The organism is Gemmatimonadota bacterium (assembly GCA_016719105.1).
Classification (GTDB): domain Bacteria; phylum Gemmatimonadota; class Gemmatimonadetes; order Gemmatimonadales; family Gemmatimonadaceae; genus SCN-70-22.
This window is the reverse complement of sequence record JADKAQ010000044.1, coordinates 1-57,671: the sequence shown is the minus strand read 5'-3', so window position 1 is coordinate 57,671 and position 57,671 is coordinate 1. Positions and strand designations below refer to the sequence as shown.

Sequence of the window (57,671 nt, the reverse complement as noted above, 5' to 3'; positions counted from 1 at the left end):
GCAGTAGCCGATGGACGTGCTCATCGGCGGCAGGCTCAACACGCTCTTCCTCTTTCCCTTCGCCACGGGGGGCGAAGGGGCGCTGCACGACCACGCATGCGCGGGAAGTCCACTGGCGGTCAAGCTCTATCGCTTTGGCAGCAGTCCCGGCGCGCGCGACGCTCGGCGCGAGCGCGCGGAATACCTGGTGCGGCACCCCCCGGCATGCCGTGCGTCGCGGCACGAAGGATGGGAGGTGGCCTGGCCGACCGAACTGGTGACGACGGAGGGCGGCGACTTCGTGGGGGTCGCGATCCCGCGCGTGCGCGGGGCGGTACGGCTCTCCGAACTCACGGCGCAGACCTCGCGGGGCACGTGACGCTGGTGGACTGCGACTCGGTGCAGGTGACGGAACAGGGGACGCTTCGCTTTTCCGCCCCGGTGCGGACCGATGACTACACACCGGCAGAAGGGCAACGACACCCCCCGCTGGTGGCCGCACGGGTGCCGACATGCCGCTTGCCCCCTCCTGGGACGCCTTTTCCCTCGCGGTGATCATCTATCAGCTCCTGCTGGGGATCCACCCGTTTGCCGTGCGCGGACGCGACCCGGTGCAGGGAACCCCGGTGGATACGCTGCGCGACGCGATCGGCGCCGGGCTCTATGCGCACTCCCCGTCGCGCGCGAACCTCCTGGTAACACCGGCACCACACGCGGCGATCGAGCGCCTCCCGCGCGCGGTTCGCGAGGCCCTGCACGAGACCTTCGTGGCGGGACATGCGCACCCCGATCGCCGCCTCACGTCGGGGCAGTGGGCGGCGCTGCTGGAACCGTGGGCCAGGTCGCCGGGACGCTGGCTGCGCGCTCGGCGGGTGATGGCCGGGGGCCTGGCGATCGCGCGAGCACAGGCGAGTGTCGCGCGCGCCTTCGCGCTGCGCCTCGCCCAGCGCGGGCGCGAGCGGCTGCGCCAGCGCCTGCACGAGCACCGCACGCGGCAGTGGCGCGTGCACGAGGATCAAGGCCCGATAACGCGACGCGACGCGATCGCCTTCTCGCTCGGAGCCGCCGTGGCCTTCATCTGGATGATGCTGGTCACGACGAACCCGTCGCCAGCGGAGTCGACGGCACTCCCCGTCGCGCTGCCATCTCCCTCGCTGTCGCTGCAGCCAACGGTGGCGCTGCGCGATGCCCCGCTCCTGTGGCCGGTGGCCGACGTGTTCTCCGGCCGCGTGGCGCACCACGGGTCGCCGCGGGAAACGGCGCGCCGTTCGCCGACGTTGGCGCTGCACACGGTGCTGACCTACGCGCGAGCCGGGGTGATCGTGCGCCGCGACTCGGTGGTCTGGGCGAGCGACTCGGCGATCGTGCTGGCCAGGCGCTGGCTCCCGACGGCCGGCGCGGCAGGGGCCACGGACTCCGCGCGTTATGTGCGTGCAGCTGACGGACTGCGATTCGTCGCCGAGCGGGACTCGCTCCTGCTGCTGCCGGTGGGGGGGCGCATCGGGGATGCGTGGTGGAGCATGGCGGTCGGCACCCGGCTCGTGACGGCGCGCGCCCTGGGGATGACCACCACGCTGGCGGGCCCCGTCCCCACGGTGGAGCTGCTGGTGCGTGGCGTGGAGCTGACGGGGGTTCGGGAACGACGGTTGTGGCTGTCGGCGCGTTACGGATCGTCCGCGAACTGGACGGCGGCGGCGACGACTCCACGGCGCTCGAACTCATCGCGGTGATGCCGCACGACTCGGCGGCGTCGTGGCGTCGTTAGGTATCGGCGCCGTCGCGGCGCCGTTAGGCATCGGCGCCGTCGCCGGCCGTCGGCGCGTCGTCAGGTGACGCTCGCCGCGCCCACGCGGCGGCGCAGCGTCGCCAGGCGCCACGCGCGTTCACCGCACGCCTCGTCATAGTCGGAAAGGACGACGCCCGCGCGTTCGAGATCGGCGAGGGTGCGCTCCAGCTGCGCGAGCGTGAGCGGCCGCTCGCGCTCGGCCAGCAGGGCAAAGAGCTCACCCTTGCTGGCCGCGCCCGGGACCTCGCGCAGGGCGCGGGTGACCGCCACCTGCGCGTCGAGGGTCCGGCTCCCCCCCAGGCGCAGCACGTCGCCGTCACCGCGATCGGTAAGGGTGCCGACGAACCACATCGAGGCCGACACCGCGAGGAGGGTGAGGACGCTGATCACGGCCGCCTGGCTCGTCGAGCGGGCGTCGGCGGCCATGAGGAGCAGCGAGATCCACGCGGCGCAAGCGCACGCCAGGGCGGTGGCGCATCGAGCGAAGTAGGAAGTGGTCATGGCGAGGTGCGCACGAGGTGAGGTTCAGCGGGCGAATTGGGGACGCGGGAGACGAGTGCACCACCACCCTCACTCCTCACCACTCGCTCCCGGCCCCACGGGAGAGACGGTACGGCGGCGCGAGTCTGACATGATGTGCGATGCATGACGGTGAGGCGTCCTCGCGCTCGCGGTCACGGCGCCGTGGGCATGCGCGGCCACTCAGCGCCTGTGGGGTGCCGTGATCGTCTCAATGGCGCGGCGCAGGAGGTCGAACTCCGACTGGCAGCGCGAGCGCCGGTACTCGGAGAGCCCGGCCCATTCCTCGAGATGCGCGGACGAGAAGCGGTCGCTGCCGACGAGCCAGCAGGCCCAGTTGGCCATGCGCTGGGCGGGCGACGCATGCGGGTCGTCGGGGCGGTGGCTCGTGGTGACGCGACGGAAGCCGAAGTGCCACAGCGGGCCGTCGAGCTGCGCCGGCGCAGCGCCCGAGTCGGCGAGCAGCTGGAGCAGGGCAAACTGGTCGGCGAAGTCCTCCTCGCGTCCGGTGATGGGAAGCCCCAGCATGCCGGCGAGCATGTGCCCCACTTCGTGGTGGAGGGCGAAGCCCTCCATGCCGGCAAGGAGCTGGTCGCGATAGTCCGCGAGCGTCATCGCATCCGGCGCGCCGCCCGCGCGGGGCGGGAGCTGCGCCGACTGCGCCATGGCGAGCAGTTCGGAGGCGAACTCGTAACAGACGAGGATCCGCCGCTCCTCGCGCGACCAGCTCGCCTCATCGTGGTCGCGCCACGGGCGACACCTCGAGAGCTGCACGACGATCCCGCCCGGGAGGCGCCACCGCGTCCCGAGCTGCGCCACCTGACGCGGGAGCCACCCGGTGCCGACCCACCGCTGCCAGACCAGGGAGTCCCGCGCCGATTCCGGCCGATCGGCGCGCCAGGAAATCGTGGTTGAGGGCGATGGTGGGGGGGCGTAGCGCGCGATGGCGCCCGGGAATCGGTCGCGGAGGGTGGGCTGGATTGGTTCGGCTGCCGGCGGAGCATGGACGCAGGCTGCGGCAGCGAGCGCGACGAGGGCGCCGGAGTGATGTCGGGGCCGGGGCATATCCCCCAGACGTCGGGAAGCCGTGGCTCTGACCGGACCGTCGCGCTCTTTCGGGATGTTTCCGGCATTCCTCCCGCGTTCACCCGGCAGGAGCCGCCCCCGACCCCTGGCGAGACTCTCTGCCGAGAAACATGAGGCGTCCGCCGACACCATTCGTGGGTGTTCCCCCGGTATCGTCCCCCCCAAGACGTTCGTCCTGAAGGAGATGCTCACACAGTCGCCCCCGATGCCCCCCGCCCCCGACGCCTCCGGCTCCGCCCCGACCCATCGGGACGGCGCCCCGGACGTCGACAGCTCGCCCTACCACCCCACCACCGAGCGCCCGCCGCACCTGCACGACTGGCAGCTCCCCAAGGAGTGGCAATGGGGGGCCCATGGGGTCTTCATCGGGCAGCACCGACACACGCAGCAGGTCATCGATCCGCTCGGCCGTACCCTCTCGCTGGTCACCGCCCCCGATCCGGCGCACCGTGACTGGCTCACCGCCGAGGCGCGCGCCCTGGGCAACCGGCGCCACCGGGCGATTCCGACGACCTATGTCTACTGGCCCCGCAACGACCTGATGCTGCGCGGACCGGGCTACGTGCGGCACTGGATCGACGGCTGGTCGCTGGCGACGCAGCTCCGCACGCAGGGACCGGACACGGTCGAGACGTCGATGACGCGCCTGCGTAGCCTGGGCTCGTGCCTGGTGATGCTGCACGAGAACGGGGAGACGCACGGCGCGCTCAACTGCGAAGGGGCGTGGATGACGCGCGCCGGCGAGCACTACTTGCTGGGATGGCAGTGGGCGCTCCCGCCAGCTGCACTCCCCCCGGGCAAGCAGCCGACGCTGCAGTGGGTGGTCCCTGCCCCGGAGTGGCTCCCGGCGATTGCGGCACGCGGGCGCTGGTGGGTGCCGACGCCAGCCACCGATCAGTTCCAGCTGGGGGCGCTGATCGTCGCCAGCATCACGGGGCGCAAGTGGGGTCCAGACGGCGAGGAAGCGTTAGGCGCCCTCGAGGCACACGTCGACGTGCCGCGCAGCGTGCGCGACGTGCTGCGCCGGGCCACGGCCACCGATCCCGACACACGCTTTCCGTCGGTTGCCGCGCTCCTGCAGACGCTCGATCGCGCCATCGGCGGCGAGTCGTCGCTCGCGGGGCTCGGCGTGCGGCCGGTGACGCCGGCACACGAGACCGACCCGGCCACGGCGGCGGCGCAGCAGGAGGCGCGACTGCGTGCGGCCACGGGGCTCGACTACGAACTCATGGAACGCCTGGGGCACGGCGCCTCGGGGGCGGTCTGGAAGGCGCGCGACCTGGCGCTCAACCGCGAGGTCGCCCTCAAGGCGCTGCATCCGGAAATCGCCCAGGACCCGCGCGCGGTCTCCCGCCTGCGCCGCGAAGCCCGACTCGTGGCATCGCTCGCCCACCCGCGCATCGTCCCGGTGCTGGAGTTCGCCGAGCGCTCGGGAGTGGCGTACTTCACGATGCCGCTGACCCCCGGCGGGTCGCTGGCCGACCTCGTCGCCACGCGCGGCCCGCTCCCGCTGTCCGAAGTTGGGCCGGAGCTCGAGGCGCTTCTCGATGGCGTGTCGTCGGCGCATGCGGCGGGAGTGGTGCACCGCGACCTCAAGCCGGAGAACATCCTCCTCGACCGCAGCGGGCGATGCTGCCTGGCCGACTTCGGCATCGCCTCCGCGCCTGGCGAGAGCGGGGCGGCGGGGACGCTGGCCTTCGCGGCGCCGGAGCAGCTGCGCGGGGTGCCGCAGGACGAAGGGGTGGATCGTTATGCGATCGCCGCGGTCGCCTTCTTCGCCCTCACGGGGCACCTGCCGTTCATCGCGCACGACCCGGAGTTGCAGCTGTGGCGCCAGCAGCAGGGGATCGACTGGAACGCCTCGTGGGCGTCGCGCGTCCCGCCACCGGCCCGCGCCTGGATCTCGCGCGCGCTCGCCTTCAACGCCGCCGACCGCTTCCCCACCACGGTGGCGCTGCAGGAAGCCTGGATCGAGACCTGGCGCTCGGCGCTCGCCAGCGAGCACACGTCGGCCGGTGAGGAAGGGCGCGGCAAGGACGCGCGCAAAGGGCTCCGTGACCTGCTGAAGGCGTCGAGGAAGCTGCTCCCCTCGCTGTAAACGGACGGAGATCGGTTCGTCGCAGCGCGGCGGAATCGCTTCTCGCCTCGCCCACGCCCTCGTCCACAGTCTCGTCCACGGCCTCGCGTGCGGCTCGCGCGATGGCGCAACGCGCCGCACTTTGGTCAGCACTCGAATCCACCACGCCGAGGGCTGACCATGGGAACGACGGCTACCACTGCCGCCACTGCTGCCGCGACGTCCGCTGCGGCTACGACGCACTTCGCACGCGAGCTGCTGCAGCGCTACACGGCACGCACGCCGCGATCGGCTGACCTGTACGCGCGCGCCGTGGAGGCCTTTCCCGGGGGCGACACGCGCACCGGGACCTTCTTCCTCCCCTACCCGACCTTCATGTCGCACGGCGCCGGCGCGCGCATGTGGGACGTGGACGGCAACGCGTACGTCGACTTCCTCGGCAACTTCACCTCGCTCATCCACGGGCACGCGCACCCGCACATCACCGCGGCGATCGCAACGCAGGCCGCGCAGGGGACGGCCTTCCCGTTTCCGGGGGAAGCCGCATTGCGGCTGGCGGAGGAGATCCGCCGACGGGTTCCGTCGATGGAGCGCGTGCGCTTCTGCAACTCGGGGACGGAGGCGGTGATCGGGGCCATTCGCGCGGCGCGCGCCTTCACGGGGCGCGCCAAGGTGCTCAAGATGGAAGGCGGCTACCACGGCTCGGCCGACGTGGCCCAGGTGAGCGTGTCGCCGGGGATGGATGCGCCCCCCTATCCCGAGGGGCGCGCGCAGGGGCCGGGGGTCCCCGACGGCGTGGTGGGCGACGTGCTGGTCGCCCCGTACAACGACCTCGAGACGGCGCAGCGCCTGGTGCGCGCGCACGCCGGTGACCTCGCCGCGGTGATCGTCGAGCCGCACCTCACGGCGGCAGGAGTGATTCCCGCCGACCGCGACTTCCTGACCGGGCTGCGCGCGGTGACGGCCGAGTGTGGCGTCCTGCTGATCTTCGACGAGATCATCACGTTGCGCCTGGCGCGCGGCGGGGCGCAGGCGATGTACGGCATCACCCCCGACCTGACGACGGTGGCCAAGATCATCGGCGGCGGACTCCCGGTGGGGGGCTTTGGCGGGCGTGCCGACGTGATGGCCACGTTCGATCCGCGCGCGCGTGGCACGGTGGGGCACTCGGGGACGTTCAACGGCAACGCGGTGACGATGGCGGCGGGGCTGGCCGCGCTGGAGCTGCTGACTGACGAGGCGCTCGATCACATCAACGCGTTAGGCAGCCACCTGCGCGACGGCCTGCAGCGTGCCTTCGACGCCGCCGGCGTGGCCGTGTGCGTGACGGGGAGTGGGTCGCTCGGGCACGTGCACTTTCGGCACGGGCCGGTGCGCGACTACCGCGACGCGGCCGCCGGGAGCGCGGAGCACGCCCGGCTGTTGCACCTGGCGCTGCTCGAGCGCGGCTTTGCCTGCGCCGCGCGCGGGATGTTCGTCACGTCGACGGTGATGACCGTCGCGGAGGTGGACGCTCTGGTGGAGGCCGTCGGCGACGTGGCGCGGGAGATGGGCGCGGGCGGGTGATGCCCGTGCGATGGAAAAACTGCATCACCCTCGCGATACTTCGCGCTGGACCTGCTGCGGGATGAGGGTTGTGGATGTCTGATGGATCGAGAATTGTCGTAACGGGGATTGGCGTGGTGACCTCCATCGGGTCGACGCGCGAATCGTTCTGGCGTGCGCTCACCGCTGGCGTTTCGGGGGTGGCGCCAATCGCCGCCTTCGACGCATCGCAGTACCAGACGCAGATCGGCTCCGAGGTCCGCGACTTCGACCCGCAGGCGTACATGACGCGCAAGCTGGCGGGGCGCATGGGGCGCAACTCGCAGATGGCGGTCGCCGCGGCGATGGGGGCGGTGAAGGACGCGGGGCTCGACCTCGCGAGCATGGACAGCGCGCGCGTGGGCTGCTGCGTGGGGACGGCGGCGGGGGACTTCAACGAGCTGGAAGAGAACCACGCCGGCTTCCTGCAGCGGGGGCCCAAGGCGATCAGCCCGTTCTGCGTGCCGAAAGTCATCCCCAACATGCCGGCGGGGAACGTGGCGATCGCGCTCGGGATCCATGGCCCCAACTTCGCCGCGCTCTCGGCGTGCGCCACGGGGGCGCACTCCATCGGGATGGCGCTCTTGCTCCTGCGCGCCGGCCAGGCCGACGTGATGCTGGCGGGCGGGGTGGAGTCCACCATCACCCCCTTCGTCCTCAACGGCTACTCGGCCATGGGGGCGCTGTCGAAGCGCAACGACGTCCCGGCCAAGGCGAGCCGCCCGTTCGACAAGACGCGCGACGGCTTCGTGATGGGTGAGGGGGCAGGGGTGCTCGTCCTCGAGACGCTGGCGCACGCGCGCGCCCGTGGCGCCGAACCGATCGCCGAGGTGGCGGGGTTCGGGATGACGGCCGATGCGTTCGGGTTGGCGCAGCCCGATCCCGAGGCGACGTGGACCACGCGGGCGATGGAGCTGGCGCTGCGCGACGCGGGGATGAGCACGGGCGACGTGCAGTACATCAACGCGCACGGGACGTCGACGCCGGCCAACGACCGGAGTGAGGCCAAGGCGATCGGCCGGGTGTTTGGCGAGACGCCGCCGCTGGTGAGTTCGATCAAGTCGATGATCGGCCACACGTTAGGCGCGGCGGGGGCGATTGAGGCGGCGGCGACAGTGTTGACCATCAAGCACGGCGTGATCCCGCCCACGATCAACTACGAAGTGCCGGACGAGGAGATTGCGCTCGACGTGGTGCCCAACGTGGCGCGCGCCGTGCGCGTGGATGGGGCGCTGTCGAACTCGTTCGGCTTCGGGGGGCAGAACGGGGTGCTGGCGTTCCGGCGGGTGTAGGGCGGGTCGCCGCAGGCGCGCGCAACGTCGGACGAAAGCTGACAGCCATCGGCGTGATTCCGGCGCATACTCATCGGGGGGCGCGGCCGCCGCTGCTGCGCCCCGTTGCTGCGTCTCCGTCGCCGCGCACGCGCGGCTCGATGTGCCCGTCCATCACCACCACCATGAACATCGTCCGAACCGCTGCCCTGACGCTCGCCCTTGTCGCGCTGACTGCCAGCACCGCGATCGCCCAGTCGAAGGACTATGGCAAGGCGCTGACGCTCAAGGACGCCACCCCCATCTCGTCGATCCTCAAGGACCCCGCGGCCTGGGACGGCAAGCGTGTCCTGGTCGAAGGGCTCATCATCGAAGTCTGTGAGGAGCGCGGCTGCTGGATTCGCATCGCCAGCGACAAGGCCTTCGAGTCGCTGCGCTTCAAGGTGGACGACGGGGTGATGACCTTCCCGCAGGAAGCGAAGGGGAAGACGGTCCTGGCCGAAGGGGTCGTGAAGGTGAAGTCGCTGACGCGCGAACAGGCGGTCGCGCAGGCGCGCGAAGTGGCCAAGGAACGCGGGACGCTCGCGTCGTTCGATCCGGCCAAGGTGAAAGGGCCGGTGACCGACGTGCAGCTCTCGGGAGAGGGCGCGCGGGTCAAGTAATGCCGGAGCCCGTGGACGACCAGCGCGCGCGCCGCGCGAGCGGTCCGCGCTGGTCGTGGCGTCGGCTGAGCATCGTCCTGCACCGCGACATCGGGTACCTCGCCGTCGCGCTGACGATTGCGTATGGGATCTCGGGGATCGCGGTCAATCACATTGCCGACTGGAACCCGAACTACAAGATCTCGAAGCGCTTCACGACCATCGCCCCGATCGCGCTCGACTCGGCGCCGGCGATGGTCGACCTCGCGGTGGCGCGACTCGCGCTCACCGAGCCGCCGCGGTCGAGCTACCAGCCCGACCCGCAGACGTTGCAGCTGTTCTACGGCGAGCAGGTGTACCACGTCGACCTCCCGTCGGGGAAGGTGATGGTCGAGTCGACGGTGCCGCGGCGCGTGCTGCACGAGCTCAACCAGTTGCACCTGAACGAGCCGAAGCGCGTCTGGACGTACGTCGCGGATCTCTATGCGCTGTCGCTCATCCTCCTGGCGGTGACCGGGCTCTTCGTGCTCAAGGGGAAGTACGGCATCACGGGGCGCGGGGGGTGGCTCACGGCCGCGGGGGCGCTGCTGCCGCTGGGGTTCTGGCTGTTCTACCTGCGCTAGGAGTCGCGGGGCCATCACGGTCGCCGGGACCTATGGGGTGTGCGTCATCGCACTAGCTTCTCGATGGCCCCGATGATTTGGCTCTGACCCCAGCTCTGACCCCAGCTCTGACCCCAGCTCTGACCCCAGCTCGTGTCCCAGCTGCAACCTGAATTCCCTGCCGGCCCTAGTGATCACTGGATCTCGACGGAGCGGGGGACGCTCTTTGCGCGTGCGTGGGGGACGTCGGTCCCCACCGACGATGGGGACGCGACCATCCTGCTCTTCCACGATTCGCTGGGGTGCGTGGACCTGTGGCGTGACTTCCCCGCGCAGCTCGCCGCCGCAACGGGACGGCGCGTGGTGGCCTACGACCGCTTGGGTTTCGGGCGGTCGGATGCGTTGTCGGGCGAGCTCCCTGACCGTTCGTTCACGACGAGGGGGCGTGGGCGGTGCCGCTGCTGCGCGCGGCACTCGGGCTTCGCACGCTGATCCTCTTCGGTCACAGCGTGGGTGGCGGAATGGCCGTGGCAACGGCGGCTCGGTTCAACGACGCCAGCGTGGCACTCGTCACGGAATCGGCGCAGAGCTTCGTCGAGGCGCGTACCCTCGATGGCGTGCGCGCGGCACGTACGGCCTTTCGCGAAGCGGGACAGCTCGAGCGGCTGGCGCGCTATCACGGCGACAAGGCGCAGTGGGTGCTGGACGCGTGGACCGAGACCTGGCTCGATCCCGCCTACGCGGATTGGGTCCTCGACGAGGAGCTGCGACGCGTGCGCTGCCCGACGCTCGCGCTCCATGGCGACGCCGACGAGTTCGGATCTGTCCAACACCCGGCGCGCATCGCCAGCCTGGTCGGCGGCCCGTCGCGCGCCGTGATCCTCGAGGGGTGCGGGCACGTGCCGCATCGCGAGCAGCCGCAGCGCGTGCTCGACGAGGTCTCGCGGTTTCTTGCCAACTCACACCAGGGGAGCGCCGGAACGTGCGGGTGAGGCGCTACATCGGCGGCGGTGCAATCGTGTAGTCGGCCGGCGCCTTCCCCTTGAGCAGGTGCTCGACGAAGTAGTCCCACGTGCGCCGAATGACGTACGGGTGGTTGGTGAGGTCGTGCGTGGCGTCGGGGAGGATGAACATGTCGAAGCGCTTGTTGGCCTTCACGAGCGCATCGACGAGCGCGATGGTGTGCGCGGGGTGCACGTTGTCGTCCATGTCGCCATGGATGAGGAGGAGCTTCCCCTTGAGGTTGGCCACGTGCGACTTGTTGGCCGCCGGGGCGTAGTTGTCGGTGGCGCGTGCGCTGTCCTTCACCAGGAGCCCCTGGAAGCGCTCTCCCCAACCGTGATAGTACGTGCGGTTGTCGTGGTTGCCGGCGGTCGAGACGGCCACCGAGTAGAAGTCGGGGTAGCGCAGCATGGCGTCGGTCGACGAGAAGCCGCCCCCCGAATGCCCGTAGATCCCCACGCGCGAGAGATCCATCCAGCGATGGCGGGCGCCGAGCTGCTGGATGGCGGCCACGTGGTCGGGGATCCCGTTGTCGCCCAGGTCGCCGTACGCCCGGGTGTAGAGCGCCTTGGCCCGCCCGGTGTTGCCTAACGCGTCGATTTCCACGACGATGAAGCCGAGCTCGGCGAGCGCTTGCACCTGCCCCATGAAGGAGTAGGAGAAGGGGAGGCGGTTGGGGAAGAACTCCTTGGGGGCCGGCGAGATGAGCGGCCCGGGGTAGATGTGGTCGATGACGGGGTACGTCTTCGTGGAGTCGAAGTGCGACGGCTTCCAGATGACCCCCGTGACCTCGGTGACGCCGTCGCGTGCCTTGGCGCGGAAGACCTCACCCGAACGCCACCCGGTGGCGCGAAGCGCCGTGATGTCGGCGCGCTCGAGTTCCTTCACCACGCGCCCGTCGGCGGCGCGCAGCACGGAGACGGCGGGCATGTCGACGCGCGAGTAGGAGTCGAGGAAGTACTTCCCCGAGGGGACGGGGGTGATGGCATGGTCGGCGTCCTCGGGCGTGAGCAGGGTGAGCCCAGTGCCGTCGAGTCCAACGGAGTACAGCAGGTCGTACTCCGGGTGGCGCCCCGCCTCGCGACCACGCGCCGTGAAGTAGACGCGGCCGAGCGTTTCGTCGACGCCCACGAGGGCGGTGACGACCCAGTCTCCCGAGGTCAATTGGTGCTTGACCGTCCCGTCAGCCCCAAGATGGTACAGGTGCGCCCACCCGTCGCGCTCGGAGAACCAGACGACGTCGCCGCTCCGCAGCGGCTTCCAGTTCACGGCGCCATTGGTGATGTCGATGCTCCCCACCACGTACGACGCGGCGCTGTCGGTGGTGACGGTCCGCGGGGTACCGCCCGCGACATCGGCCACCATGAGCGCCACCTTCTTGGGGCCGCGCGTGACGTGCGTGAAGTAGACGCGATCGGATCCCGGGCCCCACTGCACCTGCTTCCCGCCAAACGAATACAGCGACATCATCGGTTGCGGCGGCGCCTCCAGCCGCCGGCTCGACTTGGCGGCGACGTCGATGAGGTAGTGGCTCGTCATCTGGACCACCGAGTCGCCCGGAAGGGCGTACGGGTACTCGTAGTACGTCGGGCGGGCGGTGGTGGAGGAGTACAGGTGGAACTTCTGCACCCCGCGCTCATCCACGCGCGCCACGACGAGCCGCTTGGAGTCGGGCGACCAGGTCACCTCCGGCACGTCCGGCATCATCATGCGAATCTGCGACGGCGAACGCGTGGTGACGCCATACGCATGACCGGGGGCGCCGTCGGTGGTGAGCTGGATCGAATCCTTGGCGCCGGTACGCCGCGCCCAGAGGTTGGCGCCAGACGCGAAGGCTTCCCACTGCTCATCGGGGGAGCGCACGTAGCGACGGCGGTCGGGAAGGGTATCGGTCTTCGCGCAGCTGTAGGTCGCGAGCTCGCAGGCAAAGGCGCGCTTGCCCAGGCGTAGGTGGATGTGCTTCTCGTCGCGTCCGTCGTCGGCAAAGGTGAAGCCCGGGGGGAGCGTCCCCGCGGCGACGGCGGAATCGGCGGCGCGCGAGAGGGCGGCGGCCAGTCGGGCGTTGTCGAAGAGCGTGGCGCGCCCCCCCGTCGCGGGATTCACGGTCACGAACTCCGCGCCGCGCGGCGTCATCACGCGATACCAGAAGCGCGTGCTGTCGCGGTAGAAGCTCGGCGCCACCTGGTCACCGGTGATGTGCCGGAGTGCGTTCCAGGTGAGCATCTGCTCGGCGCGCCGGTAATCCACGCTGGCGGTGGGCGACGCCGCGGAGGACCCCTGCGCGAGGAGCACCGCGGGCGAGAGCACGGCGAGGAGTATCGGCGAGTGCCGGAGAGTGAAGCGCATCGGATGGCTCGGGAGAAGTGTGGGGTGGCAGAAAGTGCATCTGGCGAGTGGGGTGGTCAACGCACGAACACGTCGCAGATTGTGGCTGCGCCACGTTCCGGCACCTTCCTTCGCGTCTTCGCGCCTTCGCGTGAGACCTGCTCGCTCCCCTTTCGTCGCGCGCCATGCCTCACACCACACTTCGCGCCCTCGCCCTGCTCCAGCTCACGCTGGCCACGGCGCTGTTCGCCCAGACACCCGCGGCACCCGCAGCGTCGCCAGCTGCGCTCACCGTGCCACGCATCTTCTCCAGCGAGTTCAGCGCGCGCGGGGTGGGGCAGCTGCGCTGGATCGAGGGGGGGACGGCCTTCCTGACGGTGGAGCCGGCGCCGGGGGGGCGCGGGCGTGAAATCGTGCGCCACGAGACGGCGACCGATGCACGCACGGTCCTGGTGACCGCGGCGCAGCTCACACCGCCAGGCGCAAACGCGCCGCTCGCCTTCCAGAGCTTCGCCTGGTCCAACGACAATACGAAGCTCCTCCTCTTCACCAACACGACCAAGGTCTGGCGCCTCAACACGCGCGGCGACTACTGGGTGCTCGACCGCACGTCGAACACGCTCAAGCAGATCGGGGGCGATGCCAAGCCATCGACGCTGATGTTCGCGACCTTCTCGCCCGACGGTCAACGCGTGGCCTACGTGCGCGAACACGACCTGTACGCCGAGGAGCTGGCCACGGGGGCGGTCACGCGGCTCACGCACGATGGCTCGCGCACGAGCATCAACGGGACGTCGGACTGGGTCTACGAGGAGGAGCTCGGGATTCGCCAGGCCTTCCAGTGGAGCCCGGACAGCAAGCGCCTGCTCTTCTGGCACTTCGACGCCTCGGCGGTGCGCGACTTCCTGCTCATCAACAACACCGACTCGCTGTATCCGTCCACGACCCCCATCCCCTATCCCAAGGCGGGGACGACGAACTCGCGGGTGACGTTAGGCGTGGTGGCGCCCACGGGCGGGGCGGTGACGTGGCTCGATGTGGTGGGTGACACCGCGACGAGCTACATCGGGCAGGTGGAGTGGCTCGACGCCACGTCGATCCTGGTGCAGCACCTCAACCGCAAGCAGAACCGCAACGACTTCTGGGTGGGAGACGCGGTGACCGGGCGTGGAACGGTGCTCTATACCGATGCGGACAGCGCGTGGGTGGAGGTGCAGGAACTGCGCTGGATCGCGACCGCTCCCGGGGTGAAGCGGGGTAAGGGGGCGAAGGGGGCGAAAGGCGCCGCGGGGGCGACCGCGGCAGGCGCGGCGCTGGTGGAGAGTGAGCGCGACGGCTGGCGACACGTGTACGCCGTACACCGGGCGACGGGGGCGACGACGTTGCTGACCCCGGGCGACTACGACGCCACGATCACCGGGGTCGACGAGCGCGGCGGGATCCTCTACGTGATGGCGTCGCCTGGGGCGGCAGCGCAGCTCTATCTCTATCGCGTGCCGCTCACGGGCGGGGCGGCGACGCGCGTGACCCCCGCCGACCAGCCGGGGACGCATCGCTACGATATTGCACCGGACGGACGGTGGGCGCTGCACACGGTGTCGCGCTTCGACCAGCCGCCACGCACCGAGATCATCCGCCTCCCGGGGCATGAAGTGGTGCGCGTGCTGGAGGACAATGCGGCGCTGCGCACCAAGCTCGCAGCGTTAGGCGCGCCGGCCACCGAATTCTTCACCGTCACGACGGCGCAGGGGCTCCCGGTCGACGGCTACGTGATGCGCCCTTCCCAGTTCGACGCCACCAAGCAGTACCCGGTCCTGGTGCACATCTACGGCGAGCCGGCCGGGATGACCGCTGCCGATCGTTGGGGAGGGAGCGCCGCGCTCTTTCACCGGATGATCGCCGACCAGGGCTACCTGGTCATGTCATTCGACACGCGTGGCACGCCGGCCCCCAAGGGGCGCGCCTGGCGGAAGGGGATTTATGGCGCCGTGGGGGCGACGACGGCGGCCGAGCAGGCGGCGGCGCTGCGCGCGTACGCGGCGACGCACGCCTTCGTCGACACGAGCCGAGTGGCGATCTGGGGGTGGAGCGGCGGGGGGACCAACACGCTCAACGCGATGTTCCGCGAGCCCGACGTCTTCAAGGTCGGAATGTCGGTGGCCCCGGTCCCCGACCAGCGCCTCTACGACACCATCTACCAGGAGCGCTACATGGGGCTCCCGCAGGACAACGTCGCGGGTTACCAGCTCGGCTCCGCCATCAACCACGCGGAGGGGCTCAAGGGGCGCCTGCTGGTGGTGCACGGGACCGGCGACGACAACGTCCACTACCAGGGGACGGAGCGACTCATCAATCGCATGGTGACGCTCGGCAAGCGTTTCGACGTGATGGTCTATCCCAACCGGACGCACTCGATCTCCGAAGGGGATGGGACGACGGTGCACATCCACACCCTGTTGCAGCGCTACCTGCGGGAGAACCTTCCGGCCGGCGGGCGCGAGGCGCCGCCGAAGATGTAAGTGGTATAGTGTTGCGGCACAAAGCGATACCGGGCGGCATGGAACGCATGTTTCATTTTTCCGTCTCGGTTTTCACGGGCGGATACGGGCGGCGGCGGGGCGGTGATGCGCCCCCCGGCCCCCCGCGTGTCATTCGCCAGCGACCGTCTTCATCGCGCGGTTGGCCTTCCCGATGTAGGCGAACATCTCCGCCGTCGGGACACGGTCGCCCATCTGCTGCCGGAGCGTGTCGCCCTCCTGCGCGTACATCGTCATGACGGCCGTTCCGATCGCCGGATCACCCCCCGTGAATTCGTGCGCGAGCGCCATCCAGCGCTTGGCCAGCGCGAGGACCTCCGGCGACTCGGCGGGGACGCCGGCGGCGATCTTGGCGCGCACGGCGGGGATCAACTCCGCCCATTCGTCTTGCACCTGCTGAATGCGATCCTCGCCGATCCCCTCGCGCCGCTGGCGCAGCGTGTCGAGCTGCTCGGGGGTGAAGAACTTCTCCATGGTGGTCATTGCCTCGATCATGCGGCAGAGGTCGTCCATCGAGACGCCCTCCGCCTGGTCCAGGTGTGTGGCGAGCGCCGTGAGGCGCTCGACGAGTCGATGCTGCGCGGCGATCTGTTCCTGCAGTCGTGCGAGGTGCAGGTCGATCACGCGCCGAGGCGAGAGCGATGCCCCGTCGAGCATGCGCCTGACCTCGTCCAGCGAGAGTCCCATCAGCCGAAGCGATTGCACCTGCTGCAATCGCTCCACGTCGCGCCGTGTGTACAGCCGGTGTCCGGAGGGCGTGCGTCCCGACGGCGTCAGGAGCCCGATCTCGTCGTAGTGGTGGAGGGCGCGCACCGTCAGACCGGTCCTGCGGGCGAGCTCGCCGACCTTCCACGACGGCTCGGGATTCCGATCGACCGTCGGCGGGGCGTGATGGGGGGACGTCATGGCCATGGAGAGAGTGTAGGGCCTGCCGTTACGTGAGGAGCAAGGGGGGAGAAACGGACGCCAAAACGAGCCTACGGGCGCAAATTGGAAAGCGGGCGACCGACACGGGGGGGAATCCGCGCCCATCTGGGCGCACGCTCGATGATTGACCACGCAAGATGCAGCGGTCTAATCATCGCCACGACAACGACTTCCGGAGCTGTACCTCGCGTACGGTATCGGTGAGATCGCCCAATCGCGCTTCCCCCGCATCGCATGTAACAGCAGTGCTCGCCTGACAGGTGACGGGGGCAGGGCGGTGTAGCGTGATCCTACCGCTACGCGAGCGCTTCGGTGTCTCGCACGACGCAACTCCTGTGTCGGCTGCGTCTCATGCGCGCGCTCGCGGACCGTACGCCTTCCTGACCTCCGAGCACTCCCCCAGAGCGGAACGGGGACCTCGTGGAGGACCGCACCCATGCTTCGTGCGTCCATTCGACTCCTCTGCGCCGCGACCTTGGTCGCGGCCTGCAGCGGGGGTGGTGATTCGTCGTCGCCCCCGGTGACTCCCCCGCCGTCGACGCCCACGGTGGCGACGGTCGAGGTGACCCCAACCACGGCGACGCTCGTCCCGCCGGCCACGGTGCAGCTGACGGCCGTGACGAAGGACGCGCAAGGGACGGTGCTCACCGGGCGCACGATCAGCTGGAGCAGCTCGGCCAGCACGGTCGCGACCGTGTCCACCAGCGGGCTGGTCACCAGCGTGGCCTCGGGTTCGGCGACGATCACGGCGACCAGTGACGGCAAGCAGGGGACGGCGGTGATCACCGTGGTCTCGCATCCCGACGGCCCGGTGGTGGCGCGGGGTGACATCGGCGCGTTAGGCGGGACGCTCGGTTCCGGCGACGTGGCGATCACCATTGCGGCTGGCGTCCTGTCGAATCCGAGCACGATCGAGTTGGTGCGCGATACGCTGCGCACCGACCCGGTTCCCGAACAGAGCGCGACGGGGCGCTACCTCATCGACGGGCTCCCGGCCGATCGGGTCGTCCCGATGCGCGTCCGCATCAAGACCAACAAGACGGTGCAGGGGACGACTGCCATCGCCATCCATCGCCCCGTCGTGGAGTATGCCGACAGCACGACGGTGGCGATGGGGATGAACCTCGTCGCCGCCGCCGAATCGTCCGGCTACCTCGTGGCCACCGTGTCCCTCAAGGGCCGGCCGTCCACGTGGGGTGGATCGGGGCTTCCCATGAGCCGCGTCTCCTTCGGGCGATTGGCGACGACGGCGAGTGCAAGTGTCGACCCGCGCGACCTGAAAGGGGCGGCGGAGCTGAGCGGGTTGATGCAGCTGACGCATGCCGCGTCGGCCAACGGACACTTCGACGTGTGGGGAATCGGCCCTGACCCCGACATGCCGCGCAAGGTGACGAAGACGGCCGCCCTGGCCGAGCAGGCGTACGACAAGGTCGTGTCGATGGGCTACAGCGTCGCACACCGGCAGATGTGGCCGATCGAAGTCTATCTCGTGCGTGCGACCTGGAACGGCTGCTTCTACTCCGTCCTCCCGTTTCCGGTCGATCCCGAGAATGGCTACATCGCCTACAACTCCAACAACGTCGACCTGGGGTGGTTTCCCGGGACGGTGATCCACGAGTTCTTCCACTTCACGCAGGGAGGATTCCTGCTGGGAAAGGACTGGCCAGCCGTCGCTCCCGCTCGCTGGTTAGGCGAGGCGACGTCGACCTGGATTGCCGGCTATCACCCCGCGGTGGCGCTCCCATTCACCAACCCGACGGCCATCAGCTGGCGTGACAGCATGTGGGTGGGGCTCAACCCGGACATGATCGCCAACTCGGGCTACGGCAAGGCCCCAATCATCAAGTACATCACCAAGCGCTGGGGCGACGACAAGGTGAAGGAGATGTACAGCTCGGTGCGGGCCGGGGTGAACCCGATCACCGCACTCCTCACGGCCGTCCCCGAGGCGCACGACACCTGGTGGCCGGACTTCATCAGCCAGCAGGTGTCGGCTGCGCTCTATCCGTGGCCCAACGAGAACCAGCTGGTCTCGCGCAAGAACTACACCCTGACGCTGCAGGCGGGGCGAAGCGTGTACGACAGCGACCCGCTCTTCACCCTTGGAGTGGAGACGGACTTCCTCAAGCGCGATACGGCGTCGTTCGCTGCCAACTACCAGGTGCCGATCTTTCTCGACACGGCGTCGTCGCCGAACGGGACGCTCGTCGCGATCTACAAGACGGCGGCGATGACCACGTACCGGCACCTGGCCACCGGTGACACCGTGAAGATCCCGGGCCACTTGCTCCAGCGCCCCGACCAGGTGGCGGTGCTGGTCACGCGGACCGATCCGCTCCCACCCTACAACAACACGCGGACGCTCGGCTACCGGGTCGACCTGAGCCCCCCCGAGGGCGACTGGCGCTTCAAGACGATCACGGGACTCAACAACGGATTCCGCTTCACGTGCGACCGCGAGGGGGCATCGGTCGAGATGGATCCGGTCGCCAACGCGACGCAGGTGTGGGACATGCTCGCCAGCTCGGGGACATGGAAGAAGAGCGTGATCCCGGCTGGGGCGTTAGGCGCCTACACCTGGCAGGTGCGCCCGGAAGTCGCCGATACGCTTCGGATGCTGAACATGACGCTCCAGTCGACGATGACGGTCCTGCGTGCCGACACGATTCGCCTGCAGGGGCGCATGACGCTCGATTGGAGCGGTGCCAGCTCGATGGTCGGCATCAGCGGGCGCACGAGCGGCGCGGGGCTCGGTGACTCGCGCTGGTGGTACCTGCTCGCTCCCCTCTGTGGACTTCCGCTCGTGATCAAGCGCCGGCGCCGCGCCCTGGGCGTCTTTGTCGCCACGGCGATGGTCGCGATGTTGGCGAGCTGCGGCGTGGGGCAGATCGCGATGAAGATCGACGAGTCGTTCGACTACACCTTCACGCGGCTCAAGTACACCGCCGACCCGGCCAAGCCGAATGATCCGCTGATGCTCCTGGTGAACGGCAAGGGCGAGACCAAGCTCAACGCATATCGCAGTGAATACTGGACCTACACCACAGGAACCGGAGGGGTGAAGGACTCGGTGCGCACCCTCTGCACCGGGACCGGGACGTCGACCTACACGGTGAGTGGCGCCGCGTACACGGACGGTGTGACGCCGCCGTCGAGCAGCAGCAGCAACGCGATCGACCGGCTGAGCCTCGCCTTCGGGCGCGACCTGCGGCCGATGGCGCCGGCCATCCAGTCGCGCCTGCGCTGACGGGCGCCAGCCGCGAGTCCACGTCGGCGCCACGACGCGCCGACTCACGAAGCGCCGTGGCACGAAGGGGCGGGGAGCACGAGAGCTGCTCCCCGCCCCTCATCACGTCGTTGCCAACGCAGCACTACTCCGGGAAGGGACGCGGACGTGGCATGGGCCACGGCCATGGGTGCATCCGCTGCCCCGCCATCCCGCCAACGGCGGCCGCGCGCACCTCGGGATCATCGGAGGTGAGCAGTTCCTTGAAGAACGCCTCGGACTTCTCGCCCGAGAGGACGAGCGCGCGGACCTGCGCCTTGCGCGCGTCGGGGGCGCTCTCGCCCTTGAGGGCCGCGCGCAGTGCGGTGATCGCCTGCGGATCGTGCATCTCGGCCAGCGCCCACGCGGCGCGCGTGCGCACGTCCGGGTCTCGATCGGTGACGGCCTTGATGAGCCCCGACGGTGCCTGCCGCAACTCGAACTGCCCGAGCGCCCACGCGGCGGTCGCCCGCACCGACGGCTCGGCGTCGCCGCCCGCCGCCTCGCCTAACGCGCCGGCGGCCGATGCGACCTCGAGCTCCCCCAGCGCCCAGGCGGCCATCTCGCGCACGTCGCCGTTCGCATCGCGCCGCAGCACGTCGGCCAGCGCCGGGGCGGCGTCGGTCGCTTCGATGTTTCCCAGGGCCCACACGATGGTCTCGCGAACCTCCTCGTCCGTCTCGGCACGCAGCGACGCGACCAGCCCGGCGCCGGCCCGCTTTTCCTCGAGGTTGCCGAGCGCCCACGCGGCCGTGCGCCGCACGCGGGCGACCTTGTCCGTGCGCACGACGCGCAGCAGCTCGTCGACCGCGTCCTGGTCCTCCAGCATGCCTAACGCCGATGCCGCCGCGTCGCGCACGAGGGCGGCATCATCGCGCAGCGCGCGCCGCACGGCGGGGGCGACCCGCGCGTCGTCGAGGCGCCCGAGCGACCAGACGGCGTTGGCGCGCAGGCCATCGCTTTCCTCCCCCAGGAGGCCCTGCAGCGCCGCCATCGCCTGCTTCGACCCCACGAGCCCGAGCGCCAGGGCCGACGCCTCACGCGTGGCCACGGCCTGCGTTGCCGCGAGACGCTGGAGGAGCGTCGCCTCGACCAGGGGGGCGTCGAGGCGCCCGACCAGTCGCACGGAGAGCTCACGAACGCACGGATCGCTCGACGCGACGGAGTCGAGGACCATGCGGATGTCGGAGGGGGTGAGCCGGGCACGCGGGAAGTGCCGTACGCGCGCCGATACGTCGGGGCCAAGCGGCGGGGCGGGCGCGTTCATCCACGAATCTCCCCCCCATCCCGAGGCGGCTTCGGCAGCAAGTCCGCAGACCACGCCCGGGAGGCCGTGCAGGGCGGAGAGCAATCCGCGCACGTCCATGATGGGGCGTGAGGATGTGGCGCCGGGGACGGGGGCGACGATGCTGGGTGCCGTGATCGCGTCGACCACGGGGACTGTCGCCGCCATACTGGCGGCATGACCGCGCGTTGCAGCGATTCCGCCGCCGGTCGCGGCGCCTAACGCAAAGATGACGGGGAGCTTGAGCATGGCGAGTCGGGTGAAGGCGGAGGGTTGATTTTTCAGCATATGAGGGGACGGAACAGGCGCTGGTGCACGCGTGGTGACGCGGCGCGCAGCGCCTGCTTTCACTCCTTAGGGAAAGGGGCGGGGGCGAGGCATGGGCATTGGCCAGGGCGCACTGTTCTGCCCGGCGAGGGCGGCAACCACGGCGGCGCGCACGTCGCGGTCGGGGGAGTCGAGCAGCCGGGCGAGCGTCGGGGCCGACGCGTCGCCCATCGTGCCGAGCGCACGGATCAAGGCGACGCGGATGCGCGGGTCGTCTTCCTTGCCAAGGGCGCGCTCGATGACCGGCAGCGTGGCGGGATCCTCGCGCCTGAACAGGACCCAGGCCGCCATGCTGCGCACGCGGGGATCGCGATCGGCCAGCGCGTCACCCACGGTCGCGGGGGCCTTGCCGTTGCCCAGGGTGCCGATCGCCCACAAGGCCGTCGCCCGGACGGCGGCGACGTCGTCGCGGAGCGCGGTCGTCAGGGCCCGCTCCACGTCGTCGGCGCGCTCGTCGTCCGTCACCTGTGCGAGAGCCCAGGCGGCGGTCTCACGCACGGTCGCGTCTCGGTCACTGCCTAACGCGGCGAGCAGGCCGGCGCGAGCCGTGGGCGTGTCGTCGCCCCCGCCGAGCGCCCACGCGGCCATCTCGCGCACGCTGCCGCTGGCGTCACCACGCAGCGCCTGGGCGAGCGCCGTGGTGACGTCGGCGCGTTCCACGTAGCGCTCCAGCCCCCATGCGGCGGTGCGTCGGATGCTCGCGCTGGTGTCGGAACGCAGGACCTGCGTGAGGAGTGCCGCACGCTCGCCGCTGTCGGCCTGCGCCAGGCGCGTATCCAGCTGCACCTGCACAGGCCGCGCCGCGGCCGCCGCGGGCGACGCGGGCGACGCGGCCGACGCGGGCGACGCGGCACCGGCCAGCGTCCCCGCCGGAGGCACCGGGGGAACCGGTGAGGCGAACGCCTCCGAACGCGTCACCCCCGGCACCGGGGACGCGAGCGGGGCCATGGCCGCCCGCGAGACGCGCGCGTCGCGTCCGGGGGGGCGCCGCAGCGTCGGATCGGCCGATGCCGCTCGTGCAGCTGCCGGAGCGCTCCCGCCGACGACGAGGGCGAGCGCGGCCAGTCCCGCCACCACCGTCATCGACTGCCGGCGCGAGCCCTGCCGCCGGACGTCGGGGTCGAGGATGGCGAGCATGCGCCCCTCGAACTCCCTGCGGTCGGCCATGGGAATGGCCACGACCGGCGTGAGCGGCTCCCGCACGCTCGTCACGATGTCGAGCAGGTGCTCGGCGTACGACGACGGGCGAACCCCACAGGAGAGGGCCAGGTCATCACACGCCCGCTCGCTCTCCAGGCGCAAGCGTCGCGCGGCGCTCCAGACCAGTGGGTGGAACCAGTACAGGGCGCAGGCGACGCGTCCCAGCGTGTGCCCTAACAGGTCGTTGCGCGAGATGTGCGCGAGTTCGTGGAGGAGGACGGCGCGCCGGCGGGCGTCGTCCCAGCGGTCGCACTCGGCGGGGAGCACGACCGTGGGGTGGAGGAGGCCGGCGGCGAAGGGCATCTTCACGTCCTCGCTGCGCACGAGCTGCGGCGTGCGCTCGACGCCGAGGCGGTCGGCGAGGTCGTAGAGCGCCCCACCCCACTCGCGCGCGGTGAGCACGGTGGCGCGACGGACGATGCGACGCACACTGACGAAGCCGATGATGAGCCAGGCGCCGATGCCGCAGGCGACGGCGGCCCAGATCGTGAGGAGGAGCTGCCACGCCGAGGGCTGCCAGCGAGGCGCCGACGACCCCGCCGCCAGGCCCCCCGCAAACGGCGTCTCTCGCACCGACGCCGCCATGGGTGCCGGTTGAGGTACGCCCGGTGTCGCACGATCGGCCGCCGCGGTCGATGTCGCCGCCCCCGGGTCGCCGGCCCTGACCACGGGTTCTGGGGCGCGGTCGTCCGAGGCGGCGGTGTACCACGTTGCGGGGATAACCGCCAGCCGCAACGGACTCCAGGTGGCGATGGCCGGGAGGGCGAGGACGGCGCCTAACGTGGCGAGCCAGAGGAGATGGCGGGCCCCAGCAGGGGCCCGCTGCAGGAGGGCGGCACCGCCGAAGGCGGCGACGAGGAGGAGGGTGGCCTTCCCGAGGAGGGCGAGGAGGGCGAGCGACCCCGGGGTGAGGATTGGGAGCATGGCTAGCGCCCTCCGGCACGGGCGGCGCGGATGCGCGCGCGCAGCTGTTCGATCTCCGGCTCGCCGATGTCGGCATCGCTCAGACGCAGGAGGGCGGTGATCGCCTGCTCGGTGGAGCCGGCGAAGTACGTCTCGACCACGTGAGCGAGCGCGCTCTCGCGCGATTCGTTCGCGGGGGCGGTCGGGAGGTAGACGTAGCGGGGGCCCTCCTCGCGGTACTGCACCAGCGCCTTCTCCCCGAGGATGCGAAGGATCGACCGGACGGCCGAGTAGGTCGGCGGGTCGGGGAGCTCGTCCATGATCTCGCTCACCGTGGAGGGGCCGCGACGGTGGAGGATGTCCATCACCTGCCGTTCGCGGCGGGTGAGGTCGGCAGTGGCAGAAGGCTTGGACATGGTCAACGGGAGGGATCGAGTCGTGCTGAAATTTCAGCCTTGCTGATTTTTCAACAGAGCGGGCGGAAAGTCAATACCGGTTGGTCACACCGCTCCCGACATCCCATCGTTGCTTGTGTCTCCGCGTGCGCGCTGCGACAATGTGGGCCAGTCCACACACTCGGAGCCCCCCCATGCGCTATTCGATCTTGGCCATCGCCGCCCTGGTGGCGTCTACCACCGTCCACGCCCAGGATGCCGATCGCTCGGTGAAGGGTGGCATCACCGTCGCTGGCTGGAAGGGGCGCATCGACCGTCGTCCGCTGGGCCAGGGGAAGACGATAAACGACTCGAAGTTCGCCAGCGAGGGAAACAACCTGCGTCTCTCGGTCGGGCCGGCCGCGTTCTACTACAACCCGGCCAACACGGCGTCGGGTGACTACACCGTCAAGGCGACGTTCAAGGAACACAAGATGACGGCGTCGCACCCGCACTCGTACGGGATCTTCATCGGCGGCAACGACCTCGAGAGCGATACCGAGACGCTGATGTACTGCATCGCCTACGGCAACGGGACGTACTCGGTCAAGACGTTCCGCGGCTCGGCGGTGCAGACGTTGGTCAACCTGGAGAAGACCCCAGCGCTCAAGCAGGCCGATGCCACCGGCGCCTCCACCAACGAGGTCGGGTGGTCGGTGAAGGGGGGGAAGCCGTCGTGCGTGATCAACGGGACGACGGTCAAGACGTTCGACAAGTTCGACGTCGTCGCGGGCGACAAGCTCAAGTCGCTCGACGGCACGTACGGCATCCGCGTGAGCCACAACGTCGAGCTGACGGTGAGCGGCTTCGGGATGACGAAGTAGCCGGACCGGGACGCAACCGTGCCTCTCTTCGACTACAAGTGCACTGCCTGCGGGCACACCTTCGAGGCGCTCGTCCACAAGGGGCGTGAGCCCGCGGCGTGCACCGCGTGCGGCGGCGCGGCGCTGGAGAAGCTGCTCTCGCTCCCGGCGGTGAAGTCGTCGACCACGACCGACCTGGCGATGCGGAGCGCGAAGAAGCGCGACGCGGGGCAGGCGGCCGAGCGGACACACGCGCAGGCGCAATACGAACAGAGCCACGACCGGCACGGCTGAACGCGGGCAAGTGCTGGTGAGCCGCAGTCGTGACGCAGCGGGGCCCGCCACCACCTGGTGACGGGCCCCGTTTGGTTTCCGCCGTGCGTGCGTGGCCCACAGCCATCGCCGCCGCCCGCGGTCGCGTGCCTAACGAAATTGCGCGCTCACCGCATGCGCGCCGGTATAACACAGATGGGGCACGGCCCCAGCTTGGGTTCGCGTCCCAGCGTGATGGTGATGGGGCCCAGGACCACGAGCCGCTTCTCGACGGTGTCGTCGACGGCGACGGAGAGGGTGAGGAGGTTGCCGCGCACGACGCCCGAGAAGCGGGCGGGGAGCGGCGGGCCGACCTGCACGGGGAAGGCGCGCAGCACATGCTGCCCCGCCACGTTGAAGCGTCCACTGTCGAGCGCCGCGGGGCGAGGGAAGTCGCCCCTGGTGCAGCCGACGTGGACGTGGGCCAGCGTGTCGGTGACGGTGACGCCCGCGCCGTCGCCCCCCCAGGTGCCCAGCGCCAGCTGGCTCGGCAGCGGCGCTTCGGCGCTGGGCGAGCCGGCGCACGCGGCGACGATCGCGAGGATCACCACGCCGAGTGCCACGGCGAGCCCCGATACGCGCGCGACGCGAGCCCGACCAGCGATCGCACCACTGGACGTCATGGATCGAACCCCTCGATGGCGGTAGGTTGCGCGCATGCGAATCCTCCCTCTCGTTCCGGTCGCGGTGCTGGCCATGACGGCTGGGGCCTGCGCGTCGCGCCGGGCTCCGCTCCCCTCTCCCATCCCCGCGATTCCCGGCACGCCGACGATCGCCTTTGCCCTTGAGACGTTGGAGATGCGCAAAGGTAGCGGCACACCCATGCGCCCCCGGGCCTGTGTGTATGTCCACTACACGGGGTGGCTCACCGACGGCAAGAAATTCGACTCGTCGCGCGACACCATGCCCAACGGTCAGCCACGCACGCCACTCGCCTTCCCGCAGGGGGCGCGGCGGGTGATCGCGGGATGGGATGCGGGCTTCGAGGGGATGCAGGTGGGAGGGCAGCGCCGCCTCATCATTCCGTACCAACTGGGGTACGGCGAACTGGGACGTCCGCCGGTGATCCCCCCCAAGGCGACGCTGGTCTTCGACGTGGAGCTGATGGCGGTGGCCGACACGCTGCCGACCGCCGGCGCCCCCCCGCTCCCAGCTGGTGCGCCGCCGGGGCCACAGTGCGCGCCATGGCGCGCCGTCGGCACCTCACGGTGAGCGTGGAACAGGGGCGCGCGCAGGAGGCGGTGTCGAGGCGATCGCGTCGGTCGCGCCGCCGCGCCTCGACGAATGGGTGGTGGTGAACGACGACGTGATGGGCGGGCGGTCGCACGGGGGCGCGGGCGTAGAAGACGGGCACCTCGTGTTCAGTGGCACGCTCAACACGCGCGGCGGCGGCTTCGCTTCGGTCCGCTCCCGATCGTTGGGGCGCTCGCTCGCTCCATTCACTGGCCTCGCGCTGCGCGTGAAGGGCGATGGGCGCTCGTATGCCTGCGACCTGCGCGAGTCGGCTCGCGTGCAGGGGTTCGGCGTGACGTGGAAGGCGATGTTCGAGACGAGTGCCGGGGAGTGGCTGCAGCTCGCCCTCCCGTTCTCCACCTTCGAGCCCACCTGGCGTGGCGGTTCGTTGCGAAACCGGGGGGTGCCGCTCGACGCCGCGTTCCATGCCTCGGCGCAGAGTGTGGGGTTCACCATCGCCGACAAGCGTGACGGCGTGTTTCGCCTCGACGTGGCGGCGATCGGTGCCTACTGAATCGACGGTGCCTGCCGCTGCCGTCATCCGCGTGCTGGCGGCGGTGATCGCGCGCGGCGATCGCTACCTCGTATGCCAACGACCGGCGGACAAGCGTCACGGCGGGCTGTGGGAGTTTCCCGGCGGAAAGCTGGAACCCGGCGAAACGGATGCCGAGGCCGCGCGCCGCGAGCTGCGCGAGGAGCTGGGGGTGGAGGTGACGGAGGTGGGGCGCGAGCGTTTCGGCGTGCACGACCAGGGCTCCCCGTTCCACATCGCGTTCCTCCCGGTGACGATCGTGGGCGAACCGGCCTGCCTCGAGCACTCGGCGCTGGCATGGGCGACGCCGGCCGAACTGCTCGCTTACGCGCTAGCCCCCAGCGACCGCCTGTTCGTGGAGTCCATGCTGAGCGGAGGACCGGGCGCCACCGCTGGCACCAGCGCCTAACGACACGGGCGCACGATCGACGCTTCCCCTCGGGCATTCGCGCAGCGTGCCCCCATCGCGCGTTCCCCAACGCGCATCGCACCACCCACACTGTCCCACCCCCCATGTCCGAACGCACGCCGTCGGTTCCCGTGACGCGCTGGAAGGTGATCAACGTCGTCGTCTTCCTCACCGTGCTCGCCGCGAACGGCGCCGCCGGGTCGGGGGCGATGAGCGGGGAGTCGATCGGCCTCATCGCGAACCGGTTCCGCTCCGACTTCCTCCCGGCCGACTACGTCTTCGGCATATGGAGCCTGATCTACCTCTGGCAGATGGTGCTCACCGTCTACCAGGCGCTCCCCGGCGACGGCCCCGGCGACGCGGTGCGCCGCCTGGGACCGTGGTGGGTGGTGAGCATGCTGCTGAACATCGCGTGGGTAACGGCGTTCTCCTTTTCCCAGTTTGCCATGGCGATGCTGGTGATGGCCGCGCTCCTGGTCACGCTCGTCGTCCTGGTGGTGCGGCTGCAACCGATTGCCGATGGTGATCATGCGGCGGCCCGGTGGTGCGTGGCCCACCCGCTGGCGCTGTACCTCGCCTGGATCTCGGTGGCGATCATCGCCAACACCTTCCAGTACGCACACGTGATCCAGTGGGGTGGATTGGGAATCGCCGAAGCGACATGGTCGGTGACGATGATGACGGTGGCGACGGTGCTGGGAGTCGCGATGGTGGCCACGCGCGGGCTCTGGCTCTTTCCGCTGGTGGTGGCCTGGGCGGTGTGGGGGATCGGGGCACGCCACGCCGGCGTCCCGCAGTTGCACCTCTCGGCGCAGCGGCTGGTGGTGGCCGGGGTGGTGGCCGGACTGGTCGCCTGGGGGTGGCGGCGGCGCTCGCGGCGCGGCAAGTAATGGGGATGCCGATACCTCCTGGCGCGACGTCGCTCGCGCACACCCTCCTCGAACGCTACGCCGCCATCGTCGGCGCCACGCGCCTCATCCCCATCACTCGCGCGCACATCGACGGTTGCCTGTACCACGGGCCGGCCTCGCTCGACTTCGCGCGCACGCTCGCGGAGTCCGGGGCGCAGGTGTCGGTGCCGACGACGTTGAACGTCGGAGCGATCGACCTGCTCCACCCCACACTCTTTCGCGGGCGCCCGGAGATCGTCGAGGCGGGGCGTGCGATGATGCGCCACTACTCGGCCATGGGGTGCCGGCAGACGTGGACGTGCGCCCCGTATCAGCTGGCCGATCGCCCAAACTTCGGCGAGCAGATCGCCTGGGCCGAGTCGAATGCGATCGTCTTCGCCAACTCGGTGCTGGGGGCGCGCACGGAGCGCTACGGCGACTTCATCGACCTGTGTGCTGCAGTCACGGGGATGGTGCCTGACGTGGGGCTGCACACGGACGAGGGGCGCCTGGGGCGGACGCTGGTGCGCGTGCGCGGCGTGGCCGACGCGATGATGCGGCGCGACACCTTCTTCGCGGCGCTCGGGCACCTGGTGGGGATGCGCACCGGGTCGGCGATCCCGGTGATCGACGGCGTCCCCGCGGCGACCGAGGACCAGTTGAAGGCCTTTGGTGCGGCGGCCGCCTCGTCAGGCGCGGTGGCGATGTTCCACATGGTGGGGGTGACGCCGGAGGCGCACACGCTGGGCGACGCCTTAGGAGGGCGGACGCCCGAGCGCACGATCGACGTGGGGCCCGATGACTTGCGCTCGGCGATGCGCGACCTCACGTCGACGACCGAGACGGCGTTAGGCGCGGTGAGCATCGGGACGCCGCACTTCTCGTACGACGAGTTCACGCGGCTGCGTACGCTGCTCGCCGGACGGCGTGCCTCGTCGACGCTGGAGTTCTTCGTCAGCACCGGACGCGACATTCTCGCGCGCCTCGACGCCGAAGGGTGGGGGGACGAGCTCCGCTCGAGCGGAGTGCAGGTGGTGACGGACACCTGTACCTACATCACGCCGATCCTCTCCGGCCGCCCCGGCGCGGTGATGACCAACTCGGCCAAGTGGGCGTGGTACGCCCCGAACAACCTGGGCTATCAGGTCGTCTTCGCGTCGCTGGAGGAGTGCGTGGAATCGGCCGTGCGCGGTGAGGTCTGGCGCGACGACGCGGCGTGGGAGGCCGAGTCATGAGGCCGGCCGACGTGCTGGTGGCCGGCGAGGCCGAGGGTGAGGTGCTCGTGCTCGACGCACCGCTGAGCTTTTGGGGGGGCGTCCACGAGTCGACGGGCGAGGTCACCGACACGCACCACCCGCAGCACGGCGCCTCGGTAGCTGGGCGCGTGATGCTCCTGCCGGGCGGGCGTGGCTCGAGCTCCAGTTCCAGCGTGCTGGCCGAGGTCATTCGCGGTGGCGTGGGGCCGGCGGCGATTCTACTTGGCGAGCGCGACCCGATCATCGCGCTGGGGGCGATGGTGGCGGAGGCGCTGTATGGGCGCTGCGTTCCGGTGCTCGTGCTGGACGGCGACGACTACGAGCGCGTTCGCACGTGGCGGCGCGCACGCATCGCACGAACGGCGGACGGGGTCGTACTGCATGAGGGCGCGAGGGCGCCGGCACCGTAGTCAACGTCACAGGCGTTACGCATGAGGTCGTTGCCTAATAGTTAGGCACCTGCTGGACACCGTGTGGGCGGCGCAGCACAATAGCGGCGAATCCCCCGCTGAGGTTGCCCGTGCCCGCGAACGCGCTCGACGACGACGACTGGGATACGATCGTCAGCCGGATCAGCAACGGGCGCTGCACGCCGTTCCTGGGCGCGGGGATGTCGGCACACCGACTCCCCACCGGGCGTGCGCTCGCCCAGGCGCTGGCCGAGAAGCACGGCTATCCGTTCGACGACCGCGACAACCTGCCGCGCGTGGCGCAGTATGCGGCGGTGATCCGCAACGACGTGCCGCGCATCAAGGAGCAGGTGGCTCGACAGTTCAGCACGGCCACCGACGCCATCACCGCCGCTGCCTTTGCCGATCGCACCGATCCGCATCGCATCCTCGCCGATCTCCCGTTCGCGAAGTACCTCACGACCAACTACGACCCCTTCATCGAGCGGGCGCTGGAGGCGGCGGGGACGTCGTGCGTCGTCGACCTGTGCGCGTGGAACCCGGCCACGCGCAAGCACGTGGCCGGTGAACGCGTGCGTGGCGGTGGTGGCGCCTCACCAACCACCGACAGCGACGCGCTGCCGCTCGTGTATCACCTGCACGGGGTGCAGGAGTTCCCGGAGTCGATGGTCCTCACCGAGGACGACTATCTCGACTTCCTGGCCGAGATCGCGATGGACCCCCGGTGCATCCGTCCCGACGTCTCCGAGGTCTTTGCCGAGAGTTCGGTGCTCTTCCTGGGCTACTCGCTGAGCGACATCACCTTTCGCGTGATCTTCCGCATCGCGCTGCAGCAGCTGCAACTCAACCGCCAGCGCGCGCACGTGGCGGTGCAGCTGCCGCCCACCGGCAACAGCGAGCAGATCGCCCAGGCCATCCAGCAGTACCTGGAGCACTACCTCAAGCTGACGATGAACGTCCGCTTCTTCTGGGGCACGGCGTCGGACTTCACGCGCGAGCTGCGCACGCGCTGGGTCAAGGTGCACGGCGACGCGGGGCGCACGGTGGCGACGCCGTGACCGCGATGGCCAACCCGTTTCCGGGGCCGCGCCCGTATGAGCGCGACGACGCGTCGAACTTCTTCGGCCGCACGGCGGAGATTCGCGAACTGCGCTCGCTGATTGCGTCGTACGGCGTGGTCGTGGTGGTGGGTCCGTCGGGGTGCGGCAAGAGCTCGCTCCTGCGTGCCGGGGTGATGCCGGCGCTCGAGCGCGCCGACTACGAGGTGCTCCCCATCGCCCGTCTCGGCGAGGCGGCGCGCGGGCGTGCGGGGCGCGGTGCGGCGACGCCGGTCTTTGAAGGGAACGTGGTGAGCTACCTCGCCGAGGGGGCGGTGCCGCAGACGCCGCATCCGCTGTTGACCGCGCTGGAACAGCGCCCGCGCCGCGCCTCGTCCGATGGCGTGCCGATGCCACGGGTCCTGGTCATCGACCAGTTCGAGGAGTTGTTCACCACGCAGCTGCAAGCCTGGCGCGAGCGCAGCGACTTCGTGGGCGCCGTGCTCGCGGCCAACCGCGGGCAGAGTGACCTGCGCGTGGTGCTGGTGATGCGCGCCGAGTACCTGTCGGCACTAGCCTCGCTGCTGTCGCGGCTGCCGGACGGTGCCAGCGCGCGCGAGCGGACGGTGATGTACTGCCACGTCGAGCGGCTATCGCAGCGCGCGGCGGGGGACGTGATCGCGTCGACGTTCGCCCGGCGCTTTCCCGACTTCAAGGCATCGAGCGCCGACAAGCTGGCGAAGCAGATGTCACGCGAGTTCGTGCGACAGCCGGATGGCAAACTGGCGGAAGCTGAAGGCGAGTACGTCGAGCCGCTGTACCTGCAACTCATCTGCCGGGCGTTGTGGGAGAAGATGGCGAGCGGCACGGTGAAGCCGGGCGACGACTCGCTCATTCCCGACGCCGACATCGACAAGGAGTTGCGCGCCTTCGTGGCGGCCGAGATTGCGGCGGTCGGCGCAGCCAACAAGATGCGGGCCGGGGCGATTCTCTCGTGGCTCGAGGAGCACCTCATCACCCCGGCGGGGACGCGCGGGAGCGTGATTCGCCAGGCGAGCGAGACGGCGGGGATGGCCAACGCGGTGGTGGAGGGACTCGAACGCCGGCACGTGCTGCGCGCTGAGGAGCGCGCGGCGGCGCAGTGGTACGAGTTGGCGCACGACCGGTTGGTGAGCGGGGTGCAGCAGCTGCGCGCCGACGTGCGCAAGCGGCGCGAGGAGCGCACGATGCGCGTGGCGCAGGTGGCGATCCTCGTCACGGTTCTCTTCTCGGTGGGTCGTGCCTTCTGGATAATGGGCGACGGCCCCGCCGTCGACACACCAGCGGCCGAGAACGTCGCCCGCGCGACGGCCGAGCGGGCGAGCACGTATCTCGCCTCCAACCCGGAGGTGGCATCGGCGTGGATTCGCGAGGCACTGTCGATGGGGGACGACCCCTATGTCGACAGCGTGGCGCGCGAGATCGCCGAGCGGGCGCTCGTCTCGCGTGCGGTGCAGAAGCTGACGCAGACGCCGGCCGTTGCCGTCGCCGCTGCGCCCGATTCGATCGTCGCCATTGGGACCGACGATGGGCGGTTGTGGGTGATGAATGTGCTCGTGCGGACCGCGCCGCACGTCGACACGTTGCGCAGCGACTCGGCGCTGGTGGTGAAGTCCGACGCGGCAACGGTCGCGTCCTCGGCCGACCTCAGCGCCGATGTGCGAGGTGTCGTGCCGGGCTGGAACGGCGGCATCGTTGGTGTAGGCTATGCGTCGCAGGCGGCGAAGCTGGCGGTGGCCGGGCGCCATGGGCGCGTGTCGCTGGTGACGCGTCCGGACTGGCGCCGCGAGCGTGACACCGTGCTCCCGGATACGCTGCAGTCGCTCGCGGTGACGCCGTCGGCACGAGAGATCGCGGTGGGGACGCTGCGTGGAGAGGTAGTGCGGCTGACGGCGCAGGGCGCAGGGAGTCGCACGCGACTCCCCGCGGCCGGACGCGTGACGTCGCTCGCGTACCTCAACGAGCGCGACGTGCTTGCCGTCGACGAGCGTGGCAACGTCTATGGCTGGCGCGGCAACGGGGGCGAGGCGACACTGCTCTGGCGCCCGCCGGCACCGGAGGGCGCGGTCACCACGATGAGCCTCATGGCGGTGGCGTCGACGGGGCGTGACATCGCGGTCACGATCGGGGAGAAAGTCTACCGCCTGACGTTCCGCGCCGGACGCATCGTCGACGCCGCTCCGATCGCCTGTGAGCAGCTGACGGGCGTCACGCCGACGGCGATTGCGTACTCCCGCAGTGCGGCCTCGCTCATCATCGCGACGAGCACCGGACGGATGATCGTGTGGGGGACCCGGAGTGGACGATGCGACTGGTCGGCCAGCGGGCCGGAGCACCCGATCCTCGCCATCGCGCCGCTGGCCGCAGGCTCGCCGGTGGTGACGACGGGGGAGAACCTCGAGGTGCGGGTCTGGTCGCAGCCGCCGACGGCGCAGCAGGTGCGAAGCACGGTGGCCGATTGGCGCCGGGTTGCGGCGATTCGCACCGATGCGAAGGCCAGCCTGCCGCCGAAGTCAGAGGTGAAGAAGTAGCGCGAACGAAAAGGCGGGCCGCACGGGCCCGCCCTTTTGTTCACGGTGCCTGACGAGTGGGGGCGCCTGGCATGGCGCCCCCGCCGTTCAGGTCAGGGCACCACCGTGCACCCTTCCGCCTTCGGGCAGTTGGGGTCGATCGCCGGGAGGTTGAGTCGGGCCAGCTCCTTGTTCACCGCGGCCAGGTCGACCTTCCAGACCTGCTCGAGCTTCGTGGTGTACCCCTTGAGCTCCGTGGAGAGGATCCCGAAGATCTCGGGCATGTTGGTGGTGGGGCGCCCGTCGCCGCGCTCGCTCATGGCGAGGAGGTTGGCGAGGCGGTTGTTGACCTTGATGGGGAAGTTGAGCGGGTCCTGGCCGCTCTGGTTGCGCACCTGGTAGACCGTTTCCTCCACGCCGCTGGCGTTGGTGCGCAGCGTCTCGCCGGCCGACGTGAGCGCGGCGTCGTTGGCGGCGCGCTTGGTGCGGTCGTCGAGCTGCGTCTTCACGCGGCGGATGGCGATGACCGCGTTGTTGGCCTCGGTCGTCTTGTCGCGCACCTGCTTGCCGAATCGATACTGCGCCACGAGGTCAGCGTCGGTGACGTCGGTGATCCACGGGTTGCGCCTGATGGTGACCGGGGCGGTGAGCTTGGTCCCGTCGAGGGTGAGGCGGGCGGTGTACCTCCCCGGCGGAAGCATCGGGCCACTGGTCCCGGCCCCCCACAGGATCATTCCCGGGAACGACGAGATCCCCTCGGCGCGCCCATCCCACAGGAGGCGCTGGAGCCCGGTCCCCTTGGGGAGGTAGGTCGGACCACCGCGACGGCCGCCAGCTGCAGGGCGCGTGGAGTCGGGCTTGGTGGTATCGGGCTCGAAGGAGCGCAGAGCAGCGCCGGTGGAGTCGAGGATCTCGAGCTTGGCCGTTTTGTATGGCGCCTTGAGCCACCAGCTCAGCACGACGCCCGAGCCGGAGCGCACGAGCGTGGGCGGGGTGAAGAGGTGCGCGTCTGACGCGAGGATGGCCGGCGTCGCCTGGCGCAGCGGGGCGATGTTGTCCAGCACCCAGAAACCACGCCCGTGCGTCCCGATGACGAGTTCGTTCCCCTCGACGATGAGGTCGGCGACCGGAACGTCGGGGAGGTTGAGGGAGAGGTTCTCCCAGTTGGCCCCATCATCGTACGAGAGGTACACGCCGTGCTGCGTGGCGGCGTACAGGAGCCCCTTCCGCGTGGGGTCCTCGCGCACCGCATGCACGTAGGCATCGGCGCGGATGCCGTTCGTGATCTTCGTCCACGTCTTGCCGAAGTCGGTCGTCTTGAAGATGTAGGGGGAGAAGTCGTTGAGCAGCGGCTTGCGCACGGAGATGTAGGCCGTGCCGGCGGCGAAGTTGGAGGCGTCGATCTGCGACACGCGCCCGAAGTCGGGCATCTCCTTCGGCGTGACATTCGTCCACGTCTTCCCGAAGTCGCGGGTCACGTGCACGAGGCCGTCGTCGCTCCCCGTCCAGATGACGTTGACGTCCTTCTTGCTGGGGCCCACGGAGAAGATCACGCCGTAGACCTCGGGGCCGTTCATGTCGCCGGTGATCGGGCCACCGGACTTCTCCTGCGTTTCGGGGGCGTGGCGCGTGAGGTCGCCCGACAGGCGCAACCAGGTCTTGCCGCCGTCACGGGTGGCCCACAGGCGCTGCGACGAGACGAAGAGGAGCTTCGGATCCACCTTCGAGAAGATGATCGGGAAGGTCCACTGCCACCGTTCCTTGATCTCCTTGCTCGGCTCGCCGGAGTAGAACCACGGGTACGGATTCACCTCGCGCGACGACTGCAGGCGCTTGTTGAACTTGTCGACGTAGGCGCCGTTGTTGGTGCCGGAATAGAAGATGTCTGGGTCGAGCGGGTCGGGGGCGATGTAGCCCGGCTCACCGCCGCCCGCGATGTACGAGACCGCCATCCCGCCTAACGTGATGTCGCGCGGGGCCCCCGTGGCCGCGCCGCCGCCGCCGCCCGGCCGCCGGCACCCAGCCCGAAGGCCGAGGCGTTCCAGTTGAAGGGGACGCAGAGCGTGGAGTTGTCCTGCTGCGAACCGCAGACGTGATAGGGCGTGTGCGTCGTGGTGACGGCGTGGTAGAACTGCTCGGTGGGATAGTCCTGCGCCGTCCACTTGCCGCCGGTGTTGCTGCTGACGGCACCGCCGCCGTCGTTGGCCACCACCATGTGCTCGGGGACGTCGGGGTCGATCCACAGGTCGTGGAAGTCGCCGTGCGTCCCGTTGTCGATCGTGGTCATCGTCTTGCCGCCATCGGTGGAACGGAAGAACGACGTGTTCTGCATGTAGACCACGTCGGCGTGGTTCGGATCGGCGAAGACGTGCGTGTAATAGAAGGCGCGCTGGCGGATGTCGCGCTTGTCGTTCACCAGCGTCCAGGTGGCGCCGGCGTCATCGCTGCGGAACAACCCTCCCTTCTCGTTCTCGACCAGTGCGTACACGCGGTTGGAGTTGGCGCCAGAGACCGCGACGCCGATGCGCCCCACGAGCCCGGTCGGCATCCCCGGGTTGCGCGTGACCTCGGTCCAGGTCTCGCCGCCGTCGGTGCTCTTGAACAGCCCGCTCCCCGGGCCGCCCGACGACATCTGGTACTCCTTGCGATACGCCTCCCACAGCGACGCATACAGCACGTTGGGGTTGTTGCGATCGATGGAGATGTCGATGGCGCCGGTCTTGTCGTCGCGGAAGAGCACACGCTTCCACGTGGTGCCGCCGTCCGTGCTCTTGAAGACGCCGCGCTCCTCGCTCGGCACCGAGTACTTGCCGAAGGAGGCGACGTAGATGATGTCGGGGTTGGTCGGGTGGATGCGGATCTTCGAGATCCCGTGCGACTCCTTGAAGCCCACATGCGTCCACGTCTTGCCGGCATCGCGGCTGCGATACACGCCGTCGCCGGGCATGATGTTGCCGCGGATGCAGGTCTCGCCGGTGCCGATGAAGACGACGTCGGGGTTGCTCTCGCTCACCGCGACCGCGCCGACCGACGCCGCGGTGATGAGGCCATCGGTGACCGGCGTCCAGTTCTCACCGCTGTCGGTCGTCTTCCACAGGCCGCCGCCCACGGCGCCAAAGTACGCCTCGGTGGGGCGCCCCTTCACGCCGCTCGAGGCAATGGATCGTCCGCCGCGGTCGGGGCCGATGTTGCGCCAGCGGTAGCCGGCGCGCAGGGCGGAGTCGAGGGCGACCGCCGACGGGGCAGGTGCAACGCGCCCCCCGGACGTCGAGTCGGTGGCGAAGGGCAGCGACAGCGCTGCCACGGCCGGGGCAGAGAGGACGAGCAGCGAACGCAGCGAGAACATGGGCGGTACGGTTCGGGACGGGCTGGGTGACGTGCCGCGGCGCGCGACCGCCGGCACTCGGGCAACGCCCAGCGCGGCGGCAACGTTGGCGCGCGGCGCTCACGTAGGCAACCGCCCCGGCACGCGCTACGTTATGCCGCTGCGTCCCGCACCCTTTTCATGCCGTCGCCACGCCTCTCACCACCTCCCGGACCTCGCGCACGCTTTCCAGGCGACGTGATGCTGCGCCTGTCGCGCGACCGGCTGGGCTTCTTTCGCGAGATGGTGCGCCGCAATGGCGACATCTCCAGCCTTCGCATCGGGTCGCAGCGCGTGGTGATGCTCACGCACCCGGACCATATCCGCGACGTCCTGGTGACGCACGGGCGGCAGTTCACCAAGGGGCGCGCGCTGGAGCGCGCCAAGCAGTTCGTGGGGGAGGGGATTCTCACCTCGGAAGGGGAGTTTCACCTTCGGCAGCGGCGACTGCTGCAGCCGGCCTTCCATCGCGCGCGACTCGAAGGCTACGCGCGGCAGATGTCCGAGTGGGCGGGGCGACTGCGCGACAGTTGGCAGGATGGCGCCAATGTGGACGTGAACGAAGAGATGATGCGGCTCACGCTCAACATCGTGGCGGCCACGCTGTTCAGCGCCGACGTGGAGCGTGAGACGGAGGAGATCGCCGACGCGCTGACCGCGGCCTTCGACGCCTTCGATTTTGGCTACGGCCTTCTGACGCCAATCACCGATCGCCTCCCCACCCCCAAGCGGCAACGCTTCCTCAAGGGACGCGCGCGCCTCGACGCCACGATCTATCGCATGATCCGCGAACGCCGTGCGTCGGGCGAAGATCGCGGTGACCTCCTCTCGATGCTCCTCCTCGCGACCGACGACGAAGGCGACGGTACGGGGATGACCGACACGCAGCTTCGCGACGAGGCGCTCACGCTCTTCGTGGCCGGGCACGAGACGACGGCCAACCTGCTCACGTGGACGTGGCTCCTCCTCGCCCGCAATCCAAAGGTCGAGGCGACGCTCCACGCCGAGGTGGATGCGGTCCTCGCCGACGGCCGCCTGCCGACGATGCACGACCTGCCCGCCCTCCCCTACACGCGGAATGTCCTCGCGGAGGCGATGCGCTTCTATCCCCCGGCGTACATCGTCGGGCGTCGTTCCATCGACACGTATTCGGTCGGGGGCTATACCTTCGCGCCGCGCACGGTCTTTCTCCTGCCGCAGTACCTCGTGCATCGCGACCCGCGCTGGTGGCCCGACGCCGAGGCGTTCACCCCCGAGCGCTGGGCGGTGCCTGACGAGTCGCGACCGAAGTTCGCCTACTTCCCCTTCGGCGCGGGGACGCGCGTCTGCATCGGCGAGCAGTTCGCGTGGATGGAGGGGACGCTGGCGCTGGCGACGCTGACCCGGCGTTGGCGCGTCCGCGTTCCGGGCCCCGATCCGATCCCCGACCCGATCATCACCCTGCGCCCGAAGGACGGGATGGCGGGGCGGTTGGAGCGACGGTAGGGGCGGAGCGCGCGCCTACCGCGAGACGCGCCTTCCCGCGGCGGCCGACCGTCGCACGTCCTAGGGCCCCTTTCCGCGCTCGCCGGGCAGCATCAGGTCGTGCAGGAAGAAGGCGGCCAGCTCGGCGCGACCGGCGAGCCCGGCCTTCTGATAGACGGCGACGGCGTGTTGCCGCACCGTCCGCTCGCTGCGCCCGGTCGATCCGGCGATCTGCTTGTGGCCGTAGCCCTTCAAGAGCAGCAGGGCCACCTCACCCTCGGTCGGGGTGAGTCCCCAGGCGGCGAACTGCCGATCGATGGCCACCCCGAGCCCGGCGAGCGCGTCCTCGGCGCTGCGGCGCCATGCGTCGCGTTCCACCTGGCGCGCCGCGAGCGAGCGCTGCGTGGCTTCGAGCGTGCGCCTGGCCCCGTGCAATTCGGTCGACGTACGGCGCCACTGCAGAGACAGCACCACGATAGTCGACAGGCTGAACAGGACCATCGACAGCTCGAACAGGACATGGAGCGACAGGAATGTCGCCGGCTTGTCCAGTATCAGGTCGACGGTCCCGCCCACGGCGATCAGCGCCAGGATGGCGATGACCAGGAGTGGGAGACGAGACGGCGCCTGCTCGTCTGGCTCGAGCGGTTCGTCTTCGGCGTCCGCCAAGGGGGCGGCCAAGGGTGTGACGGGGGATTTCGGCACTCCGGCAAATGTCGGAGGGACACCTGCCCGCCGCAATCGCGTCACCTGTCGGATAGAGAGCGGAATGGGATCGGCCGCAGCTTGTACTCGAGCGATCGGAGCATCTCGATCGACGAGACGGACTTCGGACTGACCTCAATAGGAGAGAATCGCATGCAGTCTTTCATCCCCACTCCGCTTCATCCGGCGATCGTGCATCTCCCGATCGCGCTGTCGGTGCTCCTCCCCTTCTTCGCGATCGGTACCATGGTCGCCATCGGTCGCGGAGCGCGACCGCTCAAGGCCTGGGGGATCACCACCGCGCTCTTCGCCGCCCTCACGCTGTCGAGCTGGCTGGCGGTGGAGACGGGTGAACAGCAGACCGAGCGCGTGGAGCAGGTGATCGCGGAGGCCCCGATCGAGACGCACGAGGAGGCGGCCGAAGCGTTTCTGCTCTTCTCGCTGGGGGTCCTGGGGGTCGCCGCGGTGGGGCTGACGTCGGGGAAGCTGGGAACGGTGGCGCGTGTGGCGGGGACGGTCGGGGCGTTGGCGCTGGTCGGCGCCGGGTATCAGGTGGGGCACACGGGCGGAAAGCTCGTCTATCAGTACGGTGCTGCCTCGGCGTACACCGACGGGAACACCGTGGTGCGGGCGGGTGAGGTGACGACCGATCGCGCCACGACTAGCGACGACGACGATCGATAGCGGCGTCTTGCCCCCGGCCGACTGACTGGAGATCGAATGGTCGATCGGCGAAGTTGCCCGTGCTGAGTCGCACGGGCACTTCGTTTTTCCGGGAGTTGGACATGGTGGATGGTCAGGTGCGGGCGACCCCCGCGAGCGGGGCGGCGGTACCGCCGGAGCGGCGTCGCGTCGCGATCGTCGGGGCGGGGATCATCGGGAGTTCGTGGGCGCTGGTCTTTGCGCGCGCGGGGTGGGAGGTGCGCGTCTTCGCCCGGCACGCCGAGGTACGGAAGTCGTTGCACGAGCGGGTGCGGCAGGCGGCGGCCGCCGCGCGCCCCATCGCACCGGACGTGGCCCCATCGGAGATCCTCTCGCGCATCGAGGTGAGCGTGTCGCTGGACGACGCGCTGCAGGGGGCGGAGTGGGTGCAGGAGTCGGTGGAAGAGGACGTGGAGGTGAAGGCCGCGCTCTTCGCCGACCTCGATCGACGGGCCGGGGCCGAGGCGATCCTGGCCAGCTCGACGTCGTCCATCGGGGCGTCGCGCTTTGCCGAGCAGCTCCCGGGGCGGGGGCGCGTGCTCGTCGCGCATCCGGCCACGCCGCCGCACCTGATCCCGGTCGTGGAGATGGTCCCGGCGCCCTTCACGAGCGAGGAGGCGGTGGCGCAGGCCTTTGCCACCATGCGCGCGGTGGGGCAGGTCCCGGTGCGGGTGAACCGCGAGCAGCCGGGCTTCGTGATGAACCGGCTGCAGGGGGCGCTGCTCACCGAGATGTTCAGCGTGATTCGCGACGGCGTCATGACGCCGGGTGACGTCGATGCACTCATCCGTGACGGTTTCGGGTTGCGTTGGGCATGGTTAGGGCCGCTGCAGGGGGTCGACCTCAACGCCCCCGGCGGCATTGCCGACTATTTGGGGCGGTATGGCTTCATGTTCGACCAGATGGCGCGCGAGCGCGGGGCGCCGGCACCGGTCGTGACCCCGGAGATCGTCGCGACGCTCCAGGGGGCGATGCGGGCGGCGCTCCCGGTGGAGGAGCTGCCGACGCGCGTGGCCTGGCGCGATGCGCGCATGGCGGCGCTGCGCGCGTTGCGGGACTACATGCGTTAGGCGCGCTGACGGTGCGCTGATGGCGGGGCGATGATGGCGGGGCGATGCGCGTCGCAGCCTGGGCCGCTGTCCGCCTAACGCTAACGCTGGCCGCGCGCGCCGACGTGACACCGCGGCCTTCTGCCGCTGCCACCGCGGTCGTCGGCAACGAGAGGCAGAACTCGGTGCGTCCCGGCCTGGAGGATACCAGCTGCAACGTGCCGCCGTGCGCCTCGGCGATGCGCCGTGCAATGGCCAGGCCGAGCCCGGCCCCGCTGGTCTCGGTCGGTTCCACGCGCCCGCGCGCTGGGTCGCCGCGAAAGAAGCGCTCGAAGACACGCTCCTGCACCTCGGGGGCGATCCCCGGGCCGTCGTCGACCACGCGAATCTCGTAGCGCCCACCGCGCGCGTCGCCGTGCCGCGAGAGGGCGACTGAGACGGTCCCCCCACCCACCGAGAACTTGATCGCGTTGTCGAGCAGGTTGAGCAGGAGGCGCCCCAGGAGGTCGGCGTCGCCGTGAAACGGTGCATCGACCACCGGGAGCAGCTCCACGCGCACGCCGCGCTGCTCGGCGAGCGGGCGCACGGCGCGCGTGACCGCGTGCACGACCTCGTCGAGGTAGAGGTCGCGATGCCGCGCTACCAGGTGCCCTGCATCGGCGCGCGCGAGGAGAAAGAGATCGTCGACGATGCGCGTGAGACGCGCGGCCGCCTGCTGCATCACGCCCATCGACTCGCGATACTCCGCCTCGGAGCGTTGCGGGCGCGACAGCGTGACTTGCGCCTCGGTGTTGAGGATGGCCGCCGGGGTCCGCAATTCGTGCGAGGCATCGGCCATGAAGCGTCGCTGTTGTGCGAAGGCGCGCTCCAGGCGGTCGAGCAGCGAGTTGATGACCACGGCGAGCCCCCCGAGCTCGTCGTGTGGCGTGACGACGGGGAGGCGCTCGTGCAGGTTGGCGTCGGTGATGGCGGCGGCGCGCGCCCCCATGGCCCCAACCGGCGACAGCGAGCGGCGGGCCATGAAGTAGCCGCCGGCCGCGGCCGCGGCCAGCAGGAGCGGGATGGCCACGAGGAAGGCGCGACGGATGCGCGCCAGCACGTCCTCGATGTCGCGCAGCGAGGCGATCCCCGCCAGGAGCAACGGTTCGCCGCCGATGGTGACGCGGCGGGCGTGCACGCGCCAGGCCCCCGCAGTCGACGTCAGCGTGACCATTGCCGGTGCCTCGGCGCCGACGCCTGCCACCGCGGCGAGCGCGCGCGCCTCGTCGGCGTCCGGAGTCCCGGTACCGCGCGACACCGCGTCGTCGGCGGCACTCGACGCCAGCACGCGACCGTCGCGGTCGGCGATCACCACCTGCAACTGCGCGAAACGCACCTCATGCACCGTGGTACGCGCCGCCACGGCATTGCTTGGTGCCATGCGCCGCTCATTGGCCAGCTCGCGGGCAAACGCCGACAGGGCGTCCTCGACGAAGTGGTCGGTGCGCGTCAGGAGTGTGCGGTCGAAGACGACGTACGACACGATCGCGAAGGCCACCAGCGGGACGCCGAGAACGATCGTGAACCAGAGCGCGAGCCTCGCGCGCAGCGACGACGGCCACCAGCGCATGCTCACCCGCGCGTGCGCCCGGCGTCCGGGCGCTCCCCGTCGGCGTCCGCGCGCGCGCTCGGGTGCCCCGGCGGCACGTTGAGCATGAAGCCGGTCCCGCGCAGCGTCGCCACGAGCGGCGTCTCGTCGCCCTCCTCCAGCTTGCGGCGCAGGCGACTGGCGTAGACGTCGATGATGTTCGAATACGTGTTGCTCTTGTCCTCCCAGACGTGCTCCATCAACTCGGCGCGGCTCACCACACGTCCGGCGTGTCGCGCCAGATGGTGCAGGAAGGTGAACTCCTTCGTGGTGAGCGGGATCTCGCGCGCGCCACGCCGCACCTGGTGGCGCGTGGTGTCGATCACCAGGTCGCCGATGATCAGCTCGGGGGAGAGCACGTCGCCGCGCCGCCGCGTGAGCGCCCGCAGGCGCGCCAGCAGTTCGCCGAAGTCGAACGGCTTGGTGAGGTAGTCGTCGGCGCCGGCATCGAGCCCCGTGATGCGCTGCTCCACGGCGTCGAGCGCGGTGAGCATGAGCACCGGGACGGAATTCTCCGCGGCGCGAATCGCTCGGCAGACGTCGAGTCCCGTCATCCCCGCCATGAGGATGTCGAGGATGACCACGTCGTATCGGTGCTCCCGGGCGAGGGCGAGTGCCTGCGTTCCGTCAGGCGCAAGATCGACGACGTACGACGCCTCGCGCAGCCCGCGGGCGACGGACTCTCGGAGCTGACGATCATCCTCGGCAAACAGGACGCGCACGGGAGCGGAGGGCGAGGGGCGGGATGACGGCACGCGGGGCGCCGCAAGCGGTGCGAGACCGGGGGCGAGCGTCGCGTCCCGGATGATAGCGCGCGAATGCCCGGCGCCGCCCCTGGCGCGTCGGACGAACCTACCGCGGGGGGCGCACGGGTGCCCTCACGGGAGCGCCGTCACCCGCGCCGAGAAATCCACGGTGGGGGGGAAAAGCAACGCGAGCGGCGCCGAAGAAAACCGGACGCCGCTCGCGCGGATGAGGCAAGGGTCGTGGGGTTCGTACGGCCGCGACCTTGTGGGGAGCAACCGATGCGTCAGGCGCGGAGCGCGTGACGTACCGGCGAAGACAGCCTTAGGCGGCGATGCGCTTGATCTCGACCATGACGTGGCCGCGAGCGCTCACCGAGGGCCAGAACATGACGTTGGCGTCGGAGTCGGCGAGCTCGCAGGAGCCGAACATCTCACGGACGGCGCGGCGGGCAGCCTGCTCGGAGTCGAAGGTCGCGTGCGGGATTTCGTTGAGGCGGAGGGCGTACGACATGGTATGCGCTCGGAAGGAAAGTGGGACGCGAGGGGGCTTGTGAATCTTTTCACAAGTGTATCGCGTCCCTTTCCGGCGCGCTCGGACCCCCCCGCAGGGAGGGGGGCGACCGGATGGGGCGCCTCCCATCCGGTCGGGTAGGTTTTCCGGGAGTCGCCCGACGCGAGCGCCGGGAACGCCCCACGGAGCTACTCGGTGGAGGGGCGATTCGGCCGACACCGCCCACCCGTTCCCCGCCCGCTCCCTCCCCCCTCCTCCCCCCTTTATCCCTCGATCGCGCGGCGAACCGCGAGCCGCAACGATTCGAGGGTGAACGGTTTGGGAAGGAAGGAGGCGTTGAGTGGGAGGGCGCCGCGCAACAGGAGCGCGTCGTTCGTATAGCCCGACATGAACAGGACGGGGATCCGGCGGTCATCGCGCTCCAGCGAGCGCGCGAGCGCACCACCACCGATGCCCGGCATCTCGACATCGGTGAGGACGAGGGCCACATCGCGCCCGTCGGTCAGGAAGCGATACGCCTCCTCGGCGGAGCGTGCCTGCGCGACCTCGAAGCCATCCGCCGCGAGCATGCGCGCCGTCATCTGACGCACCGCGTCTTGGTCCTCGACGAGGACGATGCGGCCGCTGCTCGGCGATGCGGGGAGAATCGCGGCGGTTCCCATAGGCGGGGTCGGCGCAGCGCTCGTACCGGGAACGAGCGTCGGCTCACCCGCCGAGGGGGCGGCGGGGAACTGCAGGCGAAAGATCGACCCCCTGCCCGGCGCGCTCTCGACGGCGACTTCACCGCCAGACTGCTCGACGATGCCGGCGACCGTGGCGAGGCCGAGTCCCGTCCCTTGTCCCATCTCCTTCGTGGTGAAGAAGGGCTCGAAGATGCGCGCGCGCGTGGCCTCATCCATTCCGATGCCCGAGTCGCGCACCTCGAGGACCGCCATGTGCTGATCGCCGACCCGTGCCTCGGAGGTGCGGATGGTGACAATGCCGCCGCGCGGCATGGCATCGCGCGCGTTCACGACGAGGTTGACGAGGACCTGTTCGAGCTGGTTTGGGTCGACGACGATGCTGGGCGTCGCGTCGCTGAGGCGGTCGACGATCTGCACGTTGTCGCCCACCAGGCGCCGCAGCATGACGAGCAGGTCGCGCACGACCGCGTTGACGTCGATGGTGCGCGCCTCCATGACCTGCTGTCGCGAGAAGGCCAGGAGCTGGCGCGTGAGGCGGGCGGCGCGCTGGGAGGCGTGGACGATCTCGATCGCCTCCTCGCGCCGTTCGTCGCTGGCCGGGAGCGACTGCGCCAGCGATTCGCCGCAGTTGAGGATGACGGTGAGCAGGTTGTTGAAGTCGTGGGCGACGCCCCCCGCCAGTCGCCCGACGGCTTCCATCTTTTGCGCCTGACGGAGGGCTTGCTCCTGCCGGCGCTGGTCGCTGATGTCGCGGGCAATGGTCGAGATGAACTCGACGCGTCCCGTCGCGTCCTTGTGCACGAGGAGGACCTGGGAGACCTGCACCGTGCTCCCATCCACGCGCTGCAGTTCGCGCTCGAGCTCGAGGACACCGACCCCCGCGGTGAGCGCGCGCACGTCGTGCTGGCGATGCAGCTCGGAGGGCGCGAGGAACTGCGCCGAGTTGAAGCGCTCCAGCGGCTCGTCGGGGGCGATGCCGAGGAGGCGTCGCCCCGCGGCGTTGAGGTACTGCAACCTGGCGTCGGGGGTGATGATCGAGACGAGGTCGGTCGTGGCCTCGAGGATGGTGACGAGTCGTTCACGCTCGCGGGCGGCGCGGCGCTCCCCGGCGACGGCGGCGCTCAGCGCGTTCAATCGCCGCCGGACAAGCACATAGATGAGCACGGCGCTGGCGATGACGTAGAACCATCCCTTGTACGTCTGGAGTCGTGTGAGCGCCTCCTGGTCCAGCACGATGGCCAGGACGACGGCGTCGGACCAGACGATCCAGAGGATCCCGAGCGCGGCGTATACCAGTGCGATCCACAGCGGCGACCAATCGACACGATCGGCCGGTGTTGATGCCCCGCGGGGAATGTCGTGCCCACCGTCGCCCGCCCCGCCCCCTCCCATGGTTTCCATGACCCGCCGGCCTAACGATCCGTTGGTGCGAGCGGTGCCAAGGTCGACGGCGTCGACGGCGCGCGCGGCAATGGTGTCGAGTCGGGCGTCCTGGTTGATGCGAAAGCGCCTTGAGGGCGCGGCGCGTGCGTCGATAGGCCATATGTATGAAGACGCGCGCGCAATCCACCTCGTTGGCCACGCGCGTCACGTCTCCGTCGACCGCTTCCAGCTCCGAGGTCACGCGCGAGAGGGCGGCGATGCTCAGGTAGAGGTCGATGGCGGCGTTGGCCAGGCGCTCCTGCACGTATTGGCGCTCGATGATCGCCTTGCCGTGCTTGCGGAGGGCAGACTCGACCGCGCGCGCGAGGGCGTGGATCTGCGAGGCGACGAGCTCGGCTTCATCCTCGAAGGCGGGGTGCACCTTCGTGAAGTCGGGCTTGTTGAGTGTGCTCCGCGCGCGCCCGGCGAGGTACGACGAGATGGCTCGGAAGCCATTGATGGGGTCCTGCAGCGCCTTGCCGAGCGCCTTGAGCCGTTCGCCCGGCTGCTGCAACCCCGATGAGGGCGATGAGGGCACGGAGGGATCTCGTTGGTCCCTCGAAGATGAGCATGATGCGTGAGTCGCGCACGCTCTGCTCGAAGGGGAACTCCTTGGAGTAGCCCATCCCGCCGGCGATCTGCAACCCTTCGTTGGAGGCGCGGTAGGCCATCTCGGAATTGTAGACCTTGCAGGCGGCGGTCTCGAGCGAGAAGTCGACGCCACCGCGGTCGACCATTCCCGCCGTCAGGAACCATGCGGCGTCGGCGGCATAACACTCGGCGGCGGCCAGGGCGATCTTGCGGCGCAGCATCTCGAACGAGGCGATGGGGCGCCCGAACTGTTCGCGCTGCCTGGCGTAGGCGATCCCCTCGTTCATGATCTGGCGCGTCCCGCGGGCCGAGCCGGCGGCGAGGCCGAGGCGTCCGGAGTTGAGGATCTCGAGGGCAATCTTGAAGCCCTGCCCCACGTCGCCCAAACGGTTGGCAACCGGAACGCGCACGTTGTCGAAGATGACCGAGCGCGTGTCCGACGCCTTGATCCCCATCTTCTCCTCGAGCTTGCCGAGCGAGACGCCGGGGGTGTCGCGCTCGACGATGAAGGCCGTCACGCGCTCCTTCGGCTTCCCGTCCACGACGATGGGGACCTTGGCGAAGACGGTGAAGAGTCCGGCGTAGCCCGCGTTGGGGATCCAGATCTTCGTTCCGTTGAGGAGGTACTCGCTGCCATCGGCCGAGAGGGTCGCAGAGCACTTCATCGCCTGCGCGTCGGAACCCGAGCCTGGCTCGGTGAGGCAGAAGGCCGCGACCAGCTCGCCCGAGGCGCAGCGCGGGAGGTACTGCTGCTTCTGCTCCTCGGTGCCGAAGAGGGTGATCCCCTTGCAGCCGATGGACTGGTGGGCGCCGAAATAGACGGCGAGCGCCGGATCGGTGGCGCCGATTTCGCCGAACACACGGTTGAAGACCGTGGCCGAGGCGCCGAAGCCGCCGTAGGCCTCCGGGATGTTGAGCCCCATCAGCCCTAACGCGTGGAACCCTTCGCGCATCGCATCCGGGAAGCGACCGTCGTGGTCGTGCTTCTTCATGTCGATGTGGTCCTTCGCGAAGGAGCGAAAGGCATCGAGGATGGCGTCGAGCGACTCCCTCTCGTCGGCGGAGAGCGTCGGGAAGGGGAAGACCATCTCCTCGCGGATCTCGCCGAGGAAGAGCCCCTTGATGAACGAGGGGTTCTCGTCGGGGAGGCGAGGTGGGGGCGCGAGTCGGTCGGGGCGGAAGCGGTCATGGCGACAGCCAGGGAGACGGCGGGCGTGCGACGCGGACTGATGGCAGTCTACGGGGAAGGGGGGCGTGGCGCACGGGTGGGGCCGAGAACGGGGGCGCGAAACTGGGTAGCGCCGATTGGCGCACGCACACCGGCACAGCGTGGGGTCAGCGTCATCGAACCACCTGCTCGATGACACTGACCCCAACGCGCGCGAACCCGGCGCCGAGACGCTCCGCCGCCGCGCCCCGCGCCGCTACTGCCGCCCCACCACCCGCTTGGGCTTGAGCCCGTACCGCTCCATGCGCCGGTAGAGCGTACTGCGCGTGATCTGGAGCTTGGCCGCCGCCTCGGCCATCGTGCGCGACTCGCGCACCACCTGCATGAGGCGCGCGTCCTCGTCGTCGATGGGGGAGGACAAGTGATCGGTCGCCCCCGCCCACGCCTCGCGAATGGCGTGCGGCAGATGCTGCAGGGTGATACGCCCCCCACAACTGTTGAGGACGCGGCGAACGACCTGCTTGAGCTCCTTCACGTTTCCCGGCCAGTGATACGCCTGCATCGCGTCGTATACGTCTGCGTCGATCTCGAGTCGCAGACGTCCCATCTCGCGTGCCCCGGCCTCGAAGAAGCGCCGAGCATGGACGCGCACCTCGCCGCGCTCGAACGCGATTCCTTCACTGCCGCGCGGAAGCGGCCCGCCGGGGACGATGAAGCACCCGCCGACCACGGTGGGTCCCTGCCGCACGGGGAACCAGAGCGCCGAGCGGTCCGGTCCCAGCGAGAGCGGCGCCCCGGCCGGGTCGCTGGTCAGCACAAACGGCATCGTGCGCACGAGGTGCGCGCAGGCGTGCGCCGCATCGGCGGGGAACGCCGGGGAGTGTGTGAGCACGCGGCCGCCGCGGTCGATGGCCAGCACACTGTCACCCGGATAGCGGGCGACGAGGGCATGGAACGACTCGAGCATCAGGTATCGGCGCGCCAGTTCACGCGCGGCGAGTGTCTGCTCGATCGCGAGGCCCAACGCGAGGGCGAGACTGAGTGTGCGGATGTGCCTGCTCGCGGAAGCCGCTGATGTCGACGGCGCCGATCACGCACAGCGTGGCGGGGTCACGCACGGGGACGGCGGCGCAATGCCACGCCTGCCACCGTTCGCAGAAGTGCTCGGCGCCGACAATGTGGGTCGGCGCTCCGGTCTCGAGTGCGGTTCCCGGGCCGTTCGTGCCGACGCGCGTCTCCGCCCAGTTGCCGCCGGGGGCAAAGTTGATCTCCGCCATCCGGTTGAGGGCGTGCGGATCGCCCTCGGCGGCGAGCATCGACCCCTCGGCGTCGAAGAGCGTCACGATGTGACCGTCGCCGGCAAACGTGCTCAACTGCTGGGCCACGGCCCGATGCGCGGTGCCGAACCAGTCGGATTCCTCGCACGTGACGGCGAGGGCCGACGGCTCCAGCGCGACGGGGGCCGAGGCAAGCGATGGGGCGACTTGGGCGGCGACACTGCGATGCCACGAGTCGCGCACGAGCGACCGTACCGAACGGTCGCCAACGACCTCGGCGCCCTCGTCCGGAAGGGGCCTGCGCGCCACGAACACACTCCACGACCGCGTGACGGCGCGCTGCGCCTCGTCAGCAACGGGGACCAACTCCATCTGCGACATCACACTCCGGTACTCAGCCTGAAATGGCGGATCCACGGTGCTGGAAGGTTACCTGCCAGCGAGGGCACGCAGGCAAGCAGGGATTTCCAGGATCACGACGCGACATTTGTCGCAGGGTGATTGTCGTGTCAATCAAGGCGATCGTAATGTGGCGCCACGTTCGAGGCCCTACCTACACCGACCGAGGCACAGATGGCGATCACAACCGACCCCGTCGCGAACGCGACGTTGCCCCGCTCCGCGGAGTCCTTCACGACGGCCGTCCCGATTCGTGCGCGCTACGAGAACTGGATTGGCGGCGAGTACTGTCCGCCGGCACGCGGGCAGTACTTCACGAACGTGTCGCCGTTGACCGGGCAGCCATTGAACGAGATCGCCCGTTCGACCCACGAGGACGTGGACCGGGCGCTGGACGCGGCCCACGCCGCCTTCGTGAGCTGGGGGACGACGTCGCCGTCGTACCGGGCGGTGATCCTGAACAAGATCGCCGACCGGATGGAGCAGCATCTCGAGACGCTGGCAGTGATCGAGACGATCGACAACGGCAAGCCGATTCGCGAGACGCGCGCGGCCGACCTTCCGCTCGCCATCGATCACTTCCGCTACTTCGCCGGCGTGCTGCGGGCGCAGGAAGGGAGCATCGGGGAGATCGATCACGACACGATCGCCTACCACTTCCAGGAGCCGTTAGGTGTGGTGGGGCAGATCATCCCGTGGAACTTCCCGCTGCTCATGGCGGCGTGGAAGCTGGCGCCCGCGCTGGCAGCCGGGAACTGCGTCGTGCTCAAGCCGGCGGAGCAGACGCCGGTGTCGATCATGGCGTTCATGGAGCTCATCGCCGACATCCTGCCGAGTGGCGTGGTGAACGTGGTGCAGGGCTTCGGGTGGAGGCCGGGAAGCCGTTGGCCTCGTCGCCGCGCATCGCCAAGGTCGCCTTCACCGGCGAGACGACCACCGGTCGCCTCATCATGCAGTACGCGTCGGAGAACCTGATCCCCGTGACGCTCGAGCTCGGCGGCAAGTCGCCGAACGTCTTCTTTGCCGACGTGCTGGACGCCGATGACGACTTCTTCGACAAGGCGCTCGAAGGATTCGCGATGTTCGCGCTCAACCAGGGCGAGGTGTGCACCTGTCCGTCGCGCGTGTTGGTGCAGGAGTCCATCTACGACCGCTTCATCGAGCGCGCCGTGGCCCGCACGAAGGCGATCGTGGAAGGGAACCCGCTCGATGCATCGACGATGATCGGCGCGCAGGCGTCGAACGACCAGCTCGAGAAGATCCTGAGCTACATCGCGATCGGGAAGCAGGAAGGGGCGCGCGTGCTCACGGGCGGCGCCCGCCGCGTGCACGAGGGCGAGCTGCAGGGCGGCTACTACGTGCAGCCGACGGTGTTCGAGGGGCACAACAAGATGCGGATCTTCCAGGAAGAGATCTTCGGCCCCGTGGTCTCGGTGACGAAGTTCAAGGACTTCGATGATGCGCTCGCCATCGCCAATGACACGTTGTACGGGCTGGGCGCTGGCGTGTGGAGCCGCGACATCAACACGGCATATCGCATGGGTCGCGGCATCAAGGTCGGGCGTGTGTGGACCAACTGCTATCACGCGTATCCCGCGCACGCGGCGTTTGGCGGCTACAAGCAGAGCGGGATCGGGCGTGAGAACCACAAGATGATGCTCAACCACTATCAGCAGACCAAGAACCTGCTGGTGAGCTACAGCCCCAAGAAGCTGGGCTTCTTCTGAGGTCGAGCCGGGTGATGAACGTCGAACGGGTAGGCATCACCCCGGAAGCGACGGCCGTGCTGCGCGCGTTGGAAGCGCAGCACGGCCCGCTCATGTTCCACCAATCCGGCGGATGCTGCGATGGGAGCGCGCCGATGTGCTATCCGCGTGGCGAGTTCCGTATCGGGGAGCGCGACGTGCATCTGGGTGACGTGGTCGGGACGCCGGTCTATATCGGCGGTCTGCAGTTCGAAGCGTGGCGCCACACCCAGCTGCTGATCGACGTGGTGCCGGGGCGCGGGGCGGGCTTTTCGCTCGAGGCGCCGTTAGGCATGCGCTTTCTCACGCGTTCGCGGGTCTTCGACGCGGCCGAGCAGGCGTGGCTGGATGCGTGCCCCGTGCCGCGTGGCGACCGCGGCGGATCGCCGCCGCCGCCCTAACTGCCCTGGGCGCCGACCGGTTGTGACGCTCGCCGCACGCGCTCGCACCGCACAACGACGGCACGCGCACCGGACGCCCGTCCCTTGACGCCTCACCAGGTGTGGCATAGACTTGGCCTCACCTGGTGAGGTCAAACAATGCCACGATCGCCGAACGAACTCCTCCACGGCACGCTCGACGTGCTCATCCTCAAGTCGCTCGTCCTCGGTCCCCTCCACGGATACGAGATCTCGCGACGCATCGAGTCGCGCTCGCGCGACACGTTCACCATCGAGGATGCGGCGCTCTACAAGGCGCTCTATCGCCTCGAGTCGGCCGGGGCGGTGGAGGCGGAGTGGGGGGTCTCCGAGTCCAACCGGCGCGCGAAGTTCTACCGCCTCACCCCCGCCGGACGACGCCAGCTGGCGGCCGAGGTGCGCACCTTCCGCGCCTACGCCGAGGCGGTGCTGCGCATCCTCGACGCGACCGAAGGGGCGTGACACCCATGCGACCAGGCGGACGCGACTCGGACCGCAGCTGGCGCCGTCTCCTGCGCTGGCCCACGCGCACGCAGGCGCAGATCGCGCGCGACGTGGACGACGAGCTGCGCTTCCACCTCGAAATGCGCGAACAGGAACTGCGATCGTATGGGCGCAGCGCCGACGAAAGCGGCGCGCGAGGCCCGCGCGCGGTTCGGTGACGTCGACGCGGCCCGCCGCGCGCTGCGCCAGACGGAGCATCGCGCGCAGCGCCGGTCGCAATGGCGCGACGCTGCGGGGCGCTGCGGGCGGACGTCGCGTACGCCGTGCGTCGCACGCTGCGCGCCCGCTCTTCACGCTCACCACCGTCGCCACCCTCGGCGTCGGCATCGGGGCCACGGTGGCCCTCGCGAGCGTGATGCGGCGGATGCTCATCGCTCCGCTCCCATATCCGGGCGTGGAGCGGCTCGTCGTCGTGAGCCTTGCCTCGCGCGATGGCTCGATTCGCGTCTCGATGAACCCCACCGTGCTCGAGGCGGCGCGCGAGGCAACGCCGTCGCTCGAACGCATCGAGACGATCGCCGCGGCGCGCAAGCGCACAGTGCGCGGAGGCGCGCTCCGGCGACGATCGACGTGGGGTTGGTGTCGCGAGGGCTGCTGCAGTTCCTGCACGTCGCGCCGGCGCTCGGACGGAGCTTTGCGCCTGACGAGGAAGGCACGGGCGGGGCCCCCGTCGCGATGCTTGCCTGGCACACCTGGCAGCGCGACTTCGGCGGGCGCGCGTCGGCCATTGGCGAGACGGTCACGCTTGACGGGCGCAGCTACGCCATCATCGGCGTGATGCCGCGCCTCTTCGATCCCTCGGTCTTCGCGCTTATCCCGCGTGCCGAGCTCTGGCTCCCGCACCTCCGGCGCGCAGTGACAACTACCTCGCGGCCCTCGGCGTCCTGCGCCCCGGGGCGACGCTGGCGCAGGTCACGCGCGATGTCGCCGCCGCCAAGGCGCGCCTGGGTGAACGCGACCCGATGCGCTCGCTCGTCCCCATGATCGACCCGCTGCTCGATCGCGCCGGATCGGAGACACGGCGCGTGTTGCAGGTGATGCTCGCTGCCGTCGTCCTGGTGCTGGTGATCGGGTGCCTGAACGTCGCCAATCTCGGCCGGGCGCGCCGGCCAGCAGGTGCGTCGTTCGCTGGCCTTCCTGCAGGTCGCCGGATCGGTGGCGCTGGTGGTGGGTGGCGTTATCCTCGTGCAGTCGGCATGGACGCTGTCGCGCATGCGATTGGGCTACGACGTTGCGCCGCTGCTCACTATCCAGCTGCAACGCGTACCGGGTATCGTCGACAGCGCTGCCATCGACGCACGCGTGGCGCCGGTGCTAGAGCGCGTGCGTGCGCATCCCGGTGTCGTGGCCGCGGCCCTGGCCGACGGCGCCCCGGGGTTCGGCGGCTGCCTCTGCGAGATCCTCCGTGAGGGCGACGCGCACCGGTGGCGTCACAGGAACGCTTCGTGCTCACGCTGTCGGTCGACTCGGCCTACCTGCCAGACCGTGGGGACGCGCCTCCGCCGGGCGTGTCGCAGCGCGCGACACCGCGCTGCGCGAGGGTGATGCTCACCGCCACGAGCGCCCGCCGCCTCTGGCCCGCCGGAGACGCTGTCGGCCGTCGGCTCCGCCTGACGCGGACCGATCCACTGTTCACCGTCGTTGGGATCATCGAGGACCAGCGATCGGCGGAGGGATGGATTCCCGGCGACAGCATGACGGTGGTCCTCCCGCGGCATGGCGCGGGCGACGGCGCCGTGCTCGTGGTGCGTGCGCGGGGTGACGTGGCCACGCTGCGCGCCGAGCTGGTGCGACTCATCGAGGAGGTGTCGCCCACGGTGCGGGTCCGCGGAGGCGACGTCGCTGGCCCAGGACGTGGCCGAGGGACGCGCGCCGCAGCGATTTGCGCGCATCCTCCTGGTGGCCTTTGCCTGTTGTGCGTTGCTCCTGGCGACACTCGGGTTGTACGGCGTGCTGTCGTTCGGCGTGGCGCAGCGCACGCGCGAGATCGGGGTGCGAATGGCCCTTTGGCGCGAGCCGATCGGCGATCGTGCGCCTCGTGATGTCGGAGGGGATGCTGATCACGATCGCCGGCTGCCTGGTCGGGGGCGGTGGCGTGGAGCGGGCGCGGGCTCCTGCTCGCGATGCGCACGGGGCCAGCGCGTCCGACGACGTGTGGGGATGGCGATCGCCGTGTCGCTGGTCGCCGTGGCATCGGCGGCGGCGATGTGGGTTCCGACGCGGCGCGCTGCGGGTCGATCCGGCGACGGCGGTCGGGGCCGAGGTGTGAGCGATGGGGGGAGGCCAAGCGGGGGCAGCATCATCGAGAAGCTGGCTCGATGACGCTGCCCCCACTCAGGCGCTGACCTCAATCGGAGGCGGCTACCCGGCGATCGCCGCCTGCGCCGCCGCCAACCGCGCGATCGGCACCCTGAACGGCGAGCAACTCACGTAGTCCAGCCCCGCCCGGTGGAAGAACGCGACCGATTCGGGGTCACCGCCGTGCTCGCCGCAGACACCCACCTCGAGCGTCGGGCGCACGGACTTTCCCTTCTGAACCGCCGACTCCACCAGCAGCCCTACCCCCTTCTGGTCAATCGAGCGGAACGGGTCGTGCTCGTACATCCCGCGCTCCAGGTACTTGGGGAGGAAGTGGCCTGCGTCGTCACGCGAGAAGCCGAGCGTCATCTGGGTGAGGTCGTTGGTCCCGAACGAGAAGAACTCCGGCCTGCTTGCCGATGCTGTCGGCGACGAGCGCGCGCGCGGCGTCTCGATCATCGTGCCGACCATGAGTGCAGCGACTCGCCGCGCTCGGCGAAGACCTGCGCGGCGACGGCGCGAATGACGGTGGCCTGTGCGTTGAACTCGCGCACGGTTCCCACCAACGGGACCATGATCTCGACCCGGGGGGCGAACCCCTTTCCCTTGGCGTCGAGCGCCGCCTCGAAGATGGCGCGCGCCTGCATCTCGGTGATCTCGGGATACGTGATGCCGAGCCGGCAGCCGCGGTGCCCGAGCATCGGGTTGAACTCGCAGCTCCTCGACGCGCATCTTGATCTTCCCTAACGAGACCTTCATATCGGCGGCCATCACCTTCTGCCCGGCGTCGTCGTGCGGCACGAACTCGTGCAGCGGCGGGTCGAGCAGGCGGATGGTGACGGGGAAGCCCCTCATCTCCTGGAACAACCCCTTCGAAGTCGCTGCGCTGCATGGGGAGGAGCTTGGCCAGCGCCTTGCGCCTGCCGGCCTCGTCATCGGCGAGGATCATCTCGCGCACGGCGACGATGCGGTCCGCCCTCGAAGAACATGTGCTCGGTGCGGCAGAGCCCGATGCCGGTGGCGCCGAAGGTGGCGCGCCATCTTCGCTTCGTCGGGGGTGTCGGCGTTGGTGCGCACCTCCAGGCGCTTGTACTTGTCCGTCAGCTGCATGAGTGCGCCGAAGTCCCCCGACAGCTCGGCGTCCCTGGTGGCGATCTGGCCGGCAAAGACCTCGCCGGTAGAGCCATCGAGCGAGATCCACTCCCCTTCGGCGAACTCGGCGCCGTCGATGGTCATGGTGCGCGCCTCCATGGTCCGTGCACGGCGCCGGCCCCGACACGCAGCACTTCCCCCATGCCGCGCGCCACCACGGCGGCGTGCGACGTCATGCCGCCGCGCGCCGTGAGGATCCTTGGCGACGTTCATGCCGCGCAGGTCCTCGGGGCTCGTCTCCCGCCTGACGAGGATCACCGACTTTCCCGCCTTGGCCCCCTCCTCGGCCTCGTCGGCAAAGAAGACGATCTGCCCGCTCGCCGCCCCCGGGACGCCGGGAGCCCGCGGAGGCGATGATGCGCGCGTCACGGCGTGACTTGTTGTCAAAGATGGGATGCAGGGCTCGTTGAGGCGCTCGGGCGTCGCGCGCCCCAGCGCGGTCTTCTCGTCGATCATCCCCTGCTGCAGCATCTCCGCTGGCAATGCGCACCATGGCGAGCGCCATTGCGCTTGCCGTGCGCGTCTGCAGCATCCAAAAATTCCTCCTGGATGGTGAACTCAGGTCCTGCATGTCGCGGTGGTTCTCCAGCGTGTGCTCGCGGAAGCCAAGTGCCTCCGTACAGCGCCGGCATCAGCTCCTCGAGCGACGGACTACTTCGCCAGGCGCTCTGCCTCGCTCCGCGCGCCAACTCGGCCCAGCGGCGCGAACCGATGCGCGAGATCTGCTGCGGCGTGCGGATGCCGGCCACAACGTCCCTCACCCTGCGCGTTCACCAGCCACTCGCCGTTGAACGGGTCCTCGCCGGTCCCGGCGTCGCGCGTGAAGGCGACGCCGGTCGCGCCGGCTGCTCCCCGGGTTTCCGAAGACCATCGCCTGCACGTTGACGCCGCCGTGCCCCGCGACACCGGGATGTCGTTCAGCTCACGGTAGATGCGCGCCCGCTCGTTGTTCCAGCTCTCGAACACCGCGGCGGCCGGGCCCCAGAGCTGCTCCCACGGGTCGGTGGGAAGGAGTCGCGCGATGCGGGCGCGGATGAGCTAGACCTTGAAGCGCGCCACCGAAGCTCCTTGGAGGTCGTCGGCGTCGAGGTCGGTGGCGAGTTCGACCCCTTCTTCTCCTTCATCGCTCGATGGGGACAGGCTCGAAGGGGTCGTGCTCTTCGCCAGACACCGGCCAGGCACCCATCACCCACGTCGCCGTACATCTGCACGAAGCGGCGGTACGAGTCCCAGAGCAAGCGCGGGTTGCCGGGGCAGGGTATGGCCCCCTTCACCGTCTCCTCGTTGAGGCCGAGGTTGAGGACGGTGTCCATCATCCCCGGCATCAAACGCCCGGGCGCGCTTCGGAGCGCACCGACAGGAGCAGCGGGTCCAGCCGAGTTGAAGGTGCGCCCCATCTCCTGCTCGACAGAAGGCGACGCCCCGCCTTGACCTCGGCCTCGATGAGGGGCCAGGGCGGCAGCGCCCTGCTCCGTGTAGATGGTGCAGGCCTCGGTGCTGATGGTGAAGCCGGAGGGGACGGGAATGCCGAGCCGGCACATCTCGGCGAGGTTGGCCCCCTTGCCGCCGAGCAGGTTCTTCATGGAGGCGGCTCCCTCGGTGCGCGAGGTGCCGAAGACGTAGACGTACTTGGAAGTCGAGGAGTGGAAGCAGCGGGGGTCATGACGGACACCCTGGGTGAGACCATTCGAGCAGGCGCGTACGGCGCACCCAGTGGGCGCAACGCGCGCGCCACCATGGAAGGAAGGGATCCGACGCCCAGGCTGTCAGCGGTGTCCCGATGGGTGTGGGGTATTTGTTGGCGTACCTTTTCGCAGGCCGTTCCACCGTTCGCGCTAGCGCCGCGCCTCTCGATGGCGCGGGCGCTCGGTGAATCGAGGGGGGAGCGAACGCCGGCCAACACCGGCCCCTCGACTGCTGCGTTATCATGTTGCCGACGTGCCTTCACGCCACGCAGGCACGTCGCGCCCAGTGTTCGTTACGCGCGCGTGCGCCACCGACGCCGTGTGTCCCTGTCCGTCCACCCTGCCACACCCGCTCCAGATGTCCACCGCACGTCTGCATGGCACCCGCCTCGCGCTGTCTCCGTGCTCGCTGGCGAGTGCGAGCCTCCCGACCCTCGTCGCCGCGCAGAAGGAACGAGCCGGAACTGGCGCCCGCTGCGCCGGCCGTCACCGCCTTCGACACGAGCGTCTTTCAGGCGATCTCGTGGCGTAACGCATCAAACCGTCGCGCGGAGGACGCGCGAACGCCATCGTCGGGATCCCGTCGCAGCCCGCTGACGTACTTCGTCAGCTACACCGGGGGCGGGCTCTGGCGCACCGACAACGCCAGGCTGTCGTGGCGCAACATCTCAAACAGCTACTTCCAAGACCCGAGCACCATCAGCGCCATCGCGATCGCCCGTCAAACCCCAACGTGATCTACGTGGGGGAGCGGCGAGCATGCGATCCGCGGGCGATCGTCGACCTACGGCGACGGCGGCGTCTGCAAAATTACCGACCAAGGGAAGACGTGGGTCAACGTGGGGCTCGCCGCCACGCTTCGCCAGATCTCGGCAATGCGGGTGCGTCCCAACAACCGTGACGTCGTCTGCATTAGCGGCGCAGGGCGACCGATGGAAGGGGACGGCGGAGCGCGAGATCTACCGCTCGACCGACGGCG

At 69.8% G+C, this 57,671-nt stretch carries 46 protein-coding genes and 3 pseudogenes (1 of these 49 running past the window's edge); 30 read left to right on the top strand and 19 right to left on the bottom strand.

The features are described 5' to 3' along the window. The 3 genes from IPN47_24235 to IPN47_24225 all read left to right on the top strand — a co-directional run. Positions 1–7, top strand: the end of a protein-coding gene (locus tag IPN47_24235; GenBank protein MBK9411087.1) for a protein phosphatase 2C domain-containing protein. 929 nt of this gene lie to the left of the window's left edge; the window shows 7 of its 936 coding nt (coding positions 930–936); its start codon lies off the left edge, out of view; the stop codon is at positions 5–7. Between the two features lie 3 nt (positions 8–10). After that, entirely contained in the window at positions 11–358 is a 348-nt protein-coding gene (locus IPN47_24230; GenBank protein MBK9411086.1) for a hypothetical protein, read from the top strand. Between the two features lie 133 nt (positions 359–491). After that, complete coding sequence (locus IPN47_24225; GenBank protein ID MBK9411085.1) at positions 492–1,709, top strand: hypothetical protein; 1,218 nt, start codon at positions 492–494, stop codon at positions 1,707–1,709. 95 nt (positions 1,710–1,804) lie between these two features. Here IPN47_24225 and IPN47_24220 read toward each other — a convergent pair whose 3' ends face one another. Beyond that, on the bottom strand, positions 1,805–2,266 hold the full coding sequence (locus IPN47_24220) for a hypothetical protein (GenBank protein MBK9411084.1): 462 nt from the start codon (positions 2,264–2,266) through the stop codon (positions 1,805–1,807). Between the two features lie 201 nt (positions 2,267–2,467). Then, positions 2,468–3,349, bottom strand: a complete 882-nt coding sequence (locus tag IPN47_24215; protein ID MBK9411083.1) for a hypothetical protein — start codon at positions 3,347–3,349, stop codon at positions 2,468–2,470. 205 nt (positions 3,350–3,554) lie between these two features. Between IPN47_24215 and IPN47_24210 the strand changes: the two genes are divergently transcribed. The 6 genes and pseudogenes from IPN47_24210 (at position 3,555) to IPN47_24185 (ending at position 10,537) form a co-directional block, all read left to right on the top strand. Next, entirely contained in the window at positions 3,555–5,468 is a 1,914-nt protein-coding gene (locus tag IPN47_24210) for a protein kinase (protein MBK9411082.1), read from the top strand. 159 nt (positions 5,469–5,627) lie between these two features. After that, entirely contained in the window at positions 5,628–7,013 is a 1,386-nt protein-coding gene (locus IPN47_24205) for an aminotransferase class III-fold pyridoxal phosphate-dependent enzyme (GenBank protein MBK9411081.1), read from the top strand. A 74-nt stretch (positions 7,014–7,087) separates the two neighbouring features. Continuing rightward, positions 7,088–8,323, top strand: coding sequence for a beta-ketoacyl-ACP synthase II (fabF, locus tag IPN47_24200; GenBank protein MBK9411080.1), 1,236 nt, complete (start codon positions 7,088–7,090; stop codon positions 8,321–8,323). Positions 8,324–8,487: 164 nt separating this feature from the next. After that, a complete protein-coding gene (locus IPN47_24195; protein ID MBK9411079.1) occupies positions 8,488–8,964 on the top strand; it encodes a DUF4920 domain-containing protein in 477 nt (158 codons plus the stop codon). Then, a complete protein-coding gene (locus tag IPN47_24190; GenBank protein MBK9411078.1) occupies positions 8,964–9,566 on the top strand; it encodes a PepSY-associated TM helix domain-containing protein in 603 nt (200 codons plus the stop codon). Before IPN47_24195 ends, IPN47_24190 begins: the two co-directional genes overlap by 1 nt. Positions 9,567–9,707: 141 nt before the next feature. Next, positions 9,708–10,537: pseudogene (locus tag IPN47_24185) on the top strand (alpha/beta hydrolase). Between the two features lie 4 nt (positions 10,538–10,541). On the opposite strand, the gene IPN47_24180 reads toward IPN47_24185, so the two are convergent. Then, positions 10,542–12,893, bottom strand: a complete 2,352-nt coding sequence (locus IPN47_24180; GenBank protein ID MBK9411077.1) for a DPP IV N-terminal domain-containing protein — start codon at positions 12,891–12,893, stop codon at positions 10,542–10,544. Between the two features lie 164 nt (positions 12,894–13,057). Between IPN47_24180 and IPN47_24175 the strand changes: the two genes are divergently transcribed. Then, the gene (locus tag IPN47_24175) at positions 13,058–15,391 is read left to right on the top strand and encodes a DPP IV N-terminal domain-containing protein (GenBank protein MBK9411076.1); all 2,334 of its coding nucleotides are present in this window, start codon (positions 13,058–13,060) and stop codon (positions 15,389–15,391) included. A 129-nt stretch (positions 15,392–15,520) separates the two neighbouring features. Here the strand turns inward: IPN47_24175 and IPN47_24170 are convergent, their stop codons facing one another. Further along, entirely contained in the window at positions 15,521–16,315 is a 795-nt protein-coding gene (locus IPN47_24170; protein ID MBK9411075.1) for a MerR family transcriptional regulator, read from the bottom strand. A gap of 457 nt (positions 16,316–16,772) precedes the next feature. Between IPN47_24170 and IPN47_24165 the strand changes: the two genes are divergently transcribed. Then, on the top strand, positions 16,773–19,583 hold the full coding sequence (locus IPN47_24165) for an Ig-like domain-containing protein (protein ID MBK9411074.1): 2,811 nt from the start codon (positions 16,773–16,775) through the stop codon (positions 19,581–19,583). Positions 19,584–19,707: 124 nt separating this feature from the next. Here the strand turns inward: IPN47_24165 and IPN47_24160 are convergent, their stop codons facing one another. From IPN47_24160 to IPN47_24150, 3 genes are all read right to left on the bottom strand, one after another. Further along, positions 19,708–21,174: a HEAT repeat domain-containing protein gene (locus tag IPN47_24160; GenBank protein MBK9411073.1), complete on the bottom strand. Its 1,467-nt coding sequence runs from the start codon at positions 21,172–21,174 to the stop codon at positions 19,708–19,710. Between the two features lie 66 nt (positions 21,175–21,240). Then, positions 21,241–23,337, bottom strand: coding sequence for a HEAT repeat domain-containing protein (locus IPN47_24155; protein ID MBK9411072.1), 2,097 nt, complete (start codon positions 23,335–23,337; stop codon positions 21,241–21,243). A 2-nt stretch (positions 23,338–23,339) separates the two neighbouring features. Then, complete coding sequence (locus tag IPN47_24150) at positions 23,340–23,732, bottom strand: BlaI/MecI/CopY family transcriptional regulator (protein MBK9411071.1); 393 nt, start codon at positions 23,730–23,732, stop codon at positions 23,340–23,342. 173 nt (positions 23,733–23,905) lie between these two features. Between IPN47_24150 and IPN47_24145 the strand changes: the two genes are divergently transcribed. Together IPN47_24145 and IPN47_24140 are read left to right on the top strand one after the other, a co-directional pair. Further along, on the top strand, positions 23,906–24,574 hold the full coding sequence (locus tag IPN47_24145; protein MBK9411070.1) for a hypothetical protein: 669 nt from the start codon (positions 23,906–23,908) through the stop codon (positions 24,572–24,574). 18 nt (positions 24,575–24,592) lie between these two features. Then, positions 24,593–24,847 (top strand): zinc ribbon domain-containing protein, encoded by a 255-nt coding sequence (locus IPN47_24140; protein ID MBK9411069.1) that lies wholly within the window; start codon positions 24,593–24,595, stop codon positions 24,845–24,847. 146 nt (positions 24,848–24,993) lie between these two features. On the opposite strand, the gene IPN47_24135 is transcribed toward IPN47_24140, so the two are convergent. Beyond that, positions 24,994–25,488 carry a hypothetical protein gene (locus IPN47_24135; protein ID MBK9411068.1) on the bottom strand — a complete coding sequence of 165 codons (495 nt, stop codon included), beginning with the start codon at positions 25,486–25,488 and terminating at the stop codon, positions 24,994–24,996. A gap of 34 nt (positions 25,489–25,522) precedes the next feature. On the opposite strand from IPN47_24135, the gene IPN47_24130 reads away from it, so the two are divergent. The 8 genes from IPN47_24130 (at position 25,523) to IPN47_24095 (ending at position 33,202) form a co-directional block, all read left to right on the top strand. Beyond that, positions 25,523–26,077: an FKBP-type peptidyl-prolyl cis-trans isomerase gene (locus tag IPN47_24130; GenBank protein MBK9411067.1), complete on the top strand. Its 555-nt coding sequence runs from the start codon at positions 25,523–25,525 to the stop codon at positions 26,075–26,077. A gap of 76 nt (positions 26,078–26,153) precedes the next feature. Then, a complete protein-coding gene (locus tag IPN47_24125; protein ID MBK9411066.1) occupies positions 26,154–26,612 on the top strand; it encodes a CIA30 family protein in 459 nt (152 codons plus the stop codon). Positions 26,613–26,619: 7 nt separating this feature from the next. Further along, a complete protein-coding gene (locus IPN47_24120) occupies positions 26,620–27,039 on the top strand; it encodes a (deoxy)nucleoside triphosphate pyrophosphohydrolase (GenBank protein ID MBK9411065.1) in 420 nt (139 codons plus the stop codon). A gap of 104 nt (positions 27,040–27,143) precedes the next feature. Next, positions 27,144–27,929 carry a hypothetical protein gene (locus tag IPN47_24115; protein ID MBK9411064.1) on the top strand — a complete coding sequence of 262 codons (786 nt, stop codon included), beginning with the start codon at positions 27,144–27,146 and terminating at the stop codon, positions 27,927–27,929. Further along, a complete protein-coding gene (locus IPN47_24110) occupies positions 27,929–29,164 on the top strand; it encodes an aconitase X catalytic domain-containing protein (protein ID MBK9411063.1) in 1,236 nt (411 codons plus the stop codon). The genes IPN47_24115 and IPN47_24110 overlap by 1 nt, the downstream gene beginning before the upstream one ends. Then, the gene (locus IPN47_24105) at positions 29,161–29,595 is read left to right on the top strand and encodes a DUF126 domain-containing protein (GenBank protein ID MBK9411062.1); all 435 of its coding nucleotides are present in this window, start codon (positions 29,161–29,163) and stop codon (positions 29,593–29,595) included. The genes IPN47_24110 and IPN47_24105 overlap by 4 nt, the downstream gene beginning before the upstream one ends. Positions 29,596–29,705: 110 nt before the next feature. Beyond that, a complete protein-coding gene (locus IPN47_24100) occupies positions 29,706–30,653 on the top strand; it encodes an SIR2 family protein (protein MBK9411061.1) in 948 nt (315 codons plus the stop codon). A gap of 5 nt (positions 30,654–30,658) precedes the next feature. Then, on the top strand, positions 30,659–33,202 hold the full coding sequence (locus tag IPN47_24095) for a hypothetical protein (protein ID MBK9411060.1): 2,544 nt from the start codon (positions 30,659–30,661) through the stop codon (positions 33,200–33,202). Positions 33,203–33,294: 92 nt separating this feature from the next. Here the strand turns inward: IPN47_24095 and IPN47_24090 are convergent, their stop codons facing one another. Further along, the gene (locus IPN47_24090) at positions 33,295–35,133 is read right to left on the bottom strand and encodes a hypothetical protein (GenBank protein MBK9411059.1); all 1,839 of its coding nucleotides are present in this window, start codon (positions 35,131–35,133) and stop codon (positions 33,295–33,297) included. A gap of 5 nt (positions 35,134–35,138) precedes the next feature. After that, complete coding sequence (locus IPN47_24085) at positions 35,139–36,527, bottom strand: hypothetical protein (protein ID MBK9411058.1); 1,389 nt, start codon at positions 36,525–36,527, stop codon at positions 35,139–35,141. 216 nt (positions 36,528–36,743) lie between these two features. Between IPN47_24085 and IPN47_24080 the strand changes: the two genes are divergently transcribed. Continuing rightward, a complete protein-coding gene (locus tag IPN47_24080; protein MBK9411057.1) occupies positions 36,744–38,030 on the top strand; it encodes a cytochrome P450 in 1,287 nt (428 codons plus the stop codon). A 60-nt stretch (positions 38,031–38,090) separates the two neighbouring features. On the opposite strand, the gene IPN47_24075 is transcribed toward IPN47_24080, so the two are convergent. Further along, positions 38,091–38,510 (bottom strand): helix-turn-helix transcriptional regulator, encoded by a 420-nt coding sequence (locus tag IPN47_24075; GenBank protein MBK9411056.1) that lies wholly within the window; start codon positions 38,508–38,510, stop codon positions 38,091–38,093. A gap of 357 nt (positions 38,511–38,867) precedes the next feature. Here IPN47_24075 and IPN47_24070 point away from each other — a divergent pair, with 357 nt between their 5' ends. Beyond that, positions 38,868–39,398, top strand: coding sequence for a hypothetical protein (locus IPN47_24070; GenBank protein ID MBK9411055.1), 531 nt, complete (start codon positions 38,868–38,870; stop codon positions 39,396–39,398). 906 nt (positions 39,399–40,304) lie between these two features. Here IPN47_24070 and IPN47_24065 read toward each other — a convergent pair. From IPN47_24065 to IPN47_24035, 7 genes are all read right to left on the bottom strand, one after another. Then, on the bottom strand, positions 40,305–42,074 hold the full coding sequence (locus tag IPN47_24065) for a HAMP domain-containing protein (GenBank protein ID MBK9411054.1): 1,770 nt from the start codon (positions 42,072–42,074) through the stop codon (positions 40,305–40,307). A 2-nt stretch (positions 42,075–42,076) separates the two neighbouring features. Beyond that, entirely contained in the window at positions 42,077–42,814 is a 738-nt protein-coding gene (locus tag IPN47_24060) for a response regulator transcription factor (GenBank protein MBK9411053.1), read from the bottom strand. A gap of 346 nt (positions 42,815–43,160) precedes the next feature. Beyond that, a complete protein-coding gene (locus IPN47_24055) occupies positions 43,161–43,349 on the bottom strand; it encodes a hypothetical protein (GenBank protein MBK9411052.1) in 189 nt (62 codons plus the stop codon). A 263-nt stretch (positions 43,350–43,612) separates the two neighbouring features. Next, a complete protein-coding gene (locus IPN47_24050) occupies positions 43,613–45,433 on the bottom strand; it encodes a response regulator (protein ID MBK9411051.1) in 1,821 nt (606 codons plus the stop codon). A 380-nt stretch (positions 45,434–45,813) separates the two neighbouring features. Then, positions 45,814–47,133 carry an acyl-CoA dehydrogenase family protein gene (locus IPN47_24045; protein ID MBK9411050.1) on the bottom strand — a complete coding sequence of 440 codons (1,320 nt, stop codon included), beginning with the start codon at positions 47,131–47,133 and terminating at the stop codon, positions 45,814–45,816. A 336-nt stretch (positions 47,134–47,469) separates the two neighbouring features. Further along, positions 47,470–48,237 carry a hypothetical protein gene (locus IPN47_24040; protein ID MBK9411049.1) on the bottom strand — a complete coding sequence of 256 codons (768 nt, stop codon included), beginning with the start codon at positions 48,235–48,237 and terminating at the stop codon, positions 47,470–47,472. Next, positions 48,200–48,907, bottom strand: coding sequence for a hypothetical protein (locus IPN47_24035; protein MBK9411048.1), 708 nt, complete (start codon positions 48,905–48,907; stop codon positions 48,200–48,202). Before IPN47_24035 ends, IPN47_24040 begins: the two co-directional genes overlap by 38 nt. 156 nt (positions 48,908–49,063) lie before the next feature. Between IPN47_24035 and IPN47_24030 the strand changes: the two are divergent. From IPN47_24030 to IPN47_24000, 7 genes and pseudogenes are all read left to right on the top strand, one after another. Then, a pseudogene (locus IPN47_24030) lies at positions 49,064–50,616 on the top strand (aldehyde dehydrogenase). A 14-nt stretch (positions 50,617–50,630) separates the two neighbouring features. Continuing rightward, on the top strand, positions 50,631–51,035 hold the full coding sequence (locus IPN47_24025) for a DUF779 domain-containing protein (GenBank protein MBK9411047.1): 405 nt from the start codon (positions 50,631–50,633) through the stop codon (positions 51,033–51,035). Between the two features lie 138 nt (positions 51,036–51,173). Next, the gene (locus IPN47_24020; GenBank protein MBK9411046.1) at positions 51,174–51,515 is read left to right on the top strand and encodes a PadR family transcriptional regulator; all 342 of its coding nucleotides are present in this window, start codon (positions 51,174–51,176) and stop codon (positions 51,513–51,515) included. 5 nt (positions 51,516–51,520) lie between these two features. After that, positions 51,521–51,715 carry a hypothetical protein gene (locus tag IPN47_24015; protein ID MBK9411045.1) on the top strand — a complete coding sequence of 65 codons (195 nt, stop codon included), beginning with the start codon at positions 51,521–51,523 and terminating at the stop codon, positions 51,713–51,715. A gap of 421 nt (positions 51,716–52,136) precedes the next feature. Continuing rightward, positions 52,137–52,541, top strand: a complete 405-nt coding sequence (locus tag IPN47_24010) for an ABC transporter permease (protein MBK9411044.1) — start codon at positions 52,137–52,139, stop codon at positions 52,539–52,541. 132 nt (positions 52,542–52,673) lie between these two features. After that, positions 52,674–53,102, top strand: a complete 429-nt coding sequence (locus IPN47_24005; GenBank protein ID MBK9411043.1) for a hypothetical protein — start codon at positions 52,674–52,676, stop codon at positions 53,100–53,102. Positions 53,103–53,586: 484 nt separating this feature from the next. Beyond that, the gene (locus IPN47_24000) at positions 53,587–53,826 is read left to right on the top strand and encodes a hypothetical protein (GenBank protein ID MBK9411042.1); all 240 of its coding nucleotides are present in this window, start codon (positions 53,587–53,589) and stop codon (positions 53,824–53,826) included. Between the two features lie 92 nt (positions 53,827–53,918). Here IPN47_24000 and IPN47_23995 read toward each other — a convergent pair. Continuing rightward, a pseudogene (locus IPN47_23995) lies at positions 53,919–56,590 on the bottom strand (pyruvate, phosphate dikinase). Positions 56,591–57,671: the final 1,081 nt, after the last annotated feature.

Bases quoted from the DNA above. Each gene is read 5' to 3' on its own strand.
- IPN47_24230 (MBK9411086.1), top strand. From the start codon at position 11: ATGGACGTGCTCATCGGCGGCAGGCTCAACACGCTCTTCCTCTTTCCC.
- IPN47_24225 (MBK9411085.1), top strand. From the start codon at position 492: ATGCCGCTTGCCCCCTCCTGGGACGCCTTTTCCCTCGCGGTGATCATC.
- IPN47_24220 (MBK9411084.1), bottom strand. From the start codon at position 2,266: ATGACCACTTCCTACTTCGCTCGATGCGCCACCGCCCTGGCGTGCGCT.
- IPN47_24215 (MBK9411083.1), bottom strand. From the start codon at position 3,349: ATGCCCCGGCCCCGACATCACTCCGGCGCCCTCGTCGCGCTCGCTGCC.
- IPN47_24210 (MBK9411082.1), top strand. From the start codon at position 3,555: ATGCTCACACAGTCGCCCCCGATGCCCCCCGCCCCCGACGCCTCCGGC.
- IPN47_24205 (MBK9411081.1), top strand. From the start codon at position 5,628: ATGGGAACGACGGCTACCACTGCCGCCACTGCTGCCGCGACGTCCGCT.
- fabF (MBK9411080.1), top strand. From the start codon at position 7,088: ATGTCTGATGGATCGAGAATTGTCGTAACGGGGATTGGCGTGGTGACC.
- IPN47_24195 (MBK9411079.1), top strand. From the start codon at position 8,488: ATGAACATCGTCCGAACCGCTGCCCTGACGCTCGCCCTTGTCGCGCTG.
- IPN47_24190 (MBK9411078.1), top strand. From the start codon at position 8,964: ATGCCGGAGCCCGTGGACGACCAGCGCGCGCGCCGCGCGAGCGGTCCG.
- IPN47_24180 (MBK9411077.1), bottom strand. From the start codon at position 12,893: ATGCGCTTCACTCTCCGGCACTCGCCGATACTCCTCGCCGTGCTCTCG.
- IPN47_24175 (MBK9411076.1), top strand. From the start codon at position 13,058: ATGCCTCACACCACACTTCGCGCCCTCGCCCTGCTCCAGCTCACGCTG.
- IPN47_24170 (MBK9411075.1), bottom strand. From the start codon at position 16,315: ATGACGTCCCCCCATCACGCCCCGCCGACGGTCGATCGGAATCCCGAG.
- IPN47_24165 (MBK9411074.1), top strand. From the start codon at position 16,773: ATGCTTCGTGCGTCCATTCGACTCCTCTGCGCCGCGACCTTGGTCGCG.
- IPN47_24160 (MBK9411073.1), bottom strand. From the start codon at position 21,174: ATGCTGAAAAATCAACCCTCCGCCTTCACCCGACTCGCCATGCTCAAG.
- IPN47_24155 (MBK9411072.1), bottom strand. From the start codon at position 23,337: ATGCTCCCAATCCTCACCCCGGGGTCGCTCGCCCTCCTCGCCCTCCTC.
- IPN47_24150 (MBK9411071.1), bottom strand. From the start codon at position 23,732: ATGTCCAAGCCTTCTGCCACTGCCGACCTCACCCGCCGCGAACGGCAG.
- IPN47_24145 (MBK9411070.1), top strand. From the start codon at position 23,906: ATGCGCTATTCGATCTTGGCCATCGCCGCCCTGGTGGCGTCTACCACC.
- IPN47_24135 (MBK9411068.1), bottom strand. From the start codon at position 25,488: ATGACGTCCAGTGGTGCGATCGCTGGTCGGGCTCGCGTCGCGCGCGTA.
- IPN47_24130 (MBK9411067.1), top strand. From the start codon at position 25,523: ATGCGAATCCTCCCTCTCGTTCCGGTCGCGGTGCTGGCCATGACGGCT.
- IPN47_24115 (MBK9411064.1), top strand. From the start codon at position 27,144: ATGTCCGAACGCACGCCGTCGGTTCCCGTGACGCGCTGGAAGGTGATC.
- IPN47_24110 (MBK9411063.1), top strand. From the start codon at position 27,929: ATGGGGATGCCGATACCTCCTGGCGCGACGTCGCTCGCGCACACCCTC.
- IPN47_24105 (MBK9411062.1), top strand. From the start codon at position 29,161: ATGAGGCCGGCCGACGTGCTGGTGGCCGGCGAGGCCGAGGGTGAGGTG.
- IPN47_24095 (MBK9411060.1), top strand. From the start codon at position 30,659: ATGGCCAACCCGTTTCCGGGGCCGCGCCCGTATGAGCGCGACGACGCG.
- IPN47_24090 (MBK9411059.1), bottom strand. From the start codon at position 35,133: ATGGCGGTCTCGTACATCGCGGGCGGCGGTGAGCCGGGCTACATCGCC.
- IPN47_24085 (MBK9411058.1), bottom strand. From the start codon at position 36,527: ATGTTCTCGCTGCGTTCGCTGCTCGTCCTCTCTGCCCCGGCCGTGGCA.
- IPN47_24075 (MBK9411056.1), bottom strand. From the start codon at position 38,510: ATGGTCCTGTTCAGCCTGTCGACTATCGTGGTGCTGTCTCTGCAGTGG.
- IPN47_24070 (MBK9411055.1), top strand. From the start codon at position 38,868: ATGCAGTCTTTCATCCCCACTCCGCTTCATCCGGCGATCGTGCATCTC.
- IPN47_24065 (MBK9411054.1), bottom strand. From the start codon at position 42,074: ATGCGCTGGTGGCCGTCGTCGCTGCGCGCGAGGCTCGCGCTCTGGTTC.
- IPN47_24055 (MBK9411052.1), bottom strand. From the start codon at position 43,349: ATGTCGTACGCCCTCCGCCTCAACGAAATCCCGCACGCGACCTTCGAC.
- IPN47_24050 (MBK9411051.1), bottom strand. From the start codon at position 45,433: ATGGAAACCATGGGAGGGGGCGGGGCGGGCGACGGTGGGCACGACATT.
- IPN47_24045 (MBK9411050.1), bottom strand. From the start codon at position 47,133: ATGGTCTTCCCCTTCCCGACGCTCTCCGCCGACGAGAGGGAGTCGCTC.
- IPN47_24025 (MBK9411047.1), top strand. From the start codon at position 50,631: ATGAACGTCGAACGGGTAGGCATCACCCCGGAAGCGACGGCCGTGCTG.
- IPN47_24020 (MBK9411046.1), top strand. From the start codon at position 51,174: ATGCCACGATCGCCGAACGAACTCCTCCACGGCACGCTCGACGTGCTC.
- IPN47_24015 (MBK9411045.1), top strand. From the start codon at position 51,521: ATGCGACCAGGCGGACGCGACTCGGACCGCAGCTGGCGCCGTCTCCTG.